This is a genomic window from Nocardia sp. JMUB6875, from assembly GCF_041154655.1.
Taxonomy (GTDB): Bacteria; Actinomycetota; Actinomycetes; order Mycobacteriales; family Mycobacteriaceae; genus Nocardia.
The window spans coordinates 1-56,901 of the sequence record NZ_BAAFGR010000012.1 but is presented as its reverse complement, the minus strand read 5'-3'; the positions used below and the strand labels follow the sequence as shown (position 1 = coordinate 56,901).

Here is a 56,901-nt window from a genome sequence, read left to right as displayed (position 1 = left end):
ACGCCACCGCCAGCTGCATGACCACGCTCATGAGCGTCGCGCGCAACCCGATGGTGCCGCGCAGCGCCGCGAGGGTGGCCACGCACGGGGTGTAGGCGAGCAGGAACATCATGAACGCGAGCACCGCGGGCAGGGTGTGACCGCCCGACGAGTCCCGGAAGGTCTCCCGCAGCGAATCCGCGAGCGGCGCGCTCGCCGCGCCGTGCCCGGGATCATCCATGCTGTAGGACTGCGCGATGGTCGCGACCACCGCCTCCTTGGCGACGAACCCGGTGGCCAGCGCCGCACCGGCATGCCAGTCGTCGAATCCGGCGGGCGCGAAGACCGGGGCCACCGCCGAGGAGACCGTGCCCAGCGCGCTGTCGCCGGGATCCACCTGCCCGAAGGTGCCGCCGCCCACCGGAATCGAGGCCAGCAGCCAGATGGCCGTGACGGTGACGACGATGATGCCGCTGGCGGTGCTGAGGAATCCGCGCAGCTTCTGCCAGGTGACGGCGCTCAGCACCCGCAGGCTGGGGCGGCGGTAGGGCGGCAGGTCGAGCACCAGCGGCTCGTCCGCCATGTCGCGGAAGATGATGTTGCGCAACAGGTATCCCACGCCGACCACCAGCACGATGGAGGTCAGGTACATGGCGAAGACCACCGTCCCCGCCTGGCTGCCGAAGAAGACACCCGCCAGCATCACGTAAACCACCAGGCGCGCACTGCAACTGGTGAACGGGATCAGCAGCGCGGTGAGCATCCGGTGCCGGGGATTGGACAGCACCTTGGTACCGGCGATGGCGGGCACATTGCAGCCGAAGCCGACGATCAGCGGCAGTACCGCGCGCCCGGGCAGGCCGATGGTGCGCATGAGCCGGTCGGCCACGAACGCCGCGCGGGCCATGTAGCCCGAATCCTCCAGCACCGCCAGCAGAACGAACATGATCAGCATGAGCGGCACGAAGCTCAGCACCACGCCGACACCGCCGATGAAGCCGTCCCGCACCAGCCCGATCAGCGGCTGCGGTGCGTGCAGGGTGTTCAGGAAGCCCGCCGTCGCATCGGCGATCGGCCCGGTGATGACGCCCTGCAACGCGTCCTGCAGCGGCTTGGCCACGGTGGTGGTCAGCTCGAACACCACCCACATGACGGCCAGGAAGATCGGAACGCCGATCCAGCGGTGAGTGACGATCCGATCCACCCGATCGCTCAGCGTGACACGGGTTTCCGAGCCGGTGACCACGGCCGCGCGCACATCGTGGGCCCAGGCGTAGCGGCGTTCGGCGATCAGGATCTCGCCGTCCTCCTCGGAATCCATCGGCTCGTCGGCGGTGTCGGCGAGGATGGTGCGGGCGGCGACGGCCAGGTCGGCGGGGACCCCGGGCGGGACGTCCCCGGCGAGCAGGGCCAGCGCCAGCCAGCGCGGCGGATAGTGCTCGGGCAGTAGCGGTTTCAGCCTCTCGACGGCCGCCTCCACATCCTCGCCCAGATGCGGCGCGATCGGCGCGCGCCGATCCTGCAGCGCCGCGTCGACGGCCCGGGCCAGCGCGGGCATTCCGGTGCCGCCGCGCGCGACCAGCGGCACCACCGGCACACCGGCCACCGCGGCCAGCCGGGCGGCGTCGACGGGCGTGCCGCGGCCGTCCGCCACATCGGTCATGGTCATGGCGATCACCGTCGGCAGGCCGGTCTCGAGCACCTGCGACAGCAGATACAGGCTGCGCGCCAGGTTCGCGGCGTCCACCACTGCGATCACCACGTCGGGGCGATCCGGGCCGGAGTCGGTGAGCAGGGCGTCGCGGGTGACGGCCTCATCGGGCGCGGCGGGCAGCAGGCTGTGGGTGCCGGGCAGGTCCAGCAGGCGAATCGTGCGGTCGGGACCCAGTTTCCACGGTCCCTCGGTCACCTCGACCGTGGTGCCCGGCCAGTTGCCGACCCGCTGCCGGGCCCCGGTGGCGGCATTGAACAGCGTCGACTTGCCGACGTTCGGATTGCCGACCAGGACCACGGTGGAGGTGTCGGTCAGGGTCGCGGTCGAGGTGGAAGCCGATCCGCCGCAACAGGATTCACTCATGCGCGGACTCCCGCGCCACGTCGATGGCCCGGGCGGTGGCCGCGTCCACCGCGATCCGCGCGTCGCCGAGGCACAGGATGCGGCCGCCGTGCACGCCGATGGTGGCCACGCTGGCCGGCGCGCCGGGAATCAAACCCATCTCGAGCAGTCGCCGTCGCTGTCGCCCCAGGAGTCGAATCCGTCCGATCCGGAATTTCTCTCCCGGTTTGCTGTCGAGCAGCGAGCTCATGCGGACCCCTTTCAGCCGGTCATGGGGAACTCCCGAACGATCCCAGTGAACTGGACCGCCGATTGCGTTAGGGAAACCTAATGACCAATTTTAAGAGGGCGCTGAGAAATAGCTATACCGCGCTAATCACGTCCTGATTGGGACGTTCGTCCCTTTACTCATTTCCCTTCGCCCATCGTGCTGTCGTCCGCGACGAGCCGTCCGGAATCGATGGCGGCCAACAGCGCTTCGTGATCGGCGGCCGTCTGATCGGCGTAGGCGAGCGCGAATTCGCCCATCGCCTTGTCGAAGACGTCGCTGCCGCCCAGGTATGCCGCGATGGCCACCCGATCGCCCGAACGCGCGTGCCCGCGGGCCAGGGTGTGCCCGCACAGCGCCGCGTACTGCCGCAGCTGCGCGGCCGACATGTCGTCGATGACCAAGGAGCCCTTCATGTCTCGCAGCTGACGCCAGTAGTAGAACAGCCCGTCCGGCCCGGTCGCCCAGCCCAGGAAGATATCCCCGGCCGACTGGGTGAGCCGCTGCCCGTGCACCACCCGATGTCCCTGATGGCGGAACTGGCTGGCGCCCAGATGCGGTGTCAGCACCGAAGCCTCGGCCTGCTTCACCTGCAGGAACAGCGGATCTCCGGTGGTGCGCCCGGTCAACAGGGCGATGAAGCAGCGCGTTCCCACACTGCCCACCCCGACGACTTTCATTGCGATGTCCCGCAATTCGTACCGATCCAGCAGTACCCGGCGCTCCTCCGGTAGCGTCGCACGGTAGTCCGCCAGCACCGAATCCAGTTGTGCGTACAGCTCTTTCGGCACCGGCAGTACCAACGGCGGATCCGCCTTGATCCGCGGCGTCCCGTCCGGCCCGGGCTCGGTGAGCTTGTCCAGCGCCTGCAGGCTCGTCCGCGCCTTCGCCTTGTTGATCACCTTGTCGGTCAGCTTGCGGTCCTTGGGCTTCACCAGTTCGGATACCTGCTCGGCCTCGACCATCTGATACCAGACATCGGTCTCCCCGAGTGTCGCCAGCCGCGCCATCGTCTCCCGGTAGGCCTGTGCCGCCGTCACCGCGCCGTCGACCGCCTCGGCATCGGTGAACCCGTTCGCCCGGCCCGCCACCGCCACACTCGCGACCAGCCGCTTCACATCCCACTCGAACGGTCCCGGCAGCGTCTCGTCGAAGTCGTTGAGGTCGAACACGAGTGACCGCTCCGGCGATGCGAACAGCCCGAAATTCGACAGGTGCGCATCCCCGCACAGCTGCACCCGCAGCCCGGTGTTCTCCCCGGCGGCCAGGTCTTCCGCCATGATCGCGGGCGCGCCCCGAAAGAACGGAAACTGCCCGGCGGCCATCCGCGCGTACCGGATCTTCACCAGCTCGGCGACGCGGGTCTCGGCCTGCCGCTCGAGTATCGAGATCGGATCCACCCGATCCGCCGCCGGTTTCCACACCCCCAGCGCCGACCGCGTCACCGTCTTGCGTGCCGCCCGCCCGGCCTCGGCCGCCGCCTCGGCACTACCCGACACTGACCCCGCCACGGAAGTCGACATGAAGCGACTTTAGACCCGATCCCCGCTGATCCCGTCGACCGATCGGGATGAGTCGGCATCTGAACCATTCGTATTTCGGAATCCCGTCCGCGGGGGATCCGCGCGTGATCTAATCGCGCCAACCCGGGTGCGTCAGCGCCTCGATAACGATGTCGAGGGACACCCGTGTGCGTGGGAGAGACGATGGTGGACAGAAGTATTCAGCGGGTGGCGGGCTCGATGGCGGCCCTCGCGGTCGCGGCGGGTTTCGTGGCTGCGGCCGTGCCCGGGACGGCCTCGGCCGCGCCCGGCACGGTCACCTGGTCCGACGGGAACAGCAAGTTCACCCGGACGGTGTCGAATACGAATCCGATCGTTGGTGAGGTCGTGACCGTCAAGACGACCTTCGAGCGGACCGGGATCCCGGTGGAGTACATCTACGCGGTGAAGGACTGGCACCCGGCCTGCCTGACGCCGGTGGCCGGCTCGGCGAAGATGGGCGGCGACCAGGTCTCCCTGGACACCTCGTCCTCGGATTGGGTGCGGGCGTCGTTCGGCATCACCAAGTACCCGGTGTACCCGAACATCAATCCCAAGTCGCAGACCTTCGAGGTGCAGTACACCGTGGGTGTGAACTGCGCCCGCGACACCCCGCTGCCGACCTCCATGGACTACAGCGGCTCGCTCGGTGACGGCAACTACGCCAACAAGGGCCCGAACATCACGGTGTCCAGCGATGCCGTGTCGACCACCGTGCTCACCGATGTGACCGGTGCGCAGACCGGCAAGGCCGTCACCCTCGAGGCGACCGTGTCCCCGGCCGCGGCGGGCGGCACCGTCCAGTTCAAGGCGGGCGACCAGGTGCTCGGCGACATCCCGGTCAATGCGAACGGCAAGGCCACCATCGTGTGGACCCCCGGCGCGGCGGGTTCGTACACGATCGGCGCGAACTTCTCCGGCCGCACCGGCGTGGCCGCCTCCTCGACCACTAAGGTCGTGACCGTGACCGACGTCCCGGTCGATCCGACCCCCACCCCCACCCCCACGCCCAAGCCCAACACCGGGTCCTTCGGCTTCTGAGCGCCCGCGCCGGGTTCCCTCGAACCCTCAGTCGAGGGAACCCGGCGTGCCGAACCAGCGTTCGAGGGCGGCACGCAGGCTGCCGTGGTCGGACGGGGTGAAATCATCGGTGGCCCAGGCGATGTAGCCGTCCGGGCGAATCAGCAGGGCCGCCGCCGGAGGCTCCGGACAGGTGGCCGCGACGAGGTCGACTCGATCGGTCCAACCCGCCGCGACGGCCGCCAGGTCTGCGGTGTCCCCGAAGGCGAACAGGATCGGACGCGCCGGGCGCAGGAGTTCGGCGATTCGGGCTGTGCCGCTGTCGGTTTCGACGGTGTGATCTGGGAAGAGATGGCCCGAGAGCGGGTGGGAGTCGCCGACGTCATACCGGACGTCGGAGCCCGCCAGCAGGTTGGCGATGTGGGTCGTCACTTGGGGAAGCTGCATGAGTTCGCCGAAAAGCTCTCGGAGAGCGGTGATTTCCGGTCCGGGTGAGACCAGTGCGGATTGCGACAGGGTGTACATGACGACCCGCTCCGCGACGGGATGGCGTTCGGATTCGTAGGTGTCGAGCAGACCCTCGGGTGCCCAACCCCGAACCTCCGCAGCGAGTTTCCATCCCAGATTGACGGTGTCCTGCAGGCCCAGGTTGAGGCCGGGCCCGCCCATGGCGGAGTGCACGTGGGCGGCGTCGCCGAGCAGGAAGACATTGCCGAGGCGGTAATGCTCCGCGACCCGGGTGTTCTGACCGATGGTGCGCCGCAGGTTGTGCGGGCCGGGACCGGTCGGCGGAGTGATGGGCAGCGGTGTACCGAGGACACGCTCGACACTGTCCCGCAGTTCGTCGAAGGTCATGGGTGTGTCGTTGGAATACTGTTCGCCGCCTTCGAATTCGATGGTCCCGACCAGCGGCCGGTGGGGTTGCAGTTCGGCATAGACGAAGATGCCGCGTTCGAGGCTGTGATGGCCGAGCTCGAAGGTGCCCACGCCGGGTACCTCGAGGCGGCCGTCGCCGGTGCGGAGTTCGGCGGGAATGGTGGTGTGCCCGGTCCGGGCGATGTGGCCGTCGGCGGTGATGCCGGGGAAGTCGATGCCGGTTCGCTTGCGTACCAGGCTCTTTCCGCCGTCGGCGCCGACCAGGAAGCGTGCCGTCAGCTCGTAAGCGCCGTCGGGAGCGGAGATCGAGACGCGGACCCGGTCATCGCCGGGCTCGATGTCAATCAGCTCGTGGCCCCAGCGCAGATCCACGCCGAGGTCGATCGCGCGCTTGGTGAGGATCTCCACCATCTCCGGCTGCGGCTTGAGCAGCAGGTGCACCGGATTAGGTTGCACCGCAGTCAGATCCAACGGCATGCCGCCGAATATGTAACGCGGCACCGGAGTCGGCGTCCCCGGGTTGCCGCTGAACGCGCCGTACAGGCCGCGCATATCGAGGATGCGAACCACCTGTCCGGCAAGGCCATTGGCCTTCGGTTCGAGACTAGGAGCGGGTAGTCGGTCCAGCACGATGGGCCGGAGTCCGGCGAGGGCGAGTTCGCAGGCGAGCATCAGGCCGTTGGGCCCGGCTCCGGTGATGACGATGTCGGTGGTCCGCACGGAAGCACTGTTTTCGGGCATGACGAATAAACCTCTTGTCACTGAGGGTATTTCGGGACGACCGGCGCTAGCGGCGCTGCTACGCCGGTGGTTCGGGCAGGCCCGCCGCGAGCGCGGCCATGGCCTGCCGGATCAGAACGGGAATAGGTTGGGGCGGATCGGATCTCACGTAGATCTCGAAGGCGGCCTGCTGTGCCGCGGAGGCCACCGCCGCGACCAGCCGCGGGTACAGGTCGCGCTCGGGATCGGTGCCGGTGCGCTCGGCAATGGCGGCGATCACCGCCTCCTGAATGCCTTTCGACATCATGGCGGCGACTTCCGGTGCCTCGACCAGTTTCCGGACCTGGACGAGCTGTTCGGGGGTGGGCGTCAAATCACCGGTCTCGGTGAGTTCTTCCACGAGCGGTTCGACCATCGCCGTGGTGAGCGCTTCCAAGAGCGGTTCCTCCGCCGGCCGGGAGCGCAGAATCTCCACGCCGCGGCGGATTCGGTCGAGCTGCCGGTAGACGAGCGCGTCGTACTTCCCGGCGAAATAGTTGTTGAAGGTGCGCACGGAAACCCCCGCCCGCGCGGCGATGTCCTCGCGCACCACGTTCTCCAGCCCGCGCTCGAACATGAGCGCCAACGCCGCATCGCTGAGGGCGCGGCGGGTGTCGGCCTTCTTGCGCTCACGGAGTCCGAGCGGCTGTTCGTCGGGCATGCACCCAGTATGCGAGAAACGTGCCCGGCGGGCAATGTTTCCTGCCGGGCAATTTTCGGCTCATTCGGAGAGCAGCTGTTCCACCACCCACCGCGCCGCGTCCGGCTGCATCGGCAGCGCGGCATGACTGGCGAAACCCGCACGCGGATAAAGATCTTCGAAGAAATCGTTCACCACGCCCGGCTCCTCGATGAACGAGGCCGTACCCGGCGGCGTCAGCACCTGATCGCCGCGCGTGGCCAGCACCGAGTAGGTGACCTCGGGCACGGTGATCCCGCCGTCGAGCAGCGCCGCGGTCACCCGCGACCCGGCCAGGCAGTCCAGAGCGCCCTGTACGCCCCGGAACACGCTGTCGCGCAACGGATTCGTGGCATCGTTGAGCACGCTCGCCAACCCTTCGGGCGACCCGGGCAGATCCAACCCCCCGATGAGCGTCGCCGCGGTCGTCCCCTTGGTCACCGGCGCGAGATACACCGCGCGGTCGACGGACGGTCCGCCGTGCAGGAACTTCAAGTAGTAGTTGGCGATCAACGCTCCCGACGAGTGCGCGACGATATCGACCCGCGCGGCCCCCGTCGCCGCCAGCACCTCGGCCACGAAGTCCCGCAGCTGCCCCGCCGACTCCGCCACCGGTGCGGCCGCCTGCATCGGCCCGATGATGCCGTACCCGAAGATGAACGGGCAGCCCCCGATCGCCCGGATCCCGCTCGTGATCCCCGCCATCTGCTTGTCCAGCGTCGCGCGAATATCCCCGACCGCCCCGAAACCGCCGAGGATCACCACCGGATTCGGCTGCTCCGGCGCGGGCGCGCAGTCCAGCGCAGGCTCGAGCGTGCCGGAGGCGGGCAGCGGATCACCCCCGGTTTCCGGCGGCGCCGCCGAAGCGGGCGCCGCGCCCAGCGCCAGCAGCGTCGCCGCCACCACCGCCATCCCCGCCCGAACTCGCACTCGTCGCCACTGTCTCGCAGGTCGCCACTGTCTCGCCGGTTGCCGCTGTCGTCTCGCAGGCCTCGCGTTCGTCACCGAAATAGTTCGGACACCGCGCGCGTTTGGACGACCGAATCAGCGTGTCGGCGGCGTGGCATACGCTCCGGAGGATCGGAAGGAGCGTGGGTTGTGAGCAAGCGCGGGTGGCTGTTGTTCCTGGGCATGGGCGTGATCTGGGGAGTCCCGTACGCCATGATCCGGGTCGCGGTGCGCGAATTCGACCCGGTGTTCGTGGCCTTCGGCCGGACCCTGCTGGGCGCGCTGGTGCTGCTGCCGATCGCGCTGTACCTGAAGGTGCTGCTGCCGGTGCTGCGGCGCTGGCGCTGGGTGCTGGTGTACACGGTCGTGGAGATCACCGGCCCGTGGCTGCTCATCGGCCACGCCGAGACCAAGCTGACCAGTTCGACCGTCGGCCTGCTGATCGCCGCCGTGCCGCTCATCGCCATCGTGATCACCACCCGAATGGGCCACGAGCACTTGGACATGCGCCGCATCCTCGGTCTGGTGATCGGCTTCGCGGGTGTGACCGCCCTGGTCGGCCTGGACATCGACGTCTCGAATCTGGGCGCGCTGGCCGCCATCGGCGTGAGCGTGATCGGCTATGCGCTGGGCCCGATCATCATCGACCGCAAGCTGACCGACCTGCCCCCCATCGGCGTGGTGACCGCCTCGCTGATCTTCGCCGCCGCCATCTACCTGCCGTTCTCCCTGTGGCGCCTGCCGTCGCACTACCCGCCCGGCCCCACCTGGTCGGTGGTCGGCCTCGGCCTGATCTGCACCGCGCTGGCGTTCGTGGTGTTCTTCGCGCTGATCGGTGAGGTCGGCCCGTCGCGCGCCACCGTCATCACCTACATCAATCCCGCGGTGGCTCTGCTGATCGGCGTCTCGCTGCTGGACGAGCCGCTGACCGCGGGCATGGCCATCGGCTTCCCGCTGGTGATCCTCGGCTCCATCATCGGCACCGCGCGGGCCCGGGCGCAGACCAAGGAGCCCACGCCCGCCTAACTCTTCGAGGGCCGAGTTCGTTTGCCGCCCTTGCGGGTTCGCTCGGTGCGCTCGATGCGCGGGTCCTCGGGGACCTCGTAGCGGGGGACGTACTCGCCGAGGAACGCCTGCAGCGTCGCGGTGGCGGGGATGGCCAGCAGCGCCCCCACCGCGCCCAGCAGCGCACCACCCACGATGACCGACAGCAGCGCGATCGCCGGATTGACGTCCACGGTCTTGGCGGTGATGCGCGGCTGCAGCACGTAGTCCTGCAGCCACTGGTAGACCACCACGAAGATGAGGATCCACACCGCGTAAATGGGATTGATGGTCAGCGCCACCAGGACCGGCAGGATGCCCGCCAGATACGTGCCGATGGTCGGCACGAACGAGGCCACCACACCGAACCAGATGCCCAGCGCGATCGAATTCGGAATGCCCAGCAGCGCCAGGAACGCCCCGTGCGCGACGGCGGAGATGACCGCCAGCAGCGCCCGCGAATACAGGTAGCCCCCGGTCTTCTCGATGGCCAGATCCCAGGCGTGCAGCACCGCACCCTGTTTCGCGGGCGGCAGCAGCGAGCACACCGCGCGCCGCAGCTTCGGCCCGTCGGCGGTCATGTAGATGCTGAACAGCGCGATGGTGACGAATTTGGCCACCCCGGCCAGCACCGTGCTGGACAGACCCCACACATTGTTGGCGGCGCGCGCGGCATAGCTGTTGATCACGTCCGAGTCCTTGAACAGCCGGTCGCGCAGCTGGTCCAGGGTGAACTTCTGATGGAAGGTGTGGTTGACCCAGTCCACGAGTTCGTCGATGAGCCGCGGCAGTTCGCTCACCACATTGGCGACGGTCTCCACCATGAGCACGCCCAGGGTCGCGAGGAAGCCCGCGGTGCAGGCGAACACGATGAGGAACACCACGCCGGTGGCCAGCCCGCGATTGACGCCGCGCGCGGCCAGCCCGTCCACCGCCGGTTCCATGGCCAGCGAGACGAAGAACGCGACGGTCATCATGATCGCGATGCCGATCAGCTGGTGCGCGGCCCAGTTGGCGAGTTCGAACAGCCCGAGCAGGGCCAGCGCGAGCACCATGGCCCGCGGCAGCCAGGCGGGCATCGATGCCCGGCCGGATGTTTCGGTGTCGGCGGTGTCGTCGGCGGCCACGGGGTCAGTCTCGTGCACGGGCCGGTGTTTCCCGGGAAGACGCACCGTGCGCGGGCTCTCCTGAAATTCCGGTCGGTCTGTTTTTAGCTACCGAAAAGAACCGAGAGTCATTCGGGGATAAAGGTTTTGCCGCGATAGTGTGCAGGTATGCACGTGGGCGGCCAAGATATGCGAGTGCGCACGAAATTCTCCAGCGAACTGATGGCGCTGACCGATGAGCTCGCGCATATGGCGAGACTGACGCATGAGGGTTCGGAGCGGGCCGCGGCCGCGCTCGCCGGCAGCGACCTGACCGCCGCCTACGAGGTCTTCGCGCTCGAGGAGAAGGTGGAGATCGAGCACGCCAAATGTGAGGACCGGTCGGTCATCCTGCTGGCCCTGGAGGCCCCCGTGGCCCGGGATCTGCGCCAGGTGGTGACCGCCATGCAGATCGCCGACGACCTGCTCGCGGTCAGCCGGGCGCTGAGCCGGGTGGCCGATGTGGTGGTCCGCCGCTACCCGAATCCGGCCGCCCCGCCGCAGGTTCTGGCCCTGCTCGCGGAAATGTCGAGCGCTGTAACGCATCTCGTCGACACCGCCGTGGGAGTCATTGCCGCACAGAGCCCGCCGCGCGACCGCGCGCTGGTGCCGCGCGACGAGAATATCGAGCGGTTGCGCGTCCAGCTGGTCGAGCTGGCCGCCGACGACACCTGGGCGCACGGCTCGGCCATGGCCATCGATATCGCGCTGCTGGCCCACCACTTCGAGCGCGGGGCCGACCACTGCGTGCGCATCGGACGGCTCATTCGCTTCTTCCACACCGGTATTCCGCTCTACGCACAAACGGAGGCGTAACCACCACCTGATGTTCGGGGTCTGTCCACCCGGGGGGTAAGCTGCCCGAATTGCTTCATGGCGAGGTCTTTTCGAGTAGCACCGCAGCTCTCTTTTCGTAGCACCGCATTGCACGGACAGCCGAAAATCCGACAAGGGCCCCAAACATGACCAACAGCTCTACCCAGGCGAAGTTGGCAGCACCGGTTCGAGTCGCGCCCGCTCCCGCCACCGCGGAGAGATCGGCCGAGAACACTCTGCCACCGCAGAACACACTGTCGCACCGCCAGATCATGACCATACTGTCCGGTCTGCTGCTGGGCGTCTTCCTGGCCGCACTGGACCAGAACATCGTGAGCGTGGCGATCGTCCGCATCGCCAACAGCCTGCACGGCTTCGACAAACAGGCCTGGGCCACCACGGCCTATCTCATCACCGCCACCATCAGCACACCGCTCTACGGCAAGCTCGCCGACATCTACGGCCGGAAACCCTGCTACCTCATCGCCATCGGCGTGTTCGTGATCGGCTCGGTGGCCTGTACCTTCGCCACCACCATGTACCAGCTCGCGGCCTTCCGCGCGCTGCAGGGCGTGGGCGCGGGCGGGCTCATGTCGCTGGCCTTCACCATCATCGGCGATATCGTGCCGCCGCGCGAAAGAGTCAGATACCAGGGCTATTTCATGATGGTGTTCGGCATCGCCACCGTGCTCGGGCCGGTGCTGGGCGGCTTCTTCTCCAATGCCGATCACATCCTGGGACTCTCGGGCTGGCGGTGGGTTTTCCTGGTGAACGTGCCGATCGGCGTGCTGGCGCTGCTGGTCGTCGGCAAGGTGCTGGACGTGCCGTTCGAACGGCACCGGCAGCGCACCGACTGGCTGGGCGCGATAACCCTTGCGGTGGGCACGGTTCCGCTGCTCATCGTCGCCCAGCAGGGGCGCGAATGGGGCTGGCAGTCGCATCGCGCGCTGCTCTGCTACGCCGTCGCGGCCGTCGGCCTGGTGCTGTTCCTGCTGGTGGAATTCCTCATGAAGGACGCCGCGCTGATTCCCTTGCGGCTGTTCCGCAATCGCACCTTCAGCATCGCCATCGGGGGCGGCTTCATCGTCGGCGTGGCCATGTTCGGCGCGATCGTGCTGGTGCCGTTGTACTTCCAGGTGGTGCGCGGGTATTCGCCCACGCGCTCCGGGCTTTTCATGCTGCCTCTGGTGGTGGGCATCATGATCGGCGCGCAGATCTCCGGGCTCATCACCAAGTTCACCGGGCGCTACAAGGCGCTGCCGATCCTGGGATCGCTGGTGATCGGGCTCGGGTCCGTGCTGTTCGCGCTGGTGCGTTTCGACACCCCGCTGTGGCAGCCGCTGTTGTACTGCGGCGTCATCGGTTTCGGGCTGGGCGGGTGCATGCAGACGCTCATCATCGCGGCCCAGAACGCCGGGCCGCGCATGGACATGGGTGTGTCCACCGCGTCGGCCACCTTCTTCCGGCAGATGGGCGGTACGCTGGGCGTCGCGGTCTTCCTGACCATCCTGTTCAACCTGCTACCGCGCAAGATCCTGGCCGCGTTCGGCGGGCAGCTGCCGCCGGGCTTCGACCAGGCGCAGCTGGGGCAGATCCAGAGCAATACCAGCGGGATCGCGGCCCTGCCGGAGGAGCTGCGCACGCCCATCCTGACCGGGTTCACCCATGCCATGGGCGGGGTGTTCTTCGTCGCGGCGGCGGTCGCGGTGGCCGCGGCGTTCGTGCTCGTCTTCATGAAAGAGATTCCGCTGCAGGATGTTCCGGTGTCGGTGGTCGAGGAGATCGCGGAACCCGAACCCGAACCCGAGCCGGAGGAACCGGAGTTCCGCTACATCGAGCCGACCGGGCTGTCGGTGTCGGGCTGCGTGCACCGCGAGGACGGACAGTCCGTGCCCGATGCCGTGCTCACCCTGATCGATCAACGCGGACACCAGGTTTCGCGGGCCATCGGAGACCCCGACGGCGCCTACCGCATCGGTGTCCCGCGCGCGGGCGGGTACGTGCTGATCGTGTCCGCCTTCGGGTATCAACCCGCCGCGGTCTCGATCAGCGTCGGCGGTCGACCGCATGTGCTCGATGTGCAGCTGCTCGGTTCCGGCGAGGTGTCGGGCACGGTGCGCACGGCGGGCCGCGGCGTGCCGCTGGGCGAGGCGACGGTCACGCTCACCGACGCGTTCGGCGATGTGGTCGGCTCGGCCATCACCACCGCGGAGGGCGACTTCATCTGCCGCGGCGTGCTCGCGGGCACCTACACCCTGGTCGCGGTGGCCGATCACATGCGGCCCACGGCCATGACCCTCACCGTGCCGGACAGCGGAATGCTGCGCCACGACATCGAATTGGCCCCGCGCGCGGTGCTCGCCGGATCGGCGTGCAACGAGCGCGGCGACGGGGTGCCGGACGCGCAGATCACCGTGCTCGACGAGGCCGGGGATCTGATCGCCATCACCCGCACCGACGACAGCGGGCGCTATGTCGTGCCGGATCTGGCCGAGGGCCGCTACACCGTCATGGCTCGCGGGTACCCGGCCGCCTTCAGCCGGGTCACGGTCGCCGACGGCGAGGTCGCCCACGATGTCCTGCTCGGGTACGAGCGGGTGGAGGCGGTGGACCGGGTATCTAACTGAGTTTGTTTCGCTTTCGGCGGGCGGGGCGGCGGCACAGCTGTTAGGTTTCCGGCTGAAAACAGTCCAGCATTCGGTATTGGGCTGATGCAGGGAAGAACAGTTATGAAGACCTCGCGCGCACTGCTGACCGCAGCCGCCCTCGCCGTCGTGCTGCCCGCCGGAGCCGCCCGGGCCGAACCGGATGCCGCCGCACCCGCCGTCAATGAGTATGTGGCCCTGGGGGATTCGTGGGCCGCCGACGCCACCATCACCCAGATCACGACCGTCTTCACACCCACGCCGTGCGTACAGAGCGCCCGCAATTACGCCAAGCAGGTCGCGGCGGCGCTCAGCGTGCCGGTGTTCCGCGACGCCACCTGCGGTGGCGCGGTCACCGCGAACATGACCGCACCGCAGCGCACCGCGCTCGGCGACAACGCGCCCCAGTTCGACCGGCTGACCGAGAGCACCGACCTGGTCACCCTCGAAATCGGCGGCAATGACGCCGATCTCGCGGCGGTCGTCGGCGCCTGCGTCACGTTCGACCCCGCCGCCACCCCGTGCCTGGACCAGATGGTGGTGGACGGCGTGGACCGGATGTCACAGAACATCGCCAGGACCGAACCGCGAGTGGCCGCCGCCATCGCGGGCATTCGCGAACGGGCACCGCACGCGCGCATCCTGCTGCTCGACTACTTCGAGGGCATCGGCCTCGACGGCGGCTGCTGGCCGGAGATCCCCATCTCCGACGCGGACGCGATCTGGCTGGGGCGCAAGCTGATCGAGATGCACGACATGCTCGCCCGGGTCGCCGACGACACCGGCGTGGAGTTCGTCGACACCTACGCCGGTAGCGCCGGGCACGACGCGTGCAAGCCCGTCGGCACCCGCTGGGTGGAGGGCCTGCTCCCGTACTCGGGCAACCCGGTCGGCCCGGCCGTGCCCTTCCACCCCAACCAGCTGGGGGCGGACTATCAGGCCCGCAGGGTGCTGGAAGCGCTCGGAGCCTGATCGTCGGCGGCGTGCGTGCGCGGGGTGATCACGACCCGGTTGTCGTGAAACACCGCGCCGCCGCCGTAGTCCGAATCCCTTTCCGCGATGGTCGCATTCACGGTCGCACCGCCGGTGTGCTTGGCCCAGCGGCCCTTCTCGGTCGCGGCCACACCCGGCCGGACCGCGTCGGAGACCGTCGCGATGGCGTCGAACGAACCGCGCGCATTGCCGACCGTCACCGCGTCGCCGTCGGAGATGCCCCGCGCGGCCGCGTCGTCCGGATGGATGGTGACCCTGGGTTCGCCCGCGCGCCGCCGCAATTCGGGATTCGCGCCGAAGGTGGAGTTGAGGAAGTAGTGCGAGGCGGCGGAGATGAGCACCAGACCGTCGCCCGGATCGGCGGGTGGGGTGTACCCGGCCAGCGGATCGTGCCCGTCCTCGACGGCGCGCGCCGAGACGAACTGGAGCTTGCCCTGCGGCACCGGTTTCGGCTCGATCTTCAGGAAGCCCTCGGCGCGCAGGCGGTCGATGTCGTAGTTCTTCAGGACCTGGTTCGCCAGCTCCTCGTCGGACTCGAACAGCGCCGGTTCGGTCAGCCCCATGCGGTGGGCCAGCCGCCGGAAAGTCTCTGTGGTGGGCAGGCATTCGCCGGGCGGGGCCACGGCCGGTTCGTTCCAGACCAGGTAGAGATTGCCGTACGCCGCGATGACATCGAGGTGTTCGGGCTGCATCGTGGCGGGCAGCACGATGTCGGCGTAATCGGCCGTATCGGTCTGAAAGTGTTCCAGCACAACGGTGAACAGGTCCTCGCGCGCGAGACCCTCGATCACCCGGCGCTGGTCCGGATTCGAGCCGACCGGGTTGGCGGCGATCACGAACAGCGCCTTGACGGGCGGTCCGGCCGGATCCAGCAGCGCTTCGCCCATGCGCGTCATCGACAGCGTCCGCACCGGATGCGGCAGCAGGTCGTGGCGGGAGAGCCCCTCGACATCGAGCTCGAAGTGCCCGCTGGTCGAATAGTGTAGTCCGCCACCGGGAATCGCCCAGTCCCCGGTGACGCCGGGCAGGCAGGCCAGGGTGCGCAGCGCCATGCCGCCGCCCGCGTGCCGCTGAATGCCCTGCGAGACCCGGATGGCGGTCGGGCGGGTGCGCGCGATGCGCTCGCCGAGCGCCACGATGCGTTCCACCGGCAGCCCGGTGATCTCCGCCGTCCGCTCGGGCGTGTATTCCTCGACGCGAGAGCGGAATTCGGGCCAGCCCTCGGTGTGTTCGGCCAAGAAGTCGCCGTCTTCGGCGCCCAGTGACACGATGACATGCATGAGTCCCAGCGCCAGCGCCGCATCGGTGCCCGGCAGCGGTGCCAGATGTTCGTCACAGCGTTCGGCGGTGCGGCTGCGCACCGGGTCGATGGCGACGGTGTACGCGCCGCTGTCCTGGATGAACTTCCAGATGTGATGACCCGTCGTCAGCGGATTGGTGCCCCACAACAGGATCAGCTTCGACTGCGCCAGATCTTCGGGATCCATGCCGCCCGCGGTGCCCAGGGTGTAGTTCAGTCCGGTGTTGCCCGCGATCGAGCAGATGGTCGGTTCGTGCAGCGACGAGCCGAGGGCGTTGAAGAACCGCCGCCCGGAAAACCCCTCCAGCCCTTGTACGTAGCCGAGGCTGCCGTTGCCGTGGAACGGCCAGATGGCCTCGCCGCCGTGCTCGGCGATGATCCCGGTGAGCCGGGTGGCGATCTCGTCGAGCGCCTCGTCCCAGGTGATGCGCTCGAAGCGGCCCTCGCCCTTGGGCCCGACGCGGCGCAGCGGGTGGGTGATGCGCTCGGGGGAGTGGACCTGCTCGAGGTACCGGTTCACCTTGACGCACAGCGCGCCGCGGGTGACCGGATGCTCCTTGTTACCGCGCAGGCCGACCGCCTTGCCGTCCTGCACGTCCACCACCCAGGAGCAGCCGTCGGGGCAGTCGAGTGGGCAGGCTCCCAAGATCTTCACCCGATCGATCGTAGGCAAGCGACCTGTCGGGCGCGAAAGGCGAGCGTACGGGTGGTTTCCGCATGCGACACGCCTGCCGTGTCATGTGACGACACGCGCGGGCGCTGCGGTAATCTCGGCGCGCGGCTAATCAGCCGCAACAGGATTGCGGGGGCGGAAGTGCGCGGTGGAATGGGAGCTTCATGATCACCCCCGGCCGAGGTCTCGTCGGTGTCGTCACGGGTTGCGTGGCGCTGCTGACCGGCTGCGGGCACGCGGGCCACTCCGAGACCGCGCACGCGAAACCCGCCGACACCCAGCCGGCGTCCGGGGATACGGGGGAGATGCAGCGCAGCGCCTTCGTCACCGGCTGCGCGGGGACCTCGGCGGGCTGGCAGGCGACGGCGGTGGTGAGCAATCGGGATGTGGTCGAGCACCGGTATCTCGTGGTGATCAGCTTCATGACGCCGGAGTCCACGGATCTGGAGCGGACCCGCACCGAGGTGCTGGTCGCGCCGGGTGCGACCCAGGATTTCACCACCGAGACGCGGTTGGATCCGGTGACCCGTCCACAGACCGTCCGGTGCGTTCTGCGCGGTGTGGAACAACTCTGAAAGTTGCGCGGGGACAGGGGCGGACGCCTAGGATCTCCTGCGCCGGCCATGCGCGGTGGGTCGTACCGGTCGGAATAGCCAAACGTTCACTGACCTGCACGGCGGTGGTATCGCGAAATCTCCGGATGTGGATTTGTCGGTGCCATGGTGCATGCTCTTGGCACGCAGATGTCCGCCCGCCCGCCCGGAGTGCCCCATGTCGACCCGTACCAAGCCACAGCCCTTGTCGGATACCGAGATTCGGCAGATCGCCGCGGAGATCGACGCGGGCCGTCCGCCGATGGTGTGGTTCACCGCGTCGGCGGTCGGTGTGCCGGAAGGCCGTTCCGGCAAGGTGATGTCCCTCGGTGATCCGTCCGAGGGAGATTTCCTGCAGGTGAAGCCCACCGGCTCGAAGGATGTACTGTCCTTCGGCCCCACCGAGGTGACGCTCACCAAACCGGCCCGCGCCGGCCAGCCCGCCAAACCGGCCGGTGCGCCTGCGAAAGCGGCCACCGCGTCTGCTCAATCGGCCAATGCGCCTGCTAGAACGGCCAATGCGTCATCGGCCGCGAAACCGACTGGAACTACCCCGAAAACGGCAACCAGGAAGGAATCCACCGTGACGATGTCGTCGCCCGTGACGTCCCCGGCTCCGGCCGCGCCCGCGCCGGAGGCCCCGCAGCCCACCGCCGAGGCTCCGGAAGCCAAGGCCGCCAAGCCCGCCGCCTCTCGCCCGGCCCGCAATGCCGCCGCGGCGGCGGCGAAGAAGCCGAAGGCCGCCGAGGTGACCGTCACCCTCAGCGGCACCGCCGACGGTGAGTGGACCCTCGATGTGGTGAACGGCAAGAAGCGCACCATCAAGGGCCTGCCGGTCGCGAGTTCCGCTGTGGCCCAGGCCGCCAAGATCCTGCACCCGGAATTCGCGGAGGTGGTGGATTCCATCCACGAGGCCGTGCGCGCCGCGCAGCAGGCCAAGGTGGAGCAGCTGCAGGCCGAACTCGAATCGGCCCGTCGGCTACTCGAGGATCTGGCCTGAGCCGGGCGACTGATTCGCTGTGCTGGACAGCTGATTCGCTGTGCTAGACCGCTGATTCACGATGCCAGGTGCGCGGCCCGGATTCGGGCCGCGCCTTGCGCAGATCGTCATGGGCCCGGCGCAGATCATCGTGCGCCCGGCGCAGATCGTCGTGGAAGACGTACCCCAGCGAGTATTCCTTCGCGTGGTACATGGCCGAATCCGCTTCGCGCAGTAGCTCGTACACCGTGGTCTCGGTCTCCCGCGGCCGCGAGCACGCGATGCCGATGCTGGCCGCGATGCGCACCTCGGCCGCGCTCAGCTCGAACGCCTCGCCCAGCGTGGCCAGCAGGCGTTCGGCCAGCTGGCGTGCCTGCTGCTGGGCCAGCGGGGCCAGCACCACGAATTCGTCTCCGCCGTAACGCGCGGCCGCGTCGTCCCGCCGGATGACGCGGCGGATCCGGGCCGCGGCATTGGCGATCAATTCGTCGCCGACCGCGTGCCCGTAGTTGTCGTTGACCCGCTTGAAGCCGTCGAGGTCGATGAACAGCAGCGCCAAAGGCTGTCCGGCCCAGCGCTCCCGATTACGATGCAGCGCCCGCAGCAGGGCGGCGCGGTTCAGGAGTCCGGTGAGCATGTCGTGGTCTGCCTGGTACTGCGCGCGCCGTTCGCTGCGGGCGCTGCGTTCGATGGCGCGTTCGCTGCGTAGCAGCACGCCGCCGAGTAGCAGTGCGAACAGCGAGGACACCACCACGCGGTCCAGGGTGTCGAGGCTGGAGCCGACCACCGGCACCAGCGAGGCGACGATCATGACGATGGCGATGATGCTGGCCCGCTGCCGGGAGCGGTGCGGATGGATATCGCGCGGCCCGCCCAGCACCACCATGCTCGGATGCAGCGCGGCCGCGCCGATCAGCGTGAAGCCCAGTTGCAGTGGCAGCAGCTGGATCTGGCGGCCGAACACCGCCGAGCCGACGGTCTGCAGGTGGTAGCCCAGATCCCCGGCCAGGATCACCAGCATGGCCAGGTGGACCAGCCGCAGCGAGGTCTCCGAGCGGGCCGAGGTGATGACCGAATGCACGATCACGGTGAGCAGCAACGCGTCCACGATCGGGTCCGCGATGCTGATGACGGTGCTGAAATGCAAGCCGTGCGCCACGTGCAGCACCGGCGAGATGAGGAAGGTCCACGACAGCAGCACCGCGCCCAGACCGATGAGCGCGGAGTCCAGCAGCACGTCGTGGTCGGTACTGTTCTGGCGCGGGCGCAGCCACAGCACCGCGGCCACCCCGACGCAGCAGTATCCGAACAGGGTGAACAGATCGTCGAAGGGATGCCGCTGTGATTCCGTGACGTGCCGCAGCGCGGTGCCGATGGTGAATTGCACGGCCGCGGCGGACAACAGGTACCAGGGCAGCGGATGGCGCGGCCGGTACTTGCGGACTCCGCTGCCGATCATGGTGAGGCTGATGGCGACCGAGGCGAACAGGGTGCCCAGCATGACGGCGCGGGAGCTGTTGACCAGGGGCAGACCGAGAACGAGCACGCCGCAGGCGAACAACACGGTGCGCCAGCAGATTCTGACGCGCCACGGGGCCCGATCGGGACCGGACTGTTCGGCCGGTTGTGCGTCTGTTCCCACCAGCCCCCCTTATCCGAGCAGTACTCGAAAAGACACCGCCGATCATCAACCGAGCATTGCGGTACGAGCATAGGTCCCCGCGCAGCGGTGGCAGAGTGCCCGGTCGACAAAGGCGCTGCCACTATTTGGGCAACCGAACCGATCATGACATGAAAGCGCCCGCTCCGGAGCGGAGTTCGGCGAACCCGCAGGACCGCTTTCCGCGAGACTCGTTATGCTCCCCGCGAATCGAACCGAACGGCCTGCACGACTCTTGGAACAGGAGCCGCAGTGGCATCTGGCGCGGGACGCCGGGGGACACCCGGAACGGGACGCTGGTGGGCGCCCGGCCGGGTCAATCTCATCGGCGAGCACACCGATTACAACGACGGATACGTGCTGCCGCTGGCCCTGCCGCTGGGCATGACCTGCACCGCCGCGGTACTTCCGGATGGCAAGGTGCGGCTGCGATCTCGCCAGGCCCCGCACCGGCCGGTCGACACCACCGTCGCCGCGCTCGGCACCGGCGGCTGGTCGGAACTGCCCGCCTGGAGCCATTACCCGCTGGGCGTGCTGCGCGAATTCGAACGCCGCGGCCACGAGATCCCCGGCGTCGATCTCGATCTCGACGCCACCGTCCCCATCGGCGCGGGCCTGTCCTCGTCGGCGGCGCTGTCCTGCGCGGTCGCCATCGCCCTGCGGGACCTGTTCGCCCCCACCGTCTCCGCCGCCGAGATCATCGATATCGCCCGCACCGCCGAGAACGTCTACGCGGGCGTACCCACCGGCGTCCTCGACCAGTCCGCGTCCATCCTGTGCACGGCGGGCCACCTGCTGTTCCTCGACACCCGCACCGGCGCCACCGAGCAGATCCCCTTCGATCTCGACGCCGTCGGCCTGTCCCTGCTGGTCTTCGACACCGGCAGTCTCCACCGCCTGGTCGACGGCGAGTACGCCCGCCGCCGCGACGAATGTGCCGCCGCCGCAGCACAACTGGGCGTTCCATTCTTGCGCGACATCGCCTCCGCCGACGAGCTCGACCGCCTCGCCGACCCGGTCCTGCGCCGACGCGCCCGACACGTGATCACCGAAAACGCCCGTGTCCTGCGAATTGCCGAACAATTGCGCACCGGCGCGGACCCCCGGCGCATCGGCCCCGCCCTCACCGCCGGACACGCCTCCCTCCGCGACGATTTCGAGGTCTCGGCCCCACCGCTGGACCTCGCCGTCGACACGGCCCTGGCGGCGGGCGCGCACGGGGCGCGCATGACCGGCGGCGGCTTCGGCGGCAGCGTCATCGCCCTCGTCGACCGCGACCGCGCCGACGCGGTGCGGACCACCGTGCGGGAAGCCTTCGCGAACAAGGGATTCGACGCGCCCCACGACTTCACCGTCACCCCGTCGGCCGGTGCCCATCGCCTCTGAACGGCGAAATCGCCTGTCCTACACCGCCGCGTCGATCAGTGCGATGGCCGCGCGGGTGCACAGGTCGCGCGCCGTCTCCGGTTCCAGCCCGCGCACGTCGGTGAGCACGATGAACGCCTCCCAGCCGACCACCAGCGCCACCTGCGACACCAGATCCTCGAAAGCGCTGGGGGACAACTGGTCCCGCAACGGATCCAGTGCCCATTCGATCCAGCCGATGCGGCGGAACCCGCGCCGCGGCTGACCCGGCTCCGGCGGCGCGGCGTCCACCGTCAGCTTCACCAAACGCCGTCCCATGGGCAGGGATTCGCGGATATTGCCCGTCAATGCCGCCACCAGCACGGCGATCCGCTCGCGCGGATCCGCGCTCTCGGTCCGCTCGATCGCCTCGTCCGCACCCGCGCTGATCAGGCCGACGGTAGCATCGAGCAGCAGTTGATCGAGGGTGGGGAAGTGCAGGTAGACCGTGCGCCGGGCGACATCGGCCGCCTCGGCGATCTCATTGATCGAGGGATTCGCCCCGCGGGCCAGCAGCGCCATCGCGGCATCCACGATCGCCTTGCGGGTGCGCCGGCGCTGAGCGACCCGGCCCGGTCCGCCGGTCGGCGGGTTCTCGTTCACGCGCGGCGGCCCTTTCTCGATTCATGCCTTGACAGTCCCTGTGCTGCGCTTCACTATATCCACATGCACTGAATGCACAGCAGTGCATTTATCAGAACCGGGGGCTTTCATGAGTTGCGATACCCACGCCATGGTCGTGGTCCATCGAGTCTTCACCCGCGAATTCCGCCTGCTCGGCGAAATCGCCGCGGCCACACCGCCATCCGACGCCGAGCAGATTCGCCGCGTGGTCCGCCACGGCCGCGAGATGCTCACCGCCCTGCACCACCATCACCACTCCGAGGACGAGTTGGTCTGGCCCCGCCTGCGTTCGGCGAGCATCGACCCGGCCCTGGTCGACTCGATGGAATCCCAGCACGGCGCCATCGGCGCGGCCATGGAGGCCGTCGACGCCGCCCTCACCGGCTGGGAATCCGACGGGACCGCGGGGGAACAGGTCACCGTCGCATCCTCGAGGCTGCACGCGGTCCTCGCCGAACACCTCCACGACGAGGAGCAGATCGTGCTGCCCCTGGTAGCCGAGACCCTCACCGAATCCGAATGGGCCGAACTTGGCGAACGCGGTATGGCCTCGCTCCCCAAGCGCCGCGCCCTGGTCTTCCTCGGCCATATTCTCGAGGAAGCCGATCCCATCGAGCGCGAGAACTTCATCCGGGACATCCCGGGCCCGGTCCGCTTCCTCTACCGCTTCCTGGGCGCGCCCGCCCACGCCCGGGAAACCCGCGCCCTGCGGCGCGATCTCACCCCGACCCGCACGGAAAGAGCGGCATCATGACGTATTTGGTCGTCGATCAGCGCGTCGAGGACGTAGAACGTTGGCGCACAGCCTTTTCCAGCGCCAATGACCACCGCCGCCGAGCGGGCGGCGAACTGGCCATGGTCCTCACCGACCCCGCCGACCCCCACCGCATCCTGGTGATCGTCGAATTCGACTCTCCCGAAAACGCCGCCGCCTGGCGCACGCGCCCCAACTCGGAACGCGAATTCGCTGCCGGCGGAGTCATCCCCGACTCGGTGACGGTCCGAGTCCTGGACCGCCTACCGATGCCCACCGGAGCCATCCCGCCGAAATAACGGGGGGTGGGATGGCTCCGGCCGGGCGACTTCCTACTTCGCCACGTTGATCGACGGCTGGTTGATCGTCGTGAAGTACTGGACCGCGGCGGCGATGGCGACCGGGGCGGTGACGAACAGCTGCCCGGCAATGGTGCCGAGGAAGCCGACGGCGGCCGCGCCGATCAGGCAGCCGGTGCCCGCCGCGCCGAGCAGCGGCACGAACATGGCGGCGAGCACGCCCGCGGAGCCCAGGGTCACCAGGCCCGCCGCGCCCACCGCCCCCAGCAGGCAGCCGAGGGCCGCCCCGCCGAGGCCGCCCGCCAGGGTGCCGATGGTGGCGCCCATGGAGAGGGTGCTGGTCATGCGGCTCCAGGCGGCCTGCTCACGCTCGTAGTCCGTCTTCCAGGGCGCGCTGTTCTCGAAGGGGAGGGCGACCGGCTGGTACACCGCGTGCGCGGCGTCGAACTGGGGCGTGAGGGTGGCGACGCGGTCGTGGATGTCGGCGGCGATCGGGAAGACGTAATCGTCCACCCGGAACGACAATTCGGTGCCCGCGACGGTGGTGCCGTCGGCGGCCTTGATCTTCAGGACACCGTTGTCCACCACCAGCGACCCGGCATCGGTGCGGATGACCAGGCCCCGCTCGCCGGCATCGGCGGTGTAGTTGACGACACCCGCGTCGGTGGCGGCGGGTGCGGCGTTCACGGTTCCGGCGGTCACCCCGAGCGCGGTCGTGACGAGGGCGGCGGACACGGCGAACTTGTTGAGCTTCATCAGGATTCTTTTCGTCGGTGCGGGTCAGGGTCCGCACGAATGGACACGGCTCTTGTATGTGCGTGAACCGCGTGAAGATGTGACCGTCCGGCGGCACGGCCCGGAGGCCGTGTCGCTCAGCGGTTTCGAAATCAGGTGTGGATCAGGCGGCGCTACGCAGGCGGGCTCCCACACCCACCAGCACGTCGATCACCAGGAACGCCAGCAGCGGAATGCCGATCATCGGCGCGAACCAGCCGATCACGATCCCGGCCGCGGCCAGCGGCACGAGCAGGATCAGCGGGGCCTGCGCGATGGCCCGGCGCGGCGCCTTGCCGACCGCGAGCCTGGACTCCTTGGTCGGACGGCGACGCCACCACATGAGATAGCCGCGCACGATCACCGTGCCGAGCCCGACCATGACGGCCAGCAGCAACAGCTGGTTGACCAGGCCGAACATCAGACCCATGTGGAACTGGATGCCCCAGTTGGTGAGCTTGGCCATCAGCGGCCAATCGGCGTAGGGCAGCGTGTCGGTGACATTGCCGGTCGCGCCGTCCACCGCGATCGCATCGCGGGTGTACTGGCCGGGGCGGCGCAGTTCCTGGGCGACGAAGGCCATGCCGTCCTTGGCCGGAATGCTGATCTCGATCGGACCGGTCAGGCCATTGGCCCGCGCGACGCCGTAGACGGTGTCGACGAGCGCCGCCTTCCCGGCCGCGGGCATGGGCGCGGCCGCGCCGCCACCGTGGTGATCGTGCTCACCGCCAGCGGACATGGCCGGACCGCCCGTCCCCGGCAGCTTCGCGCTCACCGCGGGCGTGGTCCAGCTCATGGTCTTGCGCAGCTGGGTGACGTTCTCACCCGCGTACTTCGACCAGGTCATGCCGGTCACCGACAGCAGCAGGATCACCGGCAGGATCCAGACGCCCACCACCGCATGCCAATTCAGCGTGCGCGCCCGCGGCCGCGACCGATCCGGGCGCACCAGCCAAGCGGCCGAACGCTTCTCGCGCCGCGCCCGCACCCGCCGGTACCAGAGCACCAGCCCGGCCAGCGCCACCAGCCACATCCAGGAGGCCGCGATCTCGCTGTAGTAGCGGCCGATATCGCCCAGGTGCAGATCCTTGTGCAGCTTGTCGATCCAGGTGCGCATGGGCAGCGCGCCCGAGCTGCCGTAGACGACGCTGTCGCCCACCGGCTGCGCGGTCACCGGGTCGACGAACACCGCGCGCCGCTCGGAGGCGCCCAGCGACGGATCACTGAAGATCACCCGGGTGGTGTCGCCGGTGTTCTGGCCGGGGGCCACCGCCACCAGCGCCAGCTTCGGCTCGACCGTCTGCGCCGCGGCGATCTGCTCCTGCAGCGGTTTGGCCGGACCGGTCGAATCAGTGTGCAGCAGACCGCTGGAGGTGATGTTCTCCAGCGTCGGCGAGATCGCGTACAGCGCACCGGTGACGGCCGCGATCAGGATGAACGGCGCCACGAAGACGCCCGCGTAGAAGTGCAGTCGCAGCATGAGCGCCTGGAAGGCGTTGCCCACGCTCCGTTTCGGAGTCTTACCGGACGGCGGTTCCGTCGTCTGGGTAGGGGAGGACGGCGGTGCCGAGTCGACACCGCTCTCAGTGATTGTCACCAGAGGGTCTTTCGGGTTCGAGGGAACACCCGGGGGACAGCAGGTACAGGGGAAGGACAGCCGAGGCGGTGCGTGGTCCGGGCAGGCCATGACCCCCTCATGGCGCGCATCCGACTGCCACCGGCGCGCACTGCGGTCATGGATTGCCGGGACGCGCATGACACCGCCGCGACGGTCGCGGGCGTACAGCGCAGTTCACACGGACGCGAAAGTCCGTGTGCCCGGATGAAAGTAGGGGAATCAGCCTCGAACGAGCGCGGGTGGACCCCGCGTGCGGAAGACGTCGGCCGCGAAGATGCGCAGCACGACCAGATCCCGGTGCGCGATGGGCAGCCGCGGCGGCCCGGACAGCACCGGCAGCGAAATCGGCAGCGGCAGCGCCCAGGCCAGCACCGTGGTGCCGATCCGATAGGCCGCCTCCGCGCCCAGAATGACGACGGCCGCCACGCACGCGCCCACGATGTGCGCGCCCAGCATGGCCGGACTCCACATCGAGGCGTGGTGGTGCATGTGCATGCTGTGCCCCGGCGAGCCCCACATCATGCTGAAGTGACCCAGCATCTGCCCGCCGATGAGCGCGACCACCAGGCCGAGTGCGGTGCTGCGCAGCGCGTGCACGCTGGCGACCGTCGCGCCGACCGCGGCCGAGGCGGCGATCAGCAGCGTCAGCGGTCCCGATTCCAGGGGCGCGGCCCCCGAGACGAAACCGTGCGCGGCCACCGCGAGCGCCCCGGAAACCGAACCGGCCGCCCCGCCACGCAAAACCGCAGCATCGCTGCGGGAATGCGCCTTGGAGCGGCCGGATCCGATATTCACGCGCTGATAATAACCACGGTTAACTTCACCCCCAATTCGTACCCCGCCGTTAACCGGCGGGGCGCGAACGGCTTTGGCTAGTTCTCGGTGACTTCCATCTCGATCAGCGGCTTGCGCAGCAGTTTCCCGGTGGCGTTGCGCGGCAGCTCGTCGAGGAAGATCACCTCGCGCGGCACCTTGTAGCGCGCCAGGTTCTCCTTCACGTAGTCCTTGATCTCCTGCACGTCGCGCTTGGAGTCCGGGCCCGGAACCACGATGGCGCGCAGGCGCTTTCCGAAGTCGCGGTCGTCGACGCCGACCACGGCCGCCTCGAGAATGTCGTGGCGGTTGGACAGCAGGTTCTCGACCTCCTGCGGGAAGACGTTCTCGCCACCGGAGACGATCATGTCGTCGTCGCGGCCGTCGATGAACAGCAGCCCGTCGGTGTCGAAGTGACCGACGTCTCCGGAGGACATGAGGCCGTCCACGTATTCCTTGGTGCGACCGTCGGTGTACTGCTTGAACGAGTGCCCGTTCTCGATGAAGATCGTGCCGGTCACGTTCGGGGCGGTGATGCGGTTGCGGTTCTCGTCGTAGAGCGCGATGCGGATGCCGACCGGCGGCTTGCCCGCGGTGGTCGGGGCCTTGCGCAGTTCGGCGGGCTGGGCCACGGTCATGACCGCGCACTCGGTGGAGCCGTACACGTTGTAGAGCGAGTCGCCGAAGTAGTCGAGGGTGCGGGTGACGACGTCCGGCGGGATCGCCGAACCCGCGGCGAAGATGACCTTCAGGGTCTCCGACGGCTTGTACTTGGCGAGGGTCTCCTCGGGCAGATCCAGGATGCGCTGCAGCATGGTCGGCACCACGGTCAGGCCCTGCGCGCGGAACTTCTGGATATTGGCCAGCGTGCCCTCGGGATCGAAGCGGCGCTGCTGGAACACGACCCGGTTGCCCAGCGCCAGCGACAGCGTGAACTGCGACAGGCCGGTGGCGTGGAAGATCGGCGCGGCCATCACCACGGTGCTGTTGCGCGGCAACGGAATTCGATCCAGGAACTGGGCCGTGATGAACGGCGAGACCTTGTCGCGCGGGGCGCCCTTCGGGGTGCCGGTGGTGCCGGAGGTCAGGATGACCATGCCGCCCGGCTTCTCCGGCGGGGTGAGCGCGTCGGTGGACTGCCCGGCCGAGACCGACTCGATGGTCGGGATCGACGGGTCCGCGTTGTCCTTGGCGTCGACCCAGGTCAGGATGCGGGGGATGTCGGCCGGGATGGCGGACATGAGGTCGAAGAACTCGCTGTCGTGCAGGACCGCGCGAACCTGTTCGCGCGCGGCCACATCGGTGAACTGCGGCTTGGCGAAGCCGGTGTTCATGAGCACCGCGCGCACGCCGAGCTTGCCGGCGGCGGCCAGGCTCAGCACCATGCCGCGGTGGTCGCGGCAGAGCACGCCGACCACGTCGCCGGGGCCCAGGCCCTGGGCCGCGAGCCCGCGCGCGAAGGCGTTCGACAGCTGATCGAGCTGCTCGAAGGTCAGCTCACCGCCCTCATCGACGATGGCCGCGCTCTTCGGATGGGTATTGGCGCCGTGCACCACCGCACCCGCGAAGGGGCCGAACTTCAGCATGCTGATCGCGGAGCGAGCCGCGATGTCCGGGCGCAGCGGATTGAACAGACCCCCGCGAACCATGGCATTGACACTGAGGGCGGCATCACCCGCCTTGCGTAGAACCGTGCCAGCCGACGAAAGGGCAAGTGACATGGGTACAACCTTCCGCGATCCCCCTGCCGGACGAGTCGGCCGGATGGATCACAACCTCGAGATCCAGTGCGGTGCTAACCCTAGCAAGCACCGGCAGCTCCGGTGTGGCCGAGGTCTCCGTTACCAGCGGTAACGAATAAAGGGCGCAGGTCGTGGCGGGGGCGACACGATTGCCGCCGGATCGCGGAGAGTGGTCGTTGCTCTATATAGAGGTCTCCGCAGCGGGCGGTTGGTACTCGACGAGGACGCGGCGCAGCAGTTTGCCGGTCGCGTTGCGGGGGAGATCGTCGAGGAAGAAGACGTCGCGTGGGACCTTGTAGCGGGCGAGGTTGGCCTTCACGTAGGCCTTGATCTCCTCCGCGGTGAGCTCCGCGCCCGGCTCGGGAACGACGAACGCGCGCAGCCGCTTGCCGAATTCGACATCGTCCACGCCGACCACCGCGGCGTCGAAGACGTCCTTGCGTTCCAGCAGCAGGTTCTCGACCTCCTGCGGGAAGACGTTCTCGCCGCCGGAGACGATCATGTCGTCATCGCGGCCGTCGATGAACAGCAGTCCGCGATCGTCGAAGTGGCCGACATCGCCGCTGGACATGTAGCCGTCGATGATCTCCTTCGTGCGGCCGTCGGTGTAGCCCTTGAACGGCGAACCCGAGCGGATGAAGACGCGGCCGGTCACGTTCTTGGCGCGAATGCGCTTCCCGTCGTCGTCGAACAGCGCCACCTCGCAGGTGAGCGGGGCGCGTCCGGCCGTCCCCGGCGCGACGGTCAGATCCTCGGGGCGCGCGACCGATGCGATCGCGCATTCGGTGGAGCCGTAGAGGTTGTAGAGCACCGGCCCGAACACCTCGGCCGTGCGCACCGACAGCTCCGGGGACAGCGCTGAACCGGCGAGCACGATGCCCTTCAGGGACGAGGTGTCGTAGCGTTGCCGAATCTCCTTGTCCAGCTCCACCATTCGATGCAGCATGGTCGGCACCGCCACCAGCATGTCGGCCCGGTGCTCGGCGATCAGGCGCAGCGTGCGCTCGGCGTCGAAGCGGCGCGCCATCACCACCTTGTTGCCGAAGGCGCAGCCGGCCAGCCAGGTCGCGAAGCCGGTGGAATGGAAGATGGGGGAGACGATGACCATCGTGCCCCGCTGCGGAAAGTCGATGCGGTCCACCATCTGCACGGTCGACAGCGGGCCGGTGCGTTCGCGCGGCGCGCCCTTGGGCAGGCCGGTGGTGCCGGAGGTGAGGATGATGAAGCCGCCCGGCTTCTTGGGCGCGGGCAGCGGGGTCGGCGCGTTGGATTCGATGAGTTCGTCCAGAGTCGTTGCGCCGGAGGGGATCTCGGTGCCCTCATCGACCCAGGTCAGCACCCGGGGCAGATCCTCGGGCAGGGCGTCGAGCAGGCCCAGGAATTCGCTGTCGTGCAGGACGACTCGCACGTTCTCGCGCTCGCAGACCTGCGCGAATTGGGGTTTGGCGAAGCCGGTGTTCATCAGCGCCAGGCGCGCGCCGAGTTTGCCGAGGGCCGCCATGGTGAGGATCAGGCCGCGATGATCGCGCGCCAGCACGCCCACGACGGTCCCGGGTTTCACGCCCTGGCGCTGGAGTCCGCGTGCCAGCGCGTTGGATTGGTCGTCGAGCTGACCGTAGGTCAGCTCGCCGCGCTCGTCGGCGAGGGCGGGCAGGTCCCCGAACTTGCGGGCCGCGCGCCGCACGGCCGTCGCGGGCGGTCCGAAAACCCTTGCGTCCCTCAGTAATCGCACGGTCTCCACCGGCTCGGTCGGATCGCTCAGCCCCAGCTCGCGCAAGCGCTTGAGCCCCTTGAGCGCCTCACCCGTATGCGCCACACGCAGCCGAGTCGAATGCAGAACCGAGGCCATGCCGACCACCTCCGAATCACCGAGCCGCCCGCCGCCCGGACCCGACGGCGGGGTAGCGCCACCGTAACAGCGGCATGTGACCCGAGTTACACATTTTCGGACATATACGGCAACGGTACTGATTCGAAAGGAATGCTCGCCTTGTTAACCTCACCGTCGCTCGGGCGTCATCGTGGTCGCCCAGGCTGCGTGTTTCCAACCCCCGAAATGATGAGGAACCCCCATGGAACTGCTCGCCGTGCTTGCCAACATCGTGACCGCCATGAGCTCCGGAAGCTCGGCGCTGACCGCGCTCTAGGCAACCACTGACGATCAGCCCGCCGAGGGGGTTCGGCGGGCTGATCGCGTTTTCGGAGTGTTTCGGGTGTTCAGGCCTGGTCGAAGCCGGTGTTCAGACCCAGGTGCGCGGTGGCGTCGAGCTCGGCGGCGACGGTGGCCAGCTTGCCGCGAATGGCGCCCACGGCATCCGGGCCCAGTGCCAGGCGCAGCGGCGGATTCGCCTGTCCGACAACCGCGAGCACCGCGGCCGCGGCCTTGTCCGGATCGCCGCTCTGCTGCTGGTCGGAGGCGGGCAGCCCGTCACGGATGGCGCCGACGGTGTCTGCGTAATCCGGGATCGCCGACCCGATGGTCAGCGCGGCCGGATTCGCGAAACCCGTTCGGAATTCACCCGGTTCGACGATCAGCACCTGGATCCCCAGCGGATTCACCTCCGCCGCAAGCGCTTCACTGGCCAACTCCAGCGCCCCCTTGGCGGCGCTGTACACGCCCACACCCGCGAACGACATGAACCCGCCCATACTCGTCAACTGCACAATCGCGCCCCCGCGGCGTTCCCGCATCTGCGGCAGCACCAACTGCGTCAGCCGCAGCGGCCCGAAGAACATCACCTCCATGGCATCGCGCAGATCGGCTTCGGCGGTCTCCTCGATCGCGCCGACGATCCCGTACCCGGCATTGTTGACCAGCACATCGATCCGCCCGGCCTCCTTGACCGCCCGCTCGGCCGCCGCCCCATCCCGCACGTCCAACGCGACAACCTGCACCCGATCCGGATGCGCCGCAACAACTTCCGCCATACTCTCCGGCCGCCGCACCGCCGCGATCACCTCATCACCCGCCCCCAACACCGCCTTGGTGAAGGCAGCTCCGAAGCCGCTGTTCGCTCCGGTGATCAGCCAGCGGCGGGTGTTCTCTGTGTTCGTCATGTCCTAGAGCTTGCCCGCTCGCGGCGTGGTCCGGCATGGCCCAAAGGTGGAATATATGGGGGTGACTGGAGTCCTCACCGATCCCAACCGCCGCCCGCGGCCGCTGCCCGAGGGCGATCCGCTCAGCGCCGAGGACCATCGGCGCGTCATCGGCGTGCTGGAGTCCGTGGATCGCGCCGCGGACCTGACCGAGTTCCGGGAGCGGCTGCTGCTGGCGCTGCGGAACTGGTTCGGATTCACCGGAATCGCGGTGCTGCATGGCGATACGGTCGCCGGGGCCATTCGTCAGGGGTGCGGCATCGAGGGCGGCTACACGCCCGAGTTCCTCGAGGCCTATAACGCTCACTGGATCGATGCGGACCCGCTGCGCGGTGAACCTGTAGCCGAGCTGCTGCGTAGCCGCGGTGTCATCCGGCTGAGCGAGGCGCCCGGCGGGGCCCGCTTCCTCACGGAATTCCTGCGGCCCAACGGGATTGCCGACAAGGCGGTCATGATGGTGGACGGCGGGCCCGCCGGAGTCCTGTTCGTCGGCATGGCCGTCGCCGATTCGCTACGGGTGCCCGAACGCGATCTGGCCGTCCTGCACACCCTGCGCCGCCATCTCGCGCCGCTGGTCACCGAGCAGCTCGCCCGGGACCGGGAGCGTCGGGCCGCCACCGCGCAGTGGCAGCTGACCCCGCGTGAATGGGAGGTCGCCGATCTGGCCGCGCGCGGGCTCACCAATCGGCAGATCGCCGAGCGGCTGTTCATCGGCGTCGACACCGTGAAGAAGCATCTCAGCCGGGTGCTGGCCGAGACCTCCTGTACCAGCCGCACCCAACTGGCCGTCCGTTTCGCCGCCGCCTGAGGCTCAGGGGTCGCAAAATCAGTAGATGAGCGATCTCTTCGATTTCTCCGGCCGGACCGTGTTCGTGGCCGGAGGCACCAGCGGCATCAATCTCGTTGTGGCGCAGGCGTTCGCGCGGGCCGGTGCCTGTGTTGCGGTCTTCTCCCGAACGCCGGACAAGGTCCGCGACGCGGTCGACTCGCTCGGCGAGCACGGTGTCATGGCCCGCGGCTTCGTCGCCGACGTCCGCGACTACGACTCCGTCGCGGCGGGTATCAGCGCCGTCTGCCGTGAACTCGGCCACCTGGATGTGCTGATCTCCGGCGCGGCCGGAAACTTCCCCGCCGCAACGGAATCCATGTCGGCGCGGGCTTTCGCGGCGGTGGTGGACATCGATCTGAAGGGGACCTTCAACGTGCTACGGGCCGCCCGCGAGCACCTACGCACGCCTGGGGCGTCCGTCATCAATATCTCCGCGCCTCAGGCCACCATCCCGATGAACATGCAGGCCCACGCGTGTGCGGCCAAGGCGGGCGTGGACATGCTGACCCGGGTCGCGGCGCTGGAATGGGCGCACGCCGGGATCCGGGTCAACGCGGTGGTGCCCGGTCCGATCGAGGACACCGAGGGGATGTCGCGGCTGGCGCCGACGCCGGAGATGGCGGAGCTGGTCGTGAAGTCCGTTCCGATGGGGCGCTACGGCACGGCGCAGGAGATCGCGGACTGTTGCCTGTGGCTGGCGTCGCCGCAGGCGTCGTACGTGAACGGCGCGATCATTCCCGTCGATGGCGGGTGGTCGCTCGGCGGTGCCTCCGAGGTGTTCACCGCCATGCGAAACCTGCTGGCGGGCTGAGTTTTTCAGTGTCCGCCTGAAGCGATCTTCTTCGGATCGATGAACGCCTGCAACGGCGACAGCTTCGTATAGGTGTCGAGTAGCGCCCGCCCCAGCGCCGCATGCGCCTCGACGACCGGATTCGTGGCCCCGTAATTGTCGGCATCCGGCGCCTGATCGGTGAAGAACGAATACACCACCATCGGCCCGCCATCGGCGTCGAACATGATCCCTGTGTCGTGCCGCTTGTCCTCCGAGGCCCCGTGCTTGGTGGCGAACCGCGCCCGCTCGTCCGACGACATGTTCCGCCGCACCCCGTCCGTATACCCCACCGCCGACCAGGTCATGATCCGCAGCACGTCCTGTGTCGACTGCTTCGACAGCAGCGTCCCCGAAGCCAGCCGATACAGCAGTTCATTGTTCTCCCGAGCCGTTGTGTACCCCAGATAGAACCGGCTGTCCCCGGCGATCGGCACCACCCGGGTCTCCTTGAACCCCAACCGATCCAGCGTCTCGTTGATCTGATCCCCCGACACGAACCGCGACATCAACCGCACCGCGGTGTTGTCCGAAACCTGCAACATCGTGGTCAGCAGATTCGCCACGGTGAGCTGATCCCCGAAGGCCGCCTGATTCAAATACAGCCCACTACCCTCGGCCACCATCTCCGCATCCAGCGTCGTCGTATCCGACAACCGGATCCGCCCCGCGTCCACCTCACTCATCAACGCCGTCATCACCGCCAGCTTCTGCACACTGGCCCCCTCGATCACGAAATCCGCGTCCTCCTCCACCACCGTCTCCGGCGCCCCCGCCCCCAATTCCCTGACCAGACAATGCCACCGCCCACCCGCCAGCTTCGTCACCGCCCGATACTGCGCATCGAACGCGGGCCCGATAACCGGCACTCCAGCCCTCGCCTCCGTCGCCCTTACCATCCCGCCGACGGCAATAGCACTGGCCCCCAATAGCATCCGCCTACTGAATCCACGCACCGCCGAAACCTAGCCGCGCCGATCACATTTCAGCAACCACATCCCGCATAATCCCAGCTCTAACGGGTGGACTGAGGCTGTGGAATCCGCCAGGCCTCGGCCAGCCGGGACGGATGGATTCGGATTCCACCCCCGAAGAACTCACAAAACTTCATGATCAACGGATCCCACCCGACCGAATCGACATGCGCCGTCCCCGGCACAATCAACCCCTCCTCCACATGCGCCCGCACCACCCGCACCGTATGCGCGGTAATCCGCCCGTCCTCATCGAACGCCCGCGACGACACCACCTCGCACTCGAGCTGAATCGGACACTCCGCAATCCGCGGCGCCCCAACGATCTCCGACGCCTCCGGTGTCAACCCCGCAGCCCCGAACTTATCCGGCTCAAACCGATACCCCTTCTCCACCTTATGCGGAGTCATCTCCGGCGACCCACTCAACAACGCCAACCGATCCACCGCCGACACCATCTCGGAAGAAGGCAGATTGAGCACACATTCCCTCTCCCGCAACATGTTCCGCGTGGTCTGAGAGGAGGCGCTCATCCCGAGCATGCCTCGATCCCCCAACCACCACGCCGACGACATAGGCGCGATATTCCCCGTCCCATCCCCATTCCGAGTGCTGATCAACACCACCGGCGTCCCGAAATACAAAACCTTCAAGTCGATCACTCGATGCATGCCTAGAGCCTGCTGCCCTCGCCACCCTCACGCTGGCAGAAATCGGACGTAGCATCCGCCTGCCCGAACTCGCTAGATCCCCTTAGCCGCCAACGGTTCCCCTACCATCAACTCCGCCGTCTCGATGAGCTCGCCCAACACCGGCGCCGCCGCTTCCATGGCGGCACTTCTCCGATGTACCTCGAGAGCCTTCTCATCGGCATAGATCTCCGAAACCCAGAACGACTCCGCATCATCCCGCGCTTGCTGCAGCACGTACAGCAGTGTCCCGCCCTCCTCCCGGGCCTGCTCCACCACCCCTTTCATGGCCGCGACGAACTGCTCGCCCGCCCCCGCCTTGACCCGAACCCGAGAAAGCAACGCCACCTGCGTCATTGAACTCACCTCGATTCAGTAGCTGATTCCATACTCCCAGCCCGCCACGCTGATCGTCAGTCAACGGACGGGATCGGCGGTGTGGCAGGTGCGGAATCCGCACTGCCGTGATTGCTCTCGGGGAGAAGCACGGCGAGGTCGGCCGGCGCGGCGTCCGGAAAGAGTTGCCGCATCGCGATCATGCTCAGAATGCGGTCGCGCTCCGGGCCGGGTGGGAGGCGTGCGGCGACATCGCGAGCAGCCTTGGTGCGCTTGGCATTCTCGACAGCCTTGTCCAGCAGGGCCAGGTTCTCCCGTGCCGCCTTGTCGACATCACCGGCGCGCGCGTAGAACAGCGCGGAGATTCCGGTCGGCAGCGCCCCGCAAATCGTCGTGAACAGCGCGATGTCCCGGCTGCCGAACACGGCCAGGGCGGCAGCGCCCAGCAGCGCCGACACCCCCAGCACGCCGGAGATCAAATACGTCCAGAAGTAGGCCGTGCTCTGCCGCTTCGCACTCCCGATGTACTGGAAGTACTCACGCGCCTGCAGCGAATCGATATTCGGCCGCGGCGGCACTGGAATCGGAGCCTGTCCGTACCCCTGTCCTACCGACCCGGCCTGCGTCGGCTGAGTCAGGGCTGGTGGGACGAACTGCGGTTGAGGCAGGGGCGGTGGCACGAACTGCGGCTGCGCCTGCAGTGACGACTGCGGTCGTGTTACCAATGGCGGTAATACGCTTGTTTCCACCGGATCTCCGCGCAGCACGCCCCATTCCCCGGCTGCCCGCAAAGACCGCTCGGCAGCCTGCTCGAGGGCCTGCCTTCTCGCCTTCCGTGCCCGGATCGTCGCCTGTACCGCCCCGGCCATCGCCGCACCCACCCCGACAACCCCGGCCGCCGACACGATCGCCTCGAACCCCATGCCGCATCCTTACATGTCCGCCCCTCCGGCCGCGATTCGTGATTCCCCGGCCTGCCGACGGGCAGGGTGCGCCAACGAGAAACCGGTGCGAACCGTGAGGTTCGCACCGGTTTTGTTGTGTTGGAATTTACTTCAGCTTGTCGCTGGACAGGCCTAGGACGCGGCGGGCGACGATGAGCTGCTGGATCTGTTGGGTGCCTTCGAAGATGTCGAGGATCTTGGAGTCGCGGCCCCACTTTTCCAGGAGGGTGCGCTGGGAGTAACCCGTGGCACCGGCCAGTTCGACGGCCTTCAGCGTCACATCCGTGCCCATGCGGCCGGCCTTGGCCTTGGACATGGAGGCCTCGAGGGAGTTGGGCTTCTTGTTGTCGGCCATCCAGGCGGCACGCAGGGAGAGCAGGTAGGCGGCTTCCCAATCCGCTTCCAGGCGGAGGAATTCCGCGGCGGCGGCGTGCTGGTTGTTGGCGGGCTTGTCGTAGGAGATCTCGATGCCCGCGTCGGTCAGCACCTGACGCAGCTCTTCCAGGGCGGCGCGGCCGACGCCGACGGCCATGCCGGCGACCAGGGGGCGGGTGTTGTCGAACGTCTGCATGACGCCGGCGAAACCCTTCTCCACGTTGACTTCCGGGGAGCCGAGGATGTTGTCCTTGGGGATGCGGCAGTCTTCGAAGCGGATTTCCGCGGTGTCGGAGGCCTTGATGCCGAGCTTGTGCTCGAGGCGGGACACGGTCAGGCCCTTGGCATCCCGGGGGACGACGAAGGACTTGATGGCGGCGCGGCCGGCGGAGCGGTCCACCGACGCCCACACCACGATGTGGGTGGCGCGCGAGCCCGCGGTCACGAAGATCTTGGTGCCGTTGAGGACCCACTCGTCACCGTCGAGGGTGGCGGTGGCGGTGACCGCCGCGGAGTCGGAGCCGAAGGACGGCTCGGTGATGGCCATGGCGGCCCACACCTTGCCGAAACGCTTGAGCTGCTCGTCGGTGGCGACCGCGGCGATGGCGGCGTTGCCGAGGCCCTGGTAGGGGATCGACAGCATCAGGCCGACGTCGCCCCACGAGGTCTCGAGCGCGTTCATCAGCGCGGACATATTGCCGCCGTTGGTGTTACCCAGCAGCTCGGTGGCGTGCTTGTCCTCGTCGCCGGTGCGGCCGCCGGTGGCGCCGGAGATCTGCTCGGTGCCGGAGTCGGACAGGCCCTCGACCATGGCGGCCATGGTGTCCAGCTCGACCGGGTACTCGTGCTCGGCGAGGTCGTACTTGCGGGACGCGGGGCGGAAGATCTCCTGCGCGACCTGGTGCGCCTGGTTGGCACTGGCCCGCAGCTTCTTGGGGAGTTCGAGATTGATCATGGTTGTCTCCGTGGGGAAGTCGGGGCTAGATGAGGACGATGCCTTCGGCGACGCCGACGCCGCGCAGATCGCGGTACCAGCGCTCGACCGGGTGCTCCTTGGTGAAGCCGTGTCCGCCCAGCAGCTGCACGCCGTCCAGGCCGATCTGCATCCCCTTGTCGGTGGCCAGCTTCTTGGCCAGCGCGGCCTCGCGGGCGAAGGACAGCCCCTGCTCCGCGCGTGACGCACCCCGCAGAGTCACGAGACGAAGACCATCCAGCTCGATCGCCATGTTCGCGACCATGAACGCGACCGCCTGGCGGTGGGCGATCGGCTCACCGAACGCCTCGCGCTCCTTCACATACGGAATCACGTAGTCCAGCACGGCCTGACCGGTACCGATGGCCAGCGAGGCCCAGCCCAGACGGGCCAGCCGCACCGCGTCGGCGTACTCCTCGGCGCGCACCGCACCCTCGGAGTCACCCAGCAGCGCCGTGGTCGGCACCGCCACATTGTTCAGCAGCAGCCGACCCAGGCCCGCGGCCCGCATACCCATGCTCGGATCCGCCTCGACCACAACACCTTCGGTGTTGGACTCGACGATGAAGAAGGTCGGGCGGCCATCCAGCTCGGCGGCCACGATGAACAGTTCCGCGTCACCGGCGGCCGGCACCAGGGTCTTCACGCCGTTGAGGCGGAAACCGCTGGGCGAACGAGTCGCCTTGGTCTTCAACGCGAACGGATCGAACAGCGCCTGCGGCTCGGAGATGACGACCGACGCCTGCGGCACGTTCTCACCCGTGAAGGCGCCCAGGTAGGTCTTCTGCTGCGCGTCGGTACCCCACTGCGACAGCGCGACCGCGACACCGCTGGGCGCCAGGATCGGCAGCGCCAGGCCCATGTCGCCGTGCGCGAGCGCCTCGGCCACCAGCGAATTGGTGACCGCGCCGCGCTCGGACGCCGCGCCCTCGAGCTCCTCGGGCACGTTGATCAGGGTGATGCCCAGCTCGGCGGCGCGCTCGAGCAGATCGCGCGGGGCCTTGGCGGCATTGTCGGCGTCGTAGGCGGCCGGGCGCAGGATCTCGGCCGCGAACTCGCGCACCGTCTCGACGATCATCTGCTGCTCGTCGGTCGGGGTGAGGTCGAAGTAGTCCTTCTTGCGAGACTCGTTGGCGGGCAGCCGCTTCGGCGCGCCACCTCCGGCGACCTTCTCGAACGCGCGGGTCGCGGCGCCGAGCGTGCGGAAACCGGTCTTGGTGCCCTCGTAGGTGAGGCGCTCGATCGGCTTGCGCAGCTTGTACTTCTCGGCGAGTTCGGACCCCGTGATGGTCGTCATGACCCGCATCGCCGCGCCCATCCAGTCGCGTTTGACCGGGTTCAGGCCAACGGCGGAGGTATCCCGCTTCGTTGCGGTGTCTCGAGTGCTCATAATCACCAGTTTTCTATCGAGGAGGTGGGTGATCCTGCCCAGCAATCTTACTCCTGAGTAAGACTATCTTACTTCAGAGTAAGAAGTGGCGTCCAGGATTGTCGAATCGGCAGGTCAGCGCGGTGGTTCGAACTTACCGGCGGGTACTACCCGGATCTAGTGAAACAAACATGCTTCAGACGATGGCGAGCTGGGCTAGGGTGTCGGCGCATAACTCGCTCCTGATGGAGGTTCTACATATGAAGATCGCGCTCGGAACCGCGGGCCTGATTGCCGCAGGTCTCTTCCTCGCCGCCCCCGCCGGCGCCGAACCCGTCCAGCTGCAGCCGATCGACATCGGCATCACCGGCTCCGGCATCGGCACCGGCTCGGGCGCCGGCGGCTGCATCTCCGGCGTCGGCACCGAAATCGGCCTCGGTTCGGTCGGCGTGGGCTCCTCGGCCCCCGGCGGTCCGTTCCTCGACCTCGGCTCGGTCTGCGTCCCGCTGGGCTGAGTGACGGTATCGCGCCGCTGATCCGGCGGCGCGCCCGGCGGCGGGACCGCAGCCCGCGCCGGGTATCGCGCATCGACGCGGAACCGGTGGCCGGGCCGCTCGCCGGATGCGATCATGCGGGAGATGGGACAGCGGCCGGTCGACGCCTCGAATGGCGAGATCTACTGGGTAGCCGGGATTTTCGCGGCGGTGATGACGGCGCTCTCCGGCCGGTACGGCTACCACCGCGACGAACTCTATTTTCTGGCCGCGGGACGGCGATTGGATTGGGGATATCCCGATCAGCCACCGCTGGTGCCGCTACTGGCCCGCGCGATGTCGGCCATCGATTCGAATTCCGTGATGCTGCTGCGTGTTCCGGCGACCATTGCCGCGGCCATCGTGGTGATCTGCGCGGGATTCGCCGCCCGGGAACTCGGCGGCGGACGGGCCGCGCGGGTGATCGCCGCCGCGGCAACAGCTTCGGCTGCGGTGCTCGTCGGTGCCGAGCACACTCTCAGCACAGCGGGAATCGACCTCGCGGTGTGGTCGGTGCTGACGCTGCTCGTCCTGCGTTTGCTGCGACGGGATTCCGATCCGCGCGTCTGGCTCGTCATCGGCGTAGTAGCCGGAATCGGAGTTCAGAACAAGGTGCTGATCGTGCTTCCCCTCGCCGTGCTGGCATTCTCGCTGCTGGCCGTCGGACCGCGAGAAGTGTTCGCCACCAGATACTTTCCCATCGCCCTCGGCATAGCAGCGGCGATCAGCGCGCCCTACGTGATCTGGCAAGCCCGCAACGGCTGGCCGCAATGGGCGCTGAGCCGAGCCATCGCCGGCGGCTCCTCGGGCAGCTCGAACTCCCGAATCGAGTTCGTAGTCCTGCAATTCGGCCTGATCGGAGTGCTCCTCGTCCCGCTCTGGATCTTCGGCCTGTGGTGGCTGTGGCGCTCCCGCTACCGAGCCTTCGCCCTCACCTACGCTGTCCTCTTCCTCGCCTACCTGATCCTGACCGGCAAGGCCTACTACCTCGCCGAGATGTACCCCCTGCTGCTCGCCGCCGGTGCCGTCGGCATCGAATCAGGGCTCGTGGCCCACCGAATCCGCCGTGCCGCACTGACTTTCGCCATCGCCGCGAACGCGCTGTTCTCGGTGGCGCTCTTCCTGCCGCTGCTGCCGATGTCGGTCCTGCGTGACCCGTCACCGATCATGGCCATTGACAAGGAAGCCGGCGAGACCGTCGGCTGGCCGCAGTTCACCGCCCAGATCGCCGATGCCCGTGCGCAATCCGCCCCTGACACGGACATTCTCACCGGCAACTACGGCGAGGCGGCCGCCCTCGAGCACTTCGGCGCGCGATACGACCTGCCGACCCCGCACAGCGTCCACAACGCCTACTGGTGGTGGGGCCCGCCCGCCGACTCCCACGCGGCGATCATTCTCGGCATCTCCGACGACCGCGTGTCCCGCTTCTGCGTCGATCCGAAACCGCTGGGCCGCATCGACAACGGTCTCGGCATCCACAATGACGAGCAGGGCGGCGCGATCATTCTCTGCCGCACGCCCCGCCGCCCCTGGTCCGAGATGTGGCCCGCCATGCGCCACCTCGGCTGAGCCTCAGGCCTGCAGGGCCGCCAGCACCTGGTCCTGGAGGTGACCGTTGGTGGCCACCGCGCTGCCGCCGTGCGGGCCGGGCCGGCCGTCGAGGGCGGTGAAGGTGCCGCCCGCCTCGCGAATGAGGATGTCGAGGGCGGCCATGTCCCACAGGGAGAGTTCGGGTTCGGTGCAGATGTCGACCGCGCCCTCGGCGAGCAGGGCGTAGCCGAAGAAGTCGCCGTAGCCGCGCACCCGCCAGACCTCGTCGGTCAACGCGATGAGCTTGGCGCGGCGGCCGATCGCGCGCCAGCCGGAGAGGCTGGAGATGGCGAGGCTGGAGGCGCCCAGTTCGGCCACGGCCGAGACCGAGATGGCCTTGGGCTCGCCCTGTTCGAAGCTGCTGAACGCGCCCGAACCGGCGGCCGCCCACCAGCGCCGCGACAGCGCGGGCGCGCTCACCACGCCCACGACCGGGACGCCGTCCTCGAGCAGGGAGATGAGCGAGGCCCACACCGGGACGCCGCGCACGAAGTTCTTGGTGCCGTCGATCGGGTCGATGACCCATTGGCGGCCGGTGAATTCGGCGTCGCCGCCGAACTCCTCGCCGAGCACGAGATCGCCGGGCCGCTCGGCGCCGAGGATCTCGCGCACCTTCCGCTCGACGGCGAGATCGGCATCGGAGACCGGCGTCAGATCGGGCTTGGAATCGATCTTCAGGTCGAGCGCACCGAACCGCTCACGAGTAATGGCGTCGGCCGCGTCGGCCAGCTGCAGCGCGAGTTCCAAGTCAGCGGAGTATCGGGTCACGAACCAGCAGGTTAGTCCAGTCCAGTTAACGGTGGGTGTCCTCAGTCGCCAACTTCGAGTGGCACACCGGTGAGGGGATTCGTCCGGATTCGCCGCACCGATGTGCCACTCGATGAATCAGGCGGGCACGGCCTCGGTGCGGGCGGCGGTGAGTGCGTTTGCCCACCAGTCGAGTTCGTCGAGGAGCCGGGTGGCGGCGGCCTCGAACTCGGCCGGGTCGATGAGGGCGCCGGACTGATCGAACAGCAGGAAGTAGCGCGGGAAGGACACGTAGTCCTTGACCGTGTGGGCATTGAGCTCATTGAAGACCGCGCGCAGGCCCTCGATGGCGAGCAGGCCGCCGGACTTGCCGCTGTAGCCGACGAAACCGATGCTCTTGCGGTTCCACTGGGTGTAATGCCAGTCGATGACCGTCTTCAGCGACGACGGGAAGCTGCGGTTGATATCGGGCGTCACGACGATGAACGCGTCGGCGGCCGTGAGCCGCTGCGCCAATTCCTCGCCATTGCCGGGGCGCACCGGGTTCGGTTCCATGAGCGGGGAGACCGCGGGCAGGGCGTGCGGCAGGTCGTAGTCGGCCAGATCGATGAGATCGACCTCGAACCTGCCGTGCCGCCGCGCCTGCTCGGCGATCCAGTTCGCCACCACCGGTCCGAAACGTCCCTCCCGGACGCTGCCGATGATCACCGCGAGCCGCAGGGGAGTGCTGGTCATTTGGGGTCTCCTTCGAGATTCGCCGCGACCGGTCGGTCGCTCGAGATCAACTCTGCGATCCGGCGAAAGCCCTAGGGAGACCACGCTGAGGGTGGTAGTGGCAGGGACACCCTACGGAGCGCCCGCGTTGCTAGCGTCGAATTCGTGAGTGAGAACGAGCTCGGACTGTTCCTGCGCCTGCGCCGGGAGGCGGTCACGCCCGCCGAGGTGGGCCTGCCGACCGGACCGCGCCGCCGCACCCCCGGCCTGCGCCGCTCCGAATTGGCCACGCTCGCGGGTGTTTCCGTGGAATACCTGACCCGGCTCGAGCAGGGACGCGACCGGCATCCGTCCGCGCCGGTGCTGATCGCGCTGGCCGACGCCCTGCGGCTGACCCCCGCGCAGCGCGTGCACCTGCTCGGTTTCGCCAAGGCGGGCGATCCGAACTTCAACTGCCGCGGCGGTTCCGGACCCAACCGGAGCATCCGCCCGGCCGTGCAGGCCATGCTCGACCAGCTCGAACCCGCGCCCGCCGCGCTCATGAACCGGCTCAGCGAGATCCTCGCCGTCACCGACGGCTACCGCGCCCTGTTCGGCCCGATCGGCCTGCTCGACCACGGCCTCCCCGGCAGCTATGCCCGCTATGTCCTGTCCGACCCGCGTGCCCGCACCGCCTACCCCGACTGGGAACACAAGGCCGACAAGGTCGTCGCCACCCTGAAACAGGGCCCCGGCCGCAATGACCCCCACGTCAACGCCCTGTTCGAGGAGCTTTCCGCCACGGTCGGACCCGAATTCACCCGCCGCCTCGAATCCATCCCGGGCCTCCCCGACACCAATGGCGTCGGCCGCCTCACCCACCCCGAGGCCGGCACGCTGCGCCTGGCCTACGAAACCCTCAATCTCTCGGCCGACGACGACCAGTTCCTCATGGTCTACCTCCCCGCCGACGATGCCACCGCGCAGGCCCTCGACCGCCTGGTCGGACGTCGCCCGGGCGGTCTGCGCGCCGTCGCGGGCTGAGGGCGGGCGCGGCTCGGCCGCCGACGTTTCGGGGACGCGGAGGCGGGAGGGTAGATTTGAACATCGTGCATCCTGACGTTTCTGCTGACCTTGCCGAACTCGACACGACTCTCAAGACCATCGAGTCCGTGCTCGACATCGACGAGCTGGCTCGCCGTATCGATGAGCTGGAGCAGCAGGCGGCCGATCCCGAGCTGTGGAACAACCAGGAGCACGCCCAGAGCGTGACCAGCGAGTTGTCGCATGCCCAGGCCGAATTGCGCCGCGTCAAGGAGCTGCGGCAGCGGCTCGAGGATCTGCCCGTCCTCTACGAGCTGGCCGAGGCCGAGGAGGGCGCCGACCAGGCCGCCGCCATCGCCGACGCCGATGCCGAGCGCGCCAGCCTGCACGCCGATGTCGAGGCGATGGAAGTCCGCACCCTGCTCTCGGGCGAGTACGACAAGCGTGAGGCGCTGGTCAACATCCGCTCCGGCGCGGGTGGCGTGGACGCCGCCGACTGGGCGCAGATGCTGATGCGGATGTACGTGCGCTGGGCCGAGAGCCACAAGTACCCGGTCGAAATCTACGACACCTCCTACGCCGAGGAGGCGGGCATCAAGTCCGCGACCTTCACGGTGAAGGTGCCCTACGCCTACGGCACGCTGTCGGTCGAAATGGGTACGCACCGACTGGTCCGTATCAGCCCGTTCGACAACCAGGGCCGCCGCCAGACCTCCTTCGCCGAGGTCGAGGTGCTGCCCGTGGTCGAGACCACCGACCACATCGAGATTCCGGACGGTGAGGTCCGCGTCGACGTGTACCGCTCCTCGGGACCCGGCGGCCAGTCGGTCAACACCACCGACTCCGCGGTCCGCCTGACCCACATCCCGACCGGTATCGTCGTCACCTGCCAGAACGAGAAATCGCAGCTGCAGAACAAGATTTCGGCCATGCGCGTGCTGCAGGCCAAGCTGCTGGAACGCAAGCGACAGGAAGAGCGCGCCCAGATGGACGCGCTCAAGACCAACGAGGGCGCGTCCTGGGGCAACCAGATGCGCTCCTACGTCCTGCACCCGTACCAGATGGTCAAGGATCTGCGCACCGGTTACGAGGTCAACAACCCCTCCGCCGTCCTCGACGGTGATATCGACGCGTTCATCGAATCCGGGATCCGCTGGCGCATGCGGGAGCAGACCACCCAGGGGTAAAGCATGCATTCGATTCTCGCCGCGGGCACCGGAGCCGATTTCGGGAACTGGCTACGATCCAGCGGTCTCGAGATCGTGCTGCTGGTCGTCGGGGCCATGTTGTTCAGCCGCGGCGCGACCTTCGTGCGCGACCGCATCACCCGCAAGATCGACTCCGGCTTCCGCAGCAGTGATTCGCTGGTCCGATCCGAGGCCGCCAAGCACCGACATGCGTTGGCGCAGGTCATAACCTGGGTCGTACTGTCGATCGTCTACTTCCTGGTTTCGCTGGAAGTCTTGCGGCGCTTGGGTTTCGAGCTCGGAGGTCTGGTGGCCCCGGCCGCAGTGCTAGGCGCCGCACTGGGTTTCGGCGCTCAGCGCATTGTGCAGGACCTGCTCGCGGGATTCTTCCTGATCACCGAAAGGCAGTACGGCTTCGGCGATGTGGTGCGCATCGCCGTCACTGGAAACTCCACGGAGGCCGAGGGTACGGTCGAGGACGTCACGTTGCGCATCACGACTCTGCGTAGCGCCGACGGTGAAGTGATAATCGTCCCGAACGGTCAGATCGTGAAAGTGACCAATCTGTCGAAGGATTGGGCGCGCGCCGCAATCGACGTGCCCGTTCCCGCTACCGCCGACATCAACAAGGTCAACGAGATCCTGCACGACGTGGGCGCCAAGGCCTTCGCCGATCGCAAGCTGAAGGCCCTGCTGCTGGACGAGCCCAGCGTGATGGGTGTCGAAGATCTCACCGTCAACCAGATGAACATCAAGATGGTGGCAAGGACGCTGCCGGGCAAACAGTTCGAAGTCGGGCGAGAGCTGCGCGTGCGGGTGGCCGCGGCGCTCCGCCGGGAGGGTCTCAGTGACGGAGCTAGTTAAGAGAGCACGTAGGTCCACGACGTTGAGAACACGCAAGTCCACGGCGATCCTGATGGCCGTGTGGGTGGGAACGTTCGTCCTGTACGTCTTCGTCAAGCCCGCAGAACACGAGCCCAGGACCACCCCGCCGATCGTGAACACCATGCTCAGCAACTATCTGCCAAACACTTCCGAGCACCCGCAGCGGTGAGGTGACCTCCGCGCGGTGTAGTCAGCCCCGGCCGCGCGCTGGCTACACTGGCTCCCCGTGATAACCCTGCGCAACGTCACCAAGTCGTATCAGACCTCGACGCGGCCGGCGCTGGACAATGTCTCCGTCGATATCGGAAAAGGCGAGTTCGTCTTCGTTATCGGGCCCTCGGGCTCCGGAAAGTCCACGTTCATGTCGCTGCTGCTCAAGGATGAGAAGCCGACCACCGGTGAGGTGTGGGTCGCCGACTTCCGGGTCGACAAGCTGCCCGGGCGCAAGGTTCCACATCTGCGTCAGCGCATCGGCTGCGTCTTCCAGGACTTCCGGCTGTTGCAGCAGAAGACCGTCGAGCAGAACGTGGCGTTCGCGCTCGAGGTGATCGGCAAATCTCGAGCATTCATCAATCGCTCGGTGCCGGAGGCGCTCGACATGGTCGGGCTCGCGGGCAAGGCCGACCGGCTGCCCGGCGAACTCTCCGGCGGTGAACAGCAGCGGGTGGCGCTCGCACGCGCCTTCGTGAACCGGCCGCTGGTATTGCTGGCCGACGAACCGACCGGCAACCTCGACCCGGAGACCAGCGCGGACATCATGACTTTGCTCGAACGCATCAATCGCACCGGAACCACGGTGGTCATGGCCACCCACGACAACACCATCGTCGACGCCATGCGCCGGCGCGTGGTCGAACTGGATCGCGGGCGCATCGTGCGCGACGACGAGATGGGTGTCTACGGGGTGGGCCGGTAATGCGCGCGGGATTCCTATTCAGCGAGGTCTTCACCGGCCTCCGTCGCAATGTCACCATGACCATCGCCATGATCCTGACCACCGCGGTGTCGCTGACCATGCTGGGCGGCGGACTGCTGGCGGTGCGGATGGCGGACAAGATTCAGGACTACTACGTCCAGCGCGTGGAGATCCGGCTGTACCTGGACGATCAGGTCTCCAAGACGGATCCCGACTGCACCGGGCAGGTCTGCGCATCGTTGATGAGCGATCTGAAGAAGCACTCGGATGTGAAGAGTGTGCAGTTCGTCAACAGCGCGGACGCGGTGAAGGAGGTCCGGGACACCACCTTCAAGGATCAGCCCGGGCTCGCCGACGAGGTCAGCAAGGACGGACTGCCCGCCTCGTTCCGGGTGAAGCTCGACGATGTCACCGAATACCGGTCCATCTACGACGATTTCGCCAAACGGCCGGGCGTCATGACGGTGCTCAATGACATGGACATCGTGGACCGGCTGGTCAGCTTCTTCGTCGGATTGCGCAATGCCGCATTCGGTTTGGCGGCGCTGCAGGCGCTGGCGGCACTGCTGTTGATCGCCAACATGGTTCAGGTAGCCGCACTCGCCCGCAAAACCGAGGTCGGCATCATGCGACTGGTCGGCGCGACCCGCTGGTACACCCAGCTCCCGTTCCTGCTCGAAGCGGTGCTCGCCGCGCTCGTGGGATCGCTGCTGGCCGTAGGCGGTTTGTTCATCGCGCAGCCGCTGGTCATCAACCGCGCCCTGGGCTCGCTCTTCAACGACCAGGTGCTGCCCCGCATCACCGGCGACGACATCGCCGCGGTTGCGATGATCGTCACACCGGTCGGTATCGGATTTGCCGCGCTGACGGCATATGCCGCACTTCGGTATTACGTCCGCGAGTAGGGGTGCGAAGTTCGGCTTATACGCGCCAACGGGGTTCAGGCTGTCGGATCGTGTCCGTAGGATTGCCGTCGTGAGCGCGCCGGAGGTCGAGACCGCAATTGTCGGGAACCTGGATGATGCCGGAAATGATCCGGCGCACCAGGTTCTTCGAAAGACCTTCGGGTACGACAGTTTTCGCGGGCCGCAGCGGGAGATCGTCGACCAGGTGATCTCCGGCGGCGACGCGCTGGTGCTGATGCCCACCGGTGGCGGCAAGTCGCTGTGCTATCAGATTCCGGCGCTGGTGCGGCCGGGCGTGGGCGTGGTGATCTCACCGCTCATCGCTTTGATGCAGGACCAGGTCGACGCGCTCAATGCCGTCGGTGTGCGGGCCGGATTCCTGAACTCGACCCAGTTCCCGGACGAACGGCGCACGGTCGAGGCGCAATTCGTGGCGGGGGAGCTGGATGTGCTCTACCTCGCGCCCGAACGCCTGCGGCTGGAGTCCACGGCCTCGCTGCTGGATCGGGGCAAGATCTCGGTCTTCGCCATCGACGAGGCGCACTGTGTGTCGCAGTGGGGCCACGACTTCCGGCCCGACTATCTGGGCCTGTCGGTGCTGCACGAGCGCTGGCCGGATGTGCCGCGCATCGCGCTGACCGCGACGGCGACCGAGGCGACCCGCAAGGAGATCGCCGAGCGGCTGGATCTCACCCGGGCCAAGCACTTCGTGGCCAGCTTCGACCGGCCGAACATCCAGTACCGGATCGAGGCCAAGAATCGGCCGGAGCACCAGCTGCTCTCGTTCATCCAGAACGAGCACGCCGGTGACGCGGGCATCGTGTACTGCCTGTCGCGCAACTCGGTCGAGAAGACCGCGGCGTTCCTGACCGCCAATGGCGTGGAGGCCGTGCCCTATCACGCGGGGCTGGACAACCGGACCCGCGCGACGAATCAGGCGCGGTTCCTGCGTGAGGACGGCCTGGTCGTGGTCGCCACCATCGCCTTCGGCATGGGCATCGACAAACCGGACGTGCGCTTCGTCGCGCACCTGGACCTGCCCAAATCCGTGGAGGGCTACTACCAGGAGACCGGCCGCGCCGGTCGCGACGGTCAGCCGTCCACCGCCTGGATGGTCTACGGCCTCAGTGACGTTGTGCAGCAACGCAAGATGATCGACTCCTCCGACGGCGACGCCATGCACCGCCGTCAGCTGCAACTGCACCTGGACGCCATGCTCGCGCTCTGCGAGACCGTCCAGTGCCGCCGCGTCCAGCTGCTCGCCTACTTCGGCCAGCAGGGCGAACGCTGCGGCAACTGCGACACCTGCCTCAATGCCCCCGAGGCGTGGGACGGCACCGTCCCCGCCCAGAAGGTGCTCTCCACGATCCTGCGCCTGAAACGCGAACGCGGCCAGAGCTTCGGCGCCGGCCACATCGTCGACATCCTCATCGGCAAGCGCAACCCCAAGGTCGAACAGCACGCCCACCACGAACTCAAGGTCTTCGGCATCGGCACCGAACTCCGCGACATCGAATGGCGCGGCGTGATCCGCCAACTCCTCGCCCAGGGCCTGCTCGCGGTCCACGGCGACTACGGCGTCCTGACCCTGACCGAGGCCAGCAACCAGGTCCTCTTCGAAAAGCGCGAGGTCATGCTCCGCCGCGAGCCCGAACGCGCCAAGGCCGCCCGAACCCCCAAGCCCGCCAAGGCCTCCCGCCTCGCCGCCGCCGACCTCAGCAAGTCCGACACCGACCTCTTCGAAAAACTCCGAGCCTGGCGCGCCACCACCGCCAAGGAACAGGGCGTCCCCGCCTACGTAGTCTTCCACGACGCCACCCTCCGAGAAATCGCCACCCGCAAACCCACCACCCTCGCCGACCTGGCAGGCATCTCCGGCATCGGCGAAAACAAGCGCGCCAAGTACGGCGAGGGCGTCCTGGAAGTCGTCGCCGGTTCGAGTGGCTCGGCAGGTGCAGCCTCCGACGACTCGTCGAAGAACGGCGCGGAGGGGACAGATACTGACGGACTGTCCGGGGCGTTGCGCGAAACACTGAGCTCCCCAACGGCTTCGGCGGTCTCGCCGGCTGCTCGGGGTGGTCGGTCCGGCTCGTCGGCGGGTGGTTCGCGCTTCGCGGATGGAGCCGCTGCTCGTCAGACCCCCGACTCGGGCAACCGCGGCGCCGCACAGCCGTCCCGGAGCGTCGGTCGTGTGTCCGGCGCTCGATCCACGACGTCCGAATCGCCGCGTACGTCCCGTTTTGACCGGTCCTCCGCCGGTGGTTCCGCCTCGGCTTCCGCTGCGCCGTCGAACTTCGGTGGATCGTCGAACTTCGCTGCGGCCGATGAGATCCCGTGGCCCGACGAGGCCCCACCTGACTTCGACGAGCTGCCGCCGGACTACCAATAGTCGGCCGCTGCGGCGCAACGCGTGGTAGGCGCTACTCGCTCGGCCCGCCGGCGGCTGCGCGGGAGCGGCGGTGCTCATTGACCGCGATCACCTGCCGCTCGCGGCTGGGAGGTCGCATGGGCATCGCAGAGCTGTGTCACGCGCTTACCGAAGGGACTTGTGCCGCATGAGTATCGATATGCAGAAGGTCGCCGCTGAGATTCGCGGGCGCTTGGGGGAAGCCGGGTTTCCCGAGGAGGGGGCCGCGAACCGGTCGGTGCTGGCGCTCGCCGAGGAGGCTGGCGAGTTCGTGGGTGCGTATCGGCGGTGGTCCGGACAGGCCCGGCGGACGGGAACATTCGAGGAGATGCGCGCGGAGCTGGCCGATGTGGTCATCGTCGCGTGGCTGGCCGCCGGTGAGCTCGGCATCGATCTCGATGCGGCGGTCGCCGACAAGCTGGCCGTCATGTCCGAGCGCGGCTGGCGCGATCCGGTGGCGGAGTGATCGTGCGCGGTGAGCTCGCGCACGGCCCTCAGCAGCGGATTTGGTTGCTGGGCGGCGGCAGGATAAGCTTTCGGAGCTGCCGCGGTCGAAGATCGCAGCAAGCGGCCTGGTCCCGTCGTCTAGCGGCCTAGGACGCCGCCCTCTCAAGGCGGTAGCGCGGGTTCAAATCCCGTCGGGACTACTGTGAAAGGCCCTTCAGTGAAAACTGAAGGGCCTTTTCGCTTTTCAGCGCAGCGGCTGCGCGCGGAAAATCATTGGCGCGCATCGGGATGCGCTCGCTACCGTTGATCTCGGCCGTAACCAAGGGGCGCACCGGAATCTCCGGACCGCGTACCTCGCGTCGGGTGCGGCCTTTCCCTGGTGACGCAGATTCACATCTGCTGAGGTTCGACTCCTTGACGTGATGCGCCCTGCCCGGTCCTGGGCGGTGTCACGGCTCTGCGAGCTCTCCGTTCAGTGGCATTTCGATGGCAATGGACGGGGGAGGCTCCCGCCGTGCGCCGTGGCCGGGCAGGGCGTATCCGGTCGTGCCCGAAAACCAAGTGCCGGAAGGAGATTGGCATGTTCAACAAGTCCACCTACACCACTGTCATGGACTGGCAGCGCACACTGCTGTTCCGTGACGGCGTTCTCCAGCAGGTGCTGGAACCGGGCCGCCACCGCTACGACGCCGAGCGCTGCACGCTGGTCACCGTCGACATGCGCCCGCGCGTGCTGCAGGTCGGCGGCCAGGAGCTGCTGACCAGCGACGGCCTCTCGCTGCGGGTGAGCTTCGCTTCCGACTGGGTCGTCACCGATCCGGTCGCGTTCACCACCGGCGCGCAGTACGCCGAGACCGTCCTCTACGGCGCGGTCCAGGAGGTCGCCCGCGATCTGGTGGCCGCGCACACCCTCGACGAGCTGATCGCCGACCGCGGTCTGCTCGGCACCGGCAAGCAGGCGGTCGCCGCGCAGGTCGAGCACCTCGGCATCCGGGTCGACACCGTGCGCGCCAAGGACCTCATGCTCCCGGGCGAACTCCGCAAGGCCGCCCTGGAAACGGTCCTGGCCCGCGAGCGCGGTCGCGCCGAGCTCGAGCGCGCCCGCGCCGAGGCAGCCGCCCTGCGCTCGCTGGCCAACACCGCCAAGCTGCTGACCGACAACCCGGCCCTGCTGCGCCTGCGCACCCTGCAGGTCGCCGCGACCCCGGGCACCAAGCTGGTGCTCAATGCCCCGGAATAAATGACTGGCCGGGGCAATTACAGTTGACCGTTATGAAGGAGAAGGGCCGCAAGGTCATCGCCAGCAACAAGAAGGCACGGCACAACTACTCCATCCTGGAGACGTTCGAGGCCGGGGTCGCGCTGGTCGGTACCGAGGTGAAGAGCCTGCGTGAGGGCAAGGCGTCGCTGGTCGACGCCTACGCCTCCATCGACGACGGCGAGGTGTGGCTGCGTGGCCTGCACGTCCCGGAGTACGGGCACGGCACCTGGACCAACCACGCGCCGCGCCGCACCCGCAAGTTGCTGCTGCATCGCCGCGAGATCGACAAGCTGCTGGGCAAGACCAAGGAGTCGAGCCTGACGCTGGTCCCGTTGTCGATGTACTTCTCCGACGGCAAGGTCAAGGTCGAGCTGGCCCTCGCCAAGGGCAAGCAGGACTACGACAAGCGCCAGGACCTGGCCCGGCGCGATGCCGAACGCGAGGTCACCCGCGAGCTCGGCCGTCGCATCAAGGGGATGCGCGGCTGAGCCCGCGACCCCCGCGCTGACGGCGCGTTAATGGAATGAACCACGGTTTGTTCGGTGTTAGGATAGGTAGCCCGGTGAGAGCCGGGAAGTTCATCTGGATTCAGTGGACACAGACGGGGCTGAACGGTTTCGACTGCGTACGTTGATTCAGGGGAAGCGTGTCGGTGCAGGCAGGAGACCACCGTATAAGCGTCGCTGTAACCCTATAAGCGCCGATTCTCATCAGCGCGACTACGCTCTCGCTGCCTAAGCAACGAAGCGTGTCTGTCAGCCCGGGTTCGCCCTCGACCCGGTCCCTGGCATCAGCTAGAGGGCTCTACCGTCCGACGCGGTCGCGGCGTCGGACGGGACATCCAACAGCGACTGGGATCGTCATCTCGGCTTGTTCGCGTGACCGAGAGATCCGAGTAGAGGCATAGCGAACTGCACACGGAGAAGCCCTGGAAATGCGGCGGAGGACCCGGGTTCGATTCCCGGCAGCTCCACTGGAAGGCCCCCGACCTGTACAGGTCGGGGGCCTTTTTCATGCGGGGTCCGGGTCAGATTGATGCTGCGCTGAGCTGGGCTACCTCGGCGGGGTGAGGGTCAGGTCGGCGGTGTCGATGAGTGCCATATCGCCAACCTAGCTGGCGCGGAATGAAGATAATCTGCAACGAAACTATGATGGGCGCATGACCGCACTGGCGCCCAAGCGTGATGAGCCTGATCTGTCGTTTCTGCTGGATCACACCAGTCATGTGTTGCGGAGTCGGATGGCGGTGGCGTTGGGGGAGATCGGGCTGACGGCTCGGATGCATTGTGTGCTGGTGCATGCGCTGGAGGAGGAGCGGACCCAGGTGCAGTTGGCGGCCATCGGGGATATGGACAAGACCACGATGGTGGTGACCGTGGATGCGCTGGAGAAGGCGGGGCTGGCGGAGCGGCGGGCGTCGAGTACGGATCGGCGGGCTCGGATCATCGCGGTGACGCCGGAGGGGGAGAAGATGGCCAAGCGGAGTCAGGAGATTGTGGATCGGGTGCATCGGGAGGCGTTGGAGGCGTTGCCGGAGCGGGATCGGGCGAATCTGTTGCGGGCGTTGAACTCGCTGGTCGAGGGGCATCTCGCGGAGCCGGTCGAGGCGTCGGCGGCGCGGCGGGCGCGGCAGTAGCGGGCTTCGACGCGGGAATCATCCGCTTAAATATTGTCTGCAACGGAACTATCTAGTACGGTCCATCTTGTCGTTCATGACAGGAGAAGACCACATGACCACGTCCAAGCGCCTTGCCCTAGCGGTACTTTCGGCGGCGACCTTGATGACCATCCTCGACGGCAGCATCGTGACCGTCGCCATGCCCGCGATCCAGGCGGATCTGGGATTCACGCCCGCCGGACTGAGCTGGACGGTGAACGCGTATCTGATCGCGTTCGGCGGACTGCTGCTGCTGGCCGGACGGCTCGGTGACCTGAACGGCCGAAAGGCCATGTTCCTCGCCGGGAATGCGGTGTTCACCGCGGCCTCGCTGTTCGCGGGGGCGGCGACCACGCCGGGGCTGCTGGTGGCGGCCCGGTTCCTGCAGGGGGTGGGCAGTGCCCTCGCGTCGTCGGTGGTGCTGGGCATCCTGGTGACCCTGTTCACCGAGAATCGTGAACGGGCCAGGGCCATCGGGGTTTTCAGCTTCACCGGCGCCGCGGGCGCGTCGATCGGCCAGGTGCTGGGCGGGGTGCTGACCGATGCGCTGAACTGGCACTGGATCTTCCTGATCAATGTGCCGATCGGGGTGGCGACCGTCGTCCTCGGCTGGAAGGCCCTGCCCGCCGATCGCGGAATCGGATTGGCGGCGGGCGCGGACGCGCTCGGCGCGCTGCTGGTGACCGGCGGGCTGATGCTCGGCATCTACACCGTGGTGAAAGTCGAAGAGTACGGCTGGATCTCGGCGCACACGCTGGGCCTGGGCGCGTTGTCGATCGTCCTGCTCGGCGCCTTCGTCCTCCGCCAGCGGACCGCTCGCACACCCCTGCTGGCACTGCGAATCTTCCGCTCCCGCAATGTCTCCGGGGCCAATCTGGCGCAGATGCTGACCCTGTCGGCCATGTTCGCCTTCCAGATCATCGTCGCGCTCTACATGCAGAAGGTGCTCGGCTACAGCGCCCTGGCCACCGGTCTGGCCATGCTGCCCGCGGCCGTCGCGATCGGCGGAGTGTCGCTGTTCGGATCGGCTCGGCTGATCACCCGCTTCGGTGAACGGGCCGTGCTGATCGCCGGATTGGCGCTGCTGCTGGCCGGAATGGGCTGGCTGACCCGACTGCCCGTCCATGCCACCTACGTCGTCGACCTGCTCCCGATGATGGTCCTGATCGCCGGCGGCGGCCTGGTCCTGCCCGCGCTGACGACCCTCGGCATGTCCGATGCCAAGCCCGAGGACGCCGGACTGGCCTCCGGATTGTTCAACACCACCCAGCAGGTCGGCATGGCCATCGGCGTCGCCGTGCTGTCCACCCTCGCCGCCTCGCGCACCGGCAGCCGACTTGCTTCGGGCGCAACCGAGGCCGCGGCCCTGACCGGCGGCTACCGCTTGGCCTTCACCGTCGCGGCCGGGCTACTGGCCGCCGCGCTGGTAGTCAGCCTGACCGTGCTGCGCCGTCCCGCGACCGTTGTCCCGACGGAGCTCGCGGCATCCGCTGCCTGACCTGAACCACCGCCGAATCCCACTCTGCCGAACGGACTTCACGTGCGTATTCTCCGAGCCCTGATAGCGGGACTGTTCCTGCTGGCCGCCGCCGCATCCGCGCAAGCGGCACCCCCGGAACCGCCGGGCTGGCACGCCGTATGGGCGACCTCCGCGCAATTGCCCAGTAAGGCAATGGATTCCAATTGGTCCCTGGACGGCTTCTCGAACCACACACTGCGACAGGTGATCCGGGTCAGCCAGGGCGGCGTAGCCATCCGGGTCCGCCTGACGAATCGCTACGGCACCCAGCCCTTGTCGATCGCCGGAGCCACCATCGCGGTGACCGATACCGGAGCAAGCATCCGCCCGAACACCCTGCGCCCCTTGACCTCCGGTCTCGCCTCCGCATTCGATATCCCTGCCGGCGCCGATCTCGTCACCGACCCGGTGCCGCTGTCCGTCGCACCGTTCCAGTCGCTGACCATCACCTTGTATCTGGCGCAGGCGACCGGCCCCGCCACCCACCACGCGCAGGCCTTCGCGACCACCTACCGGGCCCCCGGCGATCACCGCGCGGACGACTCCGGCCTGGCCTTCACCGAGACCACCCAGGCCTGGTACTACCTCTCGGGTGTCGAGGTCCTCGATGTGCTCCCGCACGCCTCCGGCGTGGTCGCCTTCGGTGACTCCATCACCGAAGGCGTCGGCTCCACGCCCGATGCCAACCACCGCTATCCCGACGCACTGGCCGAAAGGTTTGCCGCCGAAGGGAATCCGCGCGCGGTCATCGACCAGGGCATAGGCGGCAACCGCGTCACCGTCGACTCCACCTGGCTGGGCGACAGCGCCCAGCACCGCTTCCGCACCGACGTCCTCGACCAGCCCGGCATCGGCACGGTGATCATCCTCGCCGGCATCAACGACATCGGCCTCAGCGCCCCCGGCCCCGGCGCTGCCGACGCCGTGGTCCCGGTCTCCACCGACGACCTGATCGCAGCCCACCTCGACCTCATCCACCGGGCCCACGCCAAGGGCCTCCGCGTAATCGGCGCGACCCTGACCCCCTTCGGCGGTTCCCCCTACGATTCCCCTTCCGCCGAGTCCGCCCGCCTCGCCTTCAACGACTGGCTCCGCACCACCGCCCCCTACGACGCCCTGGCCGATTTCGACGCCACCCTCCGAGACCCCACCAACCCCCACCGTCTGGCCGCCACCTACGACAGCGGTGACCACATCCACCCCAACGACATCGGCTACGCCACCATGGCCGCAGCCCTTCGCCCCGCAGATTTCGCGTAACCCGTACGGAAGGCCCGGTCCGTAGGGACCGGGCCTTCGGGATTCGGGTGGTTAGCCGCCCGCGCGGCGGCGGAAGGTGCGTTTGCCGCCTGCCTGGGCGTGGGCGCCGTGGACCTTGCCGGAGTTGTGCCCGGACGCGCCCGCTGTGGCGTGGCCGTTCTTTCGTTCGAGGGCTTCCCGGAATTTGCGCTTGGTCGCGTCCGCCGGGGACTCGGTGGCGTCGCCCTCGTGCTGCTCGCCTGAAACTGCTTGTTCATCGGCCATGGAGTCAGCCTAGGTGAGGATGCGGGGTGTCAGTTGGTCCGGTTGGCGTAGTCGAGGGGGAGTTTGGCGGGGGGACAGTTGATTACGGTGTCGTCGTCGGGGGAGCGGGACTCGAGGAAGGTGATGCGGCCGGTGGAGGCCACGAGGGCCTGGGGGTAGGTGGGGCCCGCGTCGCGTTCGGCGGTGATCTCGGGGAGGTTGTCCTCGTAGCGGCCGAGGGTGCTCTCGGGGAAGTCGAGCATCCACTGCGGGTAGCAGATGGTGGTGTGGATTCGGCGTTCGCCCAGCCAGGCGATGAGGACGGTGACCGTGCCGGTCGGCTCGACCCAGGCGATCTTGTACATGTCGCCGCTGAGCTGGATCATCTTTGCCGGTTGGGCCGTGGACCAGCGGCCGAACATGGGCCCCTGGAGGCAGCGGAAGGCCACGGTGTGGGAATTGCGTACGTAGAGTTCGTATTTCCAGCCGTTGTCGTAGGCGTAGATGAGGTGGCGGCCCACAATGCCGGACAGGTCGCCCGCCATCGCGGGGGCGGAAGCGGCATCTTCGGCGCTCATCGCAAACTCCTCTCGGCCGACCTGCGTCAAACCCGGGCGTTCCGATCAGCGTATCCGCTGATCACCCTTTCATCGGAAAATGACGCAGGTCGGCCGGTCGAGGAGGCCGGGAGAGCGGGCCGATTCAGCTCGGCTGGGCCGCGGGCATCGCGTTGACCAACCCCTCCGCGGCGCCGACGGCCGCACCCACACCCGCGCCGAGCGCGGCGAAAGGCGCTGCGACCATGGCATAGCCGAGGGCCGCTCCGACGACCGGGACGATGACCAGGCCGATAGGCGCGAACGGGAGCCCGGCGACCAGGCCCGCGACCACGCCGATCACCGCACCCGTACTCGCGATCGGGCTGGCGGCCGTCGCGCCGACCGCCGCCCCGATGGTCGCGTCGCCGAGGATGGTCTTGGCGACATGCGTCGCGCGGAGGGTGTCGACCCCGGCGGCCTGAAGCGATTGGGCGAGAGCCGATTCCGTGCCCGCCGCGGCCGCGTTGATCTGCTGGGTCTGCTCGATGGTGAGGAAGAACGGCTGCTCGAACTGCACGGTCCCGATGCGGATCGACGAATCCGGGATGTCGGTGGCGGGCTGGGTCGCGGCCGGTGGGTCCTCGGCCAG

At 67.9% G+C, this 56,901-nt stretch carries 52 protein-coding genes, 1 tRNA gene, 1 other RNA gene and 2 pseudogenes (1 of these 56 only partly in view); 29 read left to right on the top strand and 27 right to left on the bottom strand.

What is annotated here, in order from left to right:
- The 3 genes from feoB to ACAM49_RS05210 all read right to left on the bottom strand — a co-directional run.
- Positions 1–2,056: the 5' portion of a ferrous iron transport protein B gene (feoB, locus tag ACAM49_RS05220; RefSeq protein ID WP_369634301.1), read on the bottom strand. The gene continues 47 nt to the left of window position 1, outside the view; the window shows 2,056 of its 2,103 coding nt (coding positions 1–2,056); it begins with the start codon at positions 2,054–2,056; its stop codon lies off the left edge, out of view.
- Positions 2,049–2,285, bottom strand: coding sequence for a FeoA domain-containing protein (locus ACAM49_RS05215; RefSeq protein ID WP_369634300.1), 237 nt, complete (start codon positions 2,283–2,285; stop codon positions 2,049–2,051). Before ACAM49_RS05215 ends, feoB begins: the two co-directional genes overlap by 8 nt.
- 158 nt (positions 2,286–2,443) lie before the next feature.
- Positions 2,444–3,826 carry a DUF2252 domain-containing protein gene (locus ACAM49_RS05210; RefSeq protein WP_369634299.1) on the bottom strand — a complete coding sequence of 461 codons (1,383 nt, stop codon included), beginning with the start codon at positions 3,824–3,826 and terminating at the stop codon, positions 2,444–2,446.
- Between the two features lie 183 nt (positions 3,827–4,009).
- Here ACAM49_RS05210 and ACAM49_RS05205 point away from each other — a divergent pair, with 183 nt between their 5' ends.
- Positions 4,010–4,885, top strand: coding sequence for an Ig-like domain-containing protein (locus ACAM49_RS05205; RefSeq protein WP_369634298.1), 876 nt, complete (start codon positions 4,010–4,012; stop codon positions 4,883–4,885).
- A 27-nt stretch (positions 4,886–4,912) separates the two neighbouring features.
- Here the strand turns inward: ACAM49_RS05205 and ACAM49_RS05200 are convergent, their stop codons facing one another.
- From ACAM49_RS05200 to ACAM49_RS05190, 3 genes are read right to left on the bottom strand one after another with little or no spacing between them, the layout of a single operon-like run.
- Positions 4,913–6,481 carry an FAD-dependent monooxygenase gene (locus tag ACAM49_RS05200; protein WP_369634297.1) on the bottom strand — a complete coding sequence of 523 codons (1,569 nt, stop codon included), beginning with the start codon at positions 6,479–6,481 and terminating at the stop codon, positions 4,913–4,915.
- Positions 6,482–6,539: 58 nt separating this feature from the next.
- Positions 6,540–7,160 (bottom strand): TetR/AcrR family transcriptional regulator, encoded by a 621-nt coding sequence (locus ACAM49_RS05195; RefSeq protein ID WP_369634296.1) that lies wholly within the window; start codon positions 7,158–7,160, stop codon positions 6,540–6,542.
- 60 nt (positions 7,161–7,220) lie between these two features.
- Complete coding sequence (locus tag ACAM49_RS05190; RefSeq protein WP_369634295.1) at positions 7,221–8,108, bottom strand: esterase/lipase family protein; 888 nt, start codon at positions 8,106–8,108, stop codon at positions 7,221–7,223.
- A 168-nt stretch (positions 8,109–8,276) separates the two neighbouring features.
- On the opposite strand from ACAM49_RS05190, the gene ACAM49_RS05185 reads away from it, so the two are divergent.
- Positions 8,277–9,152 (top strand): DMT family transporter, encoded by an 876-nt coding sequence (locus tag ACAM49_RS05185; protein WP_369634294.1) that lies wholly within the window; start codon positions 8,277–8,279, stop codon positions 9,150–9,152.
- Here ACAM49_RS05185 and ACAM49_RS05180 read toward each other — a convergent pair.
- Positions 9,149–10,315 (bottom strand): AI-2E family transporter, encoded by a 1,167-nt coding sequence (locus ACAM49_RS05180; RefSeq protein WP_369634293.1) that lies wholly within the window; start codon positions 10,313–10,315, stop codon positions 9,149–9,151. The two genes, ACAM49_RS05185 and ACAM49_RS05180, sit on opposite strands and share 4 nt — an antisense overlap.
- 156 nt (positions 10,316–10,471) lie before the next feature.
- Between ACAM49_RS05180 and ACAM49_RS05175 the strand changes: the two genes are divergently transcribed.
- From ACAM49_RS05175 to ACAM49_RS05165, 3 genes are all read left to right on the top strand, one after another.
- On the top strand, positions 10,472–11,131 hold the full coding sequence (locus ACAM49_RS05175) for a phosphate uptake regulator PhoU (protein ID WP_369634292.1): 660 nt from the start codon (positions 10,472–10,474) through the stop codon (positions 11,129–11,131).
- A 272-nt stretch (positions 11,132–11,403) separates the two neighbouring features.
- On the top strand, positions 11,404–13,758 hold the full coding sequence (locus ACAM49_RS05170; RefSeq protein ID WP_369634291.1) for an MFS transporter: 2,355 nt from the start codon (positions 11,404–11,406) through the stop codon (positions 13,756–13,758).
- Between the two features lie 102 nt (positions 13,759–13,860).
- Complete coding sequence (locus ACAM49_RS05165) at positions 13,861–14,748, top strand: SGNH/GDSL hydrolase family protein (protein WP_369634290.1); 888 nt, start codon at positions 13,861–13,863, stop codon at positions 14,746–14,748.
- On the opposite strand, the gene ACAM49_RS05160 is transcribed toward ACAM49_RS05165, so the two are convergent.
- The gene (locus tag ACAM49_RS05160; protein ID WP_369634289.1) at positions 14,712–16,724 is read right to left on the bottom strand and encodes a molybdopterin-dependent oxidoreductase; all 2,013 of its coding nucleotides are present in this window, start codon (positions 16,722–16,724) and stop codon (positions 14,712–14,714) included. The two genes, ACAM49_RS05165 and ACAM49_RS05160, sit on opposite strands and share 37 nt — an antisense overlap.
- A gap of 182 nt (positions 16,725–16,906) precedes the next feature.
- Here ACAM49_RS05160 and ACAM49_RS05155 point away from each other — a divergent pair, with 182 nt between their 5' ends.
- Positions 16,907–17,317 carry a hypothetical protein gene (locus tag ACAM49_RS05155; protein ID WP_369634288.1) on the top strand — a complete coding sequence of 137 codons (411 nt, stop codon included), beginning with the start codon at positions 16,907–16,909 and terminating at the stop codon, positions 17,315–17,317.
- Between the two features lie 196 nt (positions 17,318–17,513).
- Positions 17,514–18,335 (top strand): DUF6319 family protein, encoded by an 822-nt coding sequence (locus ACAM49_RS05150; RefSeq protein WP_369634287.1) that lies wholly within the window; start codon positions 17,514–17,516, stop codon positions 18,333–18,335.
- A gap of 43 nt (positions 18,336–18,378) precedes the next feature.
- Here ACAM49_RS05150 and ACAM49_RS05145 read toward each other — a convergent pair whose 3' ends face one another.
- On the bottom strand, positions 18,379–19,956 hold the full coding sequence (locus tag ACAM49_RS05145; RefSeq protein ID WP_369634286.1) for a diguanylate cyclase: 1,578 nt from the start codon (positions 19,954–19,956) through the stop codon (positions 18,379–18,381).
- Positions 19,957–20,226: 270 nt separating this feature from the next.
- On the opposite strand from ACAM49_RS05145, the gene galK reads away from it, so the two are divergent.
- Entirely contained in the window at positions 20,227–21,360 is a 1,134-nt protein-coding gene (gene galK, locus ACAM49_RS05140) for a galactokinase (protein ID WP_369634285.1), read from the top strand.
- 18 nt (positions 21,361–21,378) lie between these two features.
- On the opposite strand, the gene ACAM49_RS05135 is transcribed toward galK, so the two are convergent.
- The gene (locus ACAM49_RS05135) at positions 21,379–21,981 is read right to left on the bottom strand and encodes a TetR/AcrR family transcriptional regulator (RefSeq protein ID WP_369634284.1); all 603 of its coding nucleotides are present in this window, start codon (positions 21,979–21,981) and stop codon (positions 21,379–21,381) included.
- A 109-nt stretch (positions 21,982–22,090) separates the two neighbouring features.
- Between ACAM49_RS05135 and ACAM49_RS05130 the strand changes: the two genes are divergently transcribed.
- Positions 22,091–22,756 (top strand): hemerythrin domain-containing protein, encoded by a 666-nt coding sequence (locus ACAM49_RS05130; protein ID WP_369634283.1) that lies wholly within the window; start codon positions 22,091–22,093, stop codon positions 22,754–22,756.
- On the top strand, positions 22,753–23,055 hold the full coding sequence (locus tag ACAM49_RS05125) for a hypothetical protein (RefSeq protein WP_369634282.1): 303 nt from the start codon (positions 22,753–22,755) through the stop codon (positions 23,053–23,055). The genes ACAM49_RS05130 and ACAM49_RS05125 overlap by 4 nt, the downstream gene beginning before the upstream one ends.
- A 33-nt stretch (positions 23,056–23,088) precedes the next feature.
- Here ACAM49_RS05125 and ACAM49_RS05120 read toward each other — a convergent pair whose 3' ends face one another.
- The 6 genes from ACAM49_RS05120 to ACAM49_RS05095 form a co-directional block, all read right to left on the bottom strand.
- Positions 23,089–23,811 (bottom strand): hypothetical protein, encoded by a 723-nt coding sequence (locus ACAM49_RS05120; RefSeq protein ID WP_369634281.1) that lies wholly within the window; start codon positions 23,809–23,811, stop codon positions 23,089–23,091.
- 142 nt (positions 23,812–23,953) lie between these two features.
- Positions 23,954–25,426 carry a PepSY-associated TM helix domain-containing protein gene (locus ACAM49_RS05115; protein WP_369634280.1) on the bottom strand — a complete coding sequence of 491 codons (1,473 nt, stop codon included), beginning with the start codon at positions 25,424–25,426 and terminating at the stop codon, positions 23,954–23,956.
- 240 nt (positions 25,427–25,666) lie between these two features.
- Entirely contained in the window at positions 25,667–26,242 is a 576-nt protein-coding gene (locus tag ACAM49_RS05110) for a hypothetical protein (protein ID WP_369634279.1), read from the bottom strand.
- 77 nt (positions 26,243–26,319) lie between these two features.
- Positions 26,320–27,981, bottom strand: coding sequence for an acyl-CoA synthetase (locus ACAM49_RS05105; protein ID WP_369634278.1), 1,662 nt, complete (start codon positions 27,979–27,981; stop codon positions 26,320–26,322).
- Between the two features lie 202 nt (positions 27,982–28,183).
- A complete protein-coding gene (locus ACAM49_RS05100) occupies positions 28,184–29,851 on the bottom strand; it encodes an acyl-CoA synthetase (protein WP_369634277.1) in 1,668 nt (555 codons plus the stop codon).
- A 368-nt stretch (positions 29,852–30,219) separates the two neighbouring features.
- On the bottom strand, positions 30,220–31,059 hold the full coding sequence (locus ACAM49_RS05095; RefSeq protein WP_369634276.1) for an SDR family NAD(P)-dependent oxidoreductase: 840 nt from the start codon (positions 31,057–31,059) through the stop codon (positions 30,220–30,222).
- Positions 31,060–31,114: 55 nt separating this feature from the next.
- On the opposite strand from ACAM49_RS05095, the gene ACAM49_RS05090 reads away from it, so the two are divergent.
- Together ACAM49_RS05090 and ACAM49_RS05085 are read left to right on the top strand one after the other, a co-directional pair.
- Complete coding sequence (locus ACAM49_RS05090; RefSeq protein WP_369634275.1) at positions 31,115–31,906, top strand: LuxR C-terminal-related transcriptional regulator; 792 nt, start codon at positions 31,115–31,117, stop codon at positions 31,904–31,906.
- A gap of 25 nt (positions 31,907–31,931) precedes the next feature.
- The gene (locus ACAM49_RS05085) at positions 31,932–32,738 is read left to right on the top strand and encodes an SDR family oxidoreductase (protein WP_369634274.1); all 807 of its coding nucleotides are present in this window, start codon (positions 31,932–31,934) and stop codon (positions 32,736–32,738) included.
- 5 nt (positions 32,739–32,743) lie between these two features.
- Here ACAM49_RS05085 and ACAM49_RS05080 read toward each other — a convergent pair whose 3' ends face one another.
- The 6 genes from ACAM49_RS05080 to ACAM49_RS05055 form a co-directional block, all read right to left on the bottom strand.
- The gene (locus ACAM49_RS05080) at positions 32,744–33,583 is read right to left on the bottom strand and encodes a serine hydrolase (protein ID WP_369634273.1); all 840 of its coding nucleotides are present in this window, start codon (positions 33,581–33,583) and stop codon (positions 32,744–32,746) included.
- Positions 33,584–33,771: 188 nt separating this feature from the next.
- Complete coding sequence (locus ACAM49_RS05075; RefSeq protein ID WP_369634272.1) at positions 33,772–34,401, bottom strand: flavin reductase family protein; 630 nt, start codon at positions 34,399–34,401, stop codon at positions 33,772–33,774.
- Between the two features lie 72 nt (positions 34,402–34,473).
- Positions 34,474–34,776: a putative quinol monooxygenase gene (locus ACAM49_RS05070; RefSeq protein ID WP_369634271.1), complete on the bottom strand. Its 303-nt coding sequence runs from the start codon at positions 34,774–34,776 to the stop codon at positions 34,474–34,476.
- A 56-nt stretch (positions 34,777–34,832) separates the two neighbouring features.
- Positions 34,833–35,678, bottom strand: a complete 846-nt coding sequence (locus tag ACAM49_RS05065) for a hypothetical protein (RefSeq protein WP_369634270.1) — start codon at positions 35,676–35,678, stop codon at positions 34,833–34,835.
- 127 nt (positions 35,679–35,805) lie between these two features.
- A complete protein-coding gene (locus ACAM49_RS05060) occupies positions 35,806–37,029 on the bottom strand; it encodes an acyl-CoA dehydrogenase family protein (protein WP_369634269.1) in 1,224 nt (407 codons plus the stop codon).
- Positions 37,030–37,054: 25 nt separating this feature from the next.
- Positions 37,055–38,437, bottom strand: a complete 1,383-nt coding sequence (locus ACAM49_RS05055; protein ID WP_369634268.1) for an acyl-CoA dehydrogenase family protein — start codon at positions 38,435–38,437, stop codon at positions 37,055–37,057.
- A 239-nt stretch (positions 38,438–38,676) separates the two neighbouring features.
- On the opposite strand from ACAM49_RS05055, the gene ACAM49_RS05050 reads away from it, so the two are divergent.
- Together ACAM49_RS05050 and ACAM49_RS05045 are read left to right on the top strand one after the other, a co-directional pair.
- Positions 38,677–38,931, top strand: a complete 255-nt coding sequence (locus ACAM49_RS05050) for a hypothetical protein (RefSeq protein ID WP_369634267.1) — start codon at positions 38,677–38,679, stop codon at positions 38,929–38,931.
- Between the two features lie 114 nt (positions 38,932–39,045).
- Positions 39,046–40,521, top strand: coding sequence for an ArnT family glycosyltransferase (locus ACAM49_RS05045; protein ID WP_369634266.1), 1,476 nt, complete (start codon positions 39,046–39,048; stop codon positions 40,519–40,521).
- 3 nt (positions 40,522–40,524) lie between these two features.
- Here the strand turns inward: ACAM49_RS05045 and hisN are convergent, their stop codons facing one another.
- Positions 40,525–41,310, bottom strand: coding sequence for a histidinol-phosphatase (hisN, locus tag ACAM49_RS05040; protein ID WP_369634265.1), 786 nt, complete (start codon positions 41,308–41,310; stop codon positions 40,525–40,527).
- A 117-nt stretch (positions 41,311–41,427) separates the two neighbouring features.
- The gene (locus ACAM49_RS05035) at positions 41,428–42,024 is read right to left on the bottom strand and encodes an NADPH-dependent FMN reductase (RefSeq protein ID WP_369634264.1); all 597 of its coding nucleotides are present in this window, start codon (positions 42,022–42,024) and stop codon (positions 41,428–41,430) included.
- 144 nt (positions 42,025–42,168) lie between these two features.
- Between ACAM49_RS05035 and ACAM49_RS05030 the strand changes: the two genes are divergently transcribed.
- From ACAM49_RS05030 to ACAM49_RS04960, 15 genes and pseudogenes are all read left to right on the top strand, one after another.
- Complete coding sequence (locus ACAM49_RS05030) at positions 42,169–43,026, top strand: helix-turn-helix transcriptional regulator (RefSeq protein ID WP_369634263.1); 858 nt, start codon at positions 42,169–42,171, stop codon at positions 43,024–43,026.
- 65 nt (positions 43,027–43,091) lie between these two features.
- A complete protein-coding gene (gene prfB / locus ACAM49_RS05025) occupies positions 43,092–44,213 on the top strand; it encodes a peptide chain release factor 2 (RefSeq protein WP_369634262.1) in 1,122 nt (373 codons plus the stop codon).
- 3 nt (positions 44,214–44,216) lie between these two features.
- On the top strand, positions 44,217–45,077 hold the full coding sequence (locus ACAM49_RS05020; RefSeq protein WP_369634261.1) for a mechanosensitive ion channel family protein: 861 nt from the start codon (positions 44,217–44,219) through the stop codon (positions 45,075–45,077).
- Positions 45,078–45,099: 22 nt separating this feature from the next.
- Positions 45,100–45,267 carry a hypothetical protein gene (locus tag ACAM49_RS05015; RefSeq protein ID WP_369634260.1) on the top strand — a complete coding sequence of 56 codons (168 nt, stop codon included), beginning with the start codon at positions 45,100–45,102 and terminating at the stop codon, positions 45,265–45,267.
- A gap of 57 nt (positions 45,268–45,324) precedes the next feature.
- A complete protein-coding gene (gene ftsE, locus ACAM49_RS05010) occupies positions 45,325–46,014 on the top strand; it encodes a cell division ATP-binding protein FtsE (protein WP_040811510.1) in 690 nt (229 codons plus the stop codon).
- Complete coding sequence (gene ftsX, locus ACAM49_RS05005; RefSeq protein WP_369634259.1) at positions 46,014–46,919, top strand: permease-like cell division protein FtsX; 906 nt, start codon at positions 46,014–46,016, stop codon at positions 46,917–46,919. Before ftsE ends, ftsX begins: the two co-directional genes overlap by 1 nt.
- Before the next feature lie 97 nt (positions 46,920–47,016).
- Positions 47,017–48,852 (top strand): annotated as a pseudogene (gene recQ / locus ACAM49_RS05000) (DNA helicase RecQ); the annotation flags it as partial.
- 622 nt (positions 48,853–49,474) lie between these two features.
- Positions 49,475–49,792, top strand: a complete 318-nt coding sequence (locus tag ACAM49_RS04995; protein ID WP_369634258.1) for a hypothetical protein — start codon at positions 49,475–49,477, stop codon at positions 49,790–49,792.
- Between the two features lie 108 nt (positions 49,793–49,900).
- A tRNA-Glu gene (locus ACAM49_RS04990) sits at positions 49,901–49,973 on the top strand.
- A gap of 380 nt (positions 49,974–50,353) precedes the next feature.
- Positions 50,354–51,013, top strand: coding sequence for a slipin family protein (locus ACAM49_RS04985; protein WP_369634257.1), 660 nt, complete (start codon positions 50,354–50,356; stop codon positions 51,011–51,013).
- Between the two features lie 32 nt (positions 51,014–51,045).
- On the top strand, positions 51,046–51,522 hold the full coding sequence (smpB, locus tag ACAM49_RS04980; RefSeq protein WP_040811507.1) for an SsrA-binding protein SmpB: 477 nt from the start codon (positions 51,046–51,048) through the stop codon (positions 51,520–51,522).
- A gap of 115 nt (positions 51,523–51,637) precedes the next feature.
- Positions 51,638–52,010: a transfer-messenger RNA gene (gene ssrA, locus ACAM49_RS04975) on the top strand.
- 183 nt (positions 52,011–52,193) lie between these two features.
- Positions 52,194–52,670, top strand: coding sequence for a MarR family winged helix-turn-helix transcriptional regulator (locus ACAM49_RS04970; RefSeq protein WP_369634256.1), 477 nt, complete (start codon positions 52,194–52,196; stop codon positions 52,668–52,670).
- Positions 52,671–52,764: 94 nt separating this feature from the next.
- Entirely contained in the window at positions 52,765–54,189 is a 1,425-nt protein-coding gene (locus tag ACAM49_RS04965) for an MFS transporter (RefSeq protein WP_369634255.1), read from the top strand.
- A 42-nt stretch (positions 54,190–54,231) separates the two neighbouring features.
- On the top strand, positions 54,232–55,470 hold the full coding sequence (locus ACAM49_RS04960; RefSeq protein ID WP_369634254.1) for an SGNH/GDSL hydrolase family protein: 1,239 nt from the start codon (positions 54,232–54,234) through the stop codon (positions 55,468–55,470).
- A 51-nt stretch (positions 55,471–55,521) separates the two neighbouring features.
- On the opposite strand, the gene ACAM49_RS04955 is transcribed toward ACAM49_RS04960, so the two are convergent.
- From ACAM49_RS04955 to ACAM49_RS04945, 3 genes and pseudogenes are all read right to left on the bottom strand, one after another.
- The gene (locus ACAM49_RS04955; RefSeq protein WP_369634253.1) at positions 55,522–55,734 is read right to left on the bottom strand and encodes a DUF5302 domain-containing protein; all 213 of its coding nucleotides are present in this window, start codon (positions 55,732–55,734) and stop codon (positions 55,522–55,524) included.
- A gap of 29 nt (positions 55,735–55,763) precedes the next feature.
- Complete coding sequence (locus ACAM49_RS04950; RefSeq protein ID WP_369634252.1) at positions 55,764–56,291, bottom strand: phenolic acid decarboxylase; 528 nt, start codon at positions 56,289–56,291, stop codon at positions 55,764–55,766.
- Positions 56,292–56,415: 124 nt separating this feature from the next.
- Positions 56,416–56,901 (bottom strand): annotated as a pseudogene (locus tag ACAM49_RS04945) (hypothetical protein); the annotation flags it as partial.

Bases quoted from the DNA above. Each gene is read 5' to 3' on its own strand.
- ACAM49_RS05065 (WP_369634270.1), bottom strand. From the start codon at position 35,678: ATGGGGTTCGAGGCGATCGTGTCGGCGGCCGGGGTTGTCGGGGTGGGT.
- ACAM49_RS05075 (WP_369634272.1), bottom strand. From the start codon at position 34,401: ATGCATCGAGTGATCGACTTGAAGGTTTTGTATTTCGGGACGCCGGTG.
- ACAM49_RS04995 (WP_369634258.1), top strand. From the start codon at position 49,475: ATGAGTATCGATATGCAGAAGGTCGCCGCTGAGATTCGCGGGCGCTTG.
- ACAM49_RS05060 (WP_369634269.1), bottom strand. From the start codon at position 37,029: ATGATCAATCTCGAACTCCCCAAGAAGCTGCGGGCCAGTGCCAACCAG.
- smpB (WP_040811507.1), top strand. From the start codon at position 51,046: ATGAAGGAGAAGGGCCGCAAGGTCATCGCCAGCAACAAGAAGGCACGG.
- ACAM49_RS05105 (WP_369634278.1), bottom strand. From the start codon at position 27,981: ATGTCACTTGCCCTTTCGTCGGCTGGCACGGTTCTACGCAAGGCGGGT.
- ACAM49_RS04970 (WP_369634256.1), top strand. From the start codon at position 52,194: ATGACCGCACTGGCGCCCAAGCGTGATGAGCCTGATCTGTCGTTTCTG.
- ACAM49_RS05090 (WP_369634275.1), top strand. From the start codon at position 31,115: ATGGGGGTGACTGGAGTCCTCACCGATCCCAACCGCCGCCCGCGGCCG.
- ACAM49_RS05035 (WP_369634264.1), bottom strand. From the start codon at position 42,024: ATGACCAGCACTCCCCTGCGGCTCGCGGTGATCATCGGCAGCGTCCGG.
- ACAM49_RS04985 (WP_369634257.1), top strand. From the start codon at position 50,354: ATGTTCAACAAGTCCACCTACACCACTGTCATGGACTGGCAGCGCACA.
- ACAM49_RS05165 (WP_369634290.1), top strand. From the start codon at position 13,861: ATGAAGACCTCGCGCGCACTGCTGACCGCAGCCGCCCTCGCCGTCGTG.
- ftsX (WP_369634259.1), top strand. From the start codon at position 46,014: ATGCGCGCGGGATTCCTATTCAGCGAGGTCTTCACCGGCCTCCGTCGC.
- ACAM49_RS04955 (WP_369634253.1), bottom strand. From the start codon at position 55,734: ATGGCCGATGAACAAGCAGTTTCAGGCGAGCAGCACGAGGGCGACGCC.
- ACAM49_RS05095 (WP_369634276.1), bottom strand. From the start codon at position 31,059: ATGACGAACACAGAGAACACCCGCCGCTGGCTGATCACCGGAGCGAAC.
- ACAM49_RS05045 (WP_369634266.1), top strand. From the start codon at position 39,046: ATGCGGGAGATGGGACAGCGGCCGGTCGACGCCTCGAATGGCGAGATC.
- ACAM49_RS05125 (WP_369634282.1), top strand. From the start codon at position 22,753: ATGACGTATTTGGTCGTCGATCAGCGCGTCGAGGACGTAGAACGTTGG.
- ACAM49_RS05205 (WP_369634298.1), top strand. From the start codon at position 4,010: ATGGTGGACAGAAGTATTCAGCGGGTGGCGGGCTCGATGGCGGCCCTC.
- ACAM49_RS05085 (WP_369634274.1), top strand. From the start codon at position 31,932: ATGAGCGATCTCTTCGATTTCTCCGGCCGGACCGTGTTCGTGGCCGGA.
- ACAM49_RS04965 (WP_369634255.1), top strand. From the start codon at position 52,765: ATGACCACGTCCAAGCGCCTTGCCCTAGCGGTACTTTCGGCGGCGACC.
- ACAM49_RS04950 (WP_369634252.1), bottom strand. From the start codon at position 56,291: ATGAGCGCCGAAGATGCCGCTTCCGCCCCCGCGATGGCGGGCGACCTG.
- ACAM49_RS05195 (WP_369634296.1), bottom strand. From the start codon at position 7,160: ATGCCCGACGAACAGCCGCTCGGACTCCGTGAGCGCAAGAAGGCCGAC.
- ACAM49_RS05070 (WP_369634271.1), bottom strand. From the start codon at position 34,776: ATGACGCAGGTGGCGTTGCTTTCTCGGGTTCGGGTCAAGGCGGGGGCG.
- ACAM49_RS05170 (WP_369634291.1), top strand. From the start codon at position 11,404: ATGACCATACTGTCCGGTCTGCTGCTGGGCGTCTTCCTGGCCGCACTG.
- ACAM49_RS05150 (WP_369634287.1), top strand. From the start codon at position 17,514: ATGTCGACCCGTACCAAGCCACAGCCCTTGTCGGATACCGAGATTCGG.
- ACAM49_RS05120 (WP_369634281.1), bottom strand. From the start codon at position 23,811: ATGAAGCTCAACAAGTTCGCCGTGTCCGCCGCCCTCGTCACGACCGCG.
- ACAM49_RS05130 (WP_369634283.1), top strand. From the start codon at position 22,091: ATGAGTTGCGATACCCACGCCATGGTCGTGGTCCATCGAGTCTTCACC.
- ACAM49_RS05215 (WP_369634300.1), bottom strand. From the start codon at position 2,285: ATGAGCTCGCTGCTCGACAGCAAACCGGGAGAGAAATTCCGGATCGGA.
- ACAM49_RS05200 (WP_369634297.1), bottom strand. From the start codon at position 6,481: ATGCCCGAAAACAGTGCTTCCGTGCGGACCACCGACATCGTCATCACC.
- ACAM49_RS05055 (WP_369634268.1), bottom strand. From the start codon at position 38,437: ATGAGCACTCGAGACACCGCAACGAAGCGGGATACCTCCGCCGTTGGC.
- ACAM49_RS05100 (WP_369634277.1), bottom strand. From the start codon at position 29,851: ATGGCCTCGGTTCTGCATTCGACTCGGCTGCGTGTGGCGCATACGGGT.
- ACAM49_RS05050 (WP_369634267.1), top strand. From the start codon at position 38,677: ATGAAGATCGCGCTCGGAACCGCGGGCCTGATTGCCGCAGGTCTCTTC.
- ACAM49_RS05020 (WP_369634261.1), top strand. From the start codon at position 44,217: ATGCATTCGATTCTCGCCGCGGGCACCGGAGCCGATTTCGGGAACTGG.
- ACAM49_RS05155 (WP_369634288.1), top strand. From the start codon at position 16,907: ATGATCACCCCCGGCCGAGGTCTCGTCGGTGTCGTCACGGGTTGCGTG.
- ACAM49_RS05210 (WP_369634299.1), bottom strand. From the start codon at position 3,826: ATGTCGACTTCCGTGGCGGGGTCAGTGTCGGGTAGTGCCGAGGCGGCG.